General features: G+C 66.6%; 46 protein-coding genes and 2 pseudogenes (2 of these 48 only partly in view). 21 read left to right on the top strand and 27 right to left on the bottom strand.

The window, feature by feature from the left end; genetic code table 11:
• The 3 genes from ACZK45_RS00485 to ACZK45_RS00475 all read left to right on the top strand — a co-directional run.
• On the top strand, positions 1-2,369 hold the 3' portion of the coding sequence (locus tag ACZK45_RS00485; RefSeq protein ID WP_125893042.1) for an indolepyruvate ferredoxin oxidoreductase family protein. It extends 1,318 nt beyond the left edge of the window; 2,369 of the gene's 3,687 nt are visible here — the last part of the coding sequence; the start codon falls outside the window, past its left edge; its stop codon occupies positions 2,367-2,369.
• A gap of 157 nt (positions 2,370-2,526) precedes the next feature.
• Positions 2,527-2,784 carry a helix-turn-helix domain-containing protein gene (locus tag ACZK45_RS00480; RefSeq protein WP_004134030.1) on the top strand — a complete coding sequence of 86 codons (258 nt, stop codon included), beginning with the start codon at positions 2,527-2,529 and terminating at the stop codon, positions 2,782-2,784.
• A gap of 3 nt (positions 2,785-2,787) precedes the next feature.
• Positions 2,788-4,110: a type II toxin-antitoxin system HipA family toxin gene (locus ACZK45_RS00475; RefSeq protein ID WP_478445281.1), complete on the top strand. Its 1,323-nt coding sequence runs from the start codon at positions 2,788-2,790 to the stop codon at positions 4,108-4,110.
• Here ACZK45_RS00475 and ACZK45_RS00470 read toward each other — a convergent pair whose 3' ends face one another.
• Positions 4,111-4,725, bottom strand: a complete 615-nt coding sequence (locus ACZK45_RS00470) for a DUF938 domain-containing protein (RefSeq protein ID WP_478445280.1) — start codon at positions 4,723-4,725, stop codon at positions 4,111-4,113. It abuts the gene before it with no gap.
• A 746-nt stretch (positions 4,726-5,471) separates the two neighbouring features.
• Here ACZK45_RS00470 and ACZK45_RS00465 point away from each other — a divergent pair.
• From ACZK45_RS00465 to ACZK45_RS00425, 9 genes are read left to right on the top strand one after another with little or no spacing between them, the layout of a single operon-like run.
• Positions 5,472-7,103: a TldD/PmbA family protein gene (locus ACZK45_RS00465; RefSeq protein ID WP_185749944.1), complete on the top strand. Its 1,632-nt coding sequence runs from the start codon at positions 5,472-5,474 to the stop codon at positions 7,101-7,103.
• A 30-nt stretch (positions 7,104-7,133) separates the two neighbouring features.
• Entirely contained in the window at positions 7,134-8,768 is a 1,635-nt protein-coding gene (locus ACZK45_RS00460) for a TldD/PmbA family protein (protein WP_032128710.1), read from the top strand.
• A 21-nt stretch (positions 8,769-8,789) separates the two neighbouring features.
• On the top strand, positions 8,790-10,124 hold the full coding sequence (locus tag ACZK45_RS00455) for a TldD/PmbA family protein (protein ID WP_053509475.1): 1,335 nt from the start codon (positions 8,790-8,792) through the stop codon (positions 10,122-10,124).
• Positions 10,124-10,831 (top strand): DUF4159 domain-containing protein, encoded by a 708-nt coding sequence (locus tag ACZK45_RS00450; protein ID WP_032128709.1) that lies wholly within the window; start codon positions 10,124-10,126, stop codon positions 10,829-10,831. The genes ACZK45_RS00455 and ACZK45_RS00450 overlap by 1 nt, the downstream gene beginning before the upstream one ends.
• Positions 10,832-10,847: 16 nt before the next feature.
• On the top strand, positions 10,848-11,831 hold the full coding sequence (locus ACZK45_RS00445) for an AAA family ATPase (RefSeq protein ID WP_279913122.1): 984 nt from the start codon (positions 10,848-10,850) through the stop codon (positions 11,829-11,831).
• 7 nt (positions 11,832-11,838) lie between these two features.
• Positions 11,839-12,735: a DUF58 domain-containing protein gene (locus ACZK45_RS00440; protein ID WP_100435614.1), complete on the top strand. Its 897-nt coding sequence runs from the start codon at positions 11,839-11,841 to the stop codon at positions 12,733-12,735.
• Positions 12,732-13,859: a BatA domain-containing protein gene (locus ACZK45_RS00435; protein WP_478445279.1), complete on the top strand. Its 1,128-nt coding sequence runs from the start codon at positions 12,732-12,734 to the stop codon at positions 13,857-13,859. Before ACZK45_RS00440 ends, ACZK45_RS00435 begins: the two co-directional genes overlap by 4 nt.
• The gene (locus ACZK45_RS00430; protein WP_478445278.1) at positions 13,856-16,030 is read left to right on the top strand and encodes a hypothetical protein; all 2,175 of its coding nucleotides are present in this window, start codon (positions 13,856-13,858) and stop codon (positions 16,028-16,030) included. Before ACZK45_RS00435 ends, ACZK45_RS00430 begins: the two co-directional genes overlap by 4 nt.
• Positions 16,027-17,835, top strand: coding sequence for a hypothetical protein (locus tag ACZK45_RS00425; protein WP_478445277.1), 1,809 nt, complete (start codon positions 16,027-16,029; stop codon positions 17,833-17,835). The genes ACZK45_RS00430 and ACZK45_RS00425 overlap by 4 nt, the downstream gene beginning before the upstream one ends.
• Before the next feature lie 99 nt (positions 17,836-17,934).
• Here ACZK45_RS00425 and ACZK45_RS00420 read toward each other — a convergent pair whose 3' ends face one another.
• Complete coding sequence (locus tag ACZK45_RS00420; protein ID WP_478445276.1) at positions 17,935-18,609, bottom strand: hypothetical protein; 675 nt, start codon at positions 18,607-18,609, stop codon at positions 17,935-17,937.
• Between the two features lie 39 nt (positions 18,610-18,648).
• Positions 18,649-19,167: a hypothetical protein gene (locus ACZK45_RS00415; protein ID WP_012509660.1), complete on the bottom strand. Its 519-nt coding sequence runs from the start codon at positions 19,165-19,167 to the stop codon at positions 18,649-18,651.
• 212 nt (positions 19,168-19,379) lie between these two features.
• On the opposite strand from ACZK45_RS00415, the gene ACZK45_RS00410 reads away from it, so the two are divergent.
• The 3 genes from ACZK45_RS00410 (at position 19,380) to ACZK45_RS00400 (ending at position 23,272) form a co-directional block, all read left to right on the top strand.
• Positions 19,380-21,869, top strand: coding sequence for a DEAD/DEAH box helicase (locus tag ACZK45_RS00410; protein ID WP_478445275.1), 2,490 nt, complete (start codon positions 19,380-19,382; stop codon positions 21,867-21,869).
• Positions 21,866-22,891: a ribonuclease H-like domain-containing protein gene (locus ACZK45_RS00405; RefSeq protein ID WP_125893023.1), complete on the top strand. Its 1,026-nt coding sequence runs from the start codon at positions 21,866-21,868 to the stop codon at positions 22,889-22,891. The genes ACZK45_RS00410 and ACZK45_RS00405 overlap by 4 nt, the downstream gene beginning before the upstream one ends.
• A gap of 66 nt (positions 22,892-22,957) precedes the next feature.
• Complete coding sequence (locus ACZK45_RS00400; protein ID WP_125893021.1) at positions 22,958-23,272, top strand: I78 family peptidase inhibitor; 315 nt, start codon at positions 22,958-22,960, stop codon at positions 23,270-23,272.
• Between the two features lie 67 nt (positions 23,273-23,339).
• Here the strand turns inward: ACZK45_RS00400 and ACZK45_RS00395 are convergent, their stop codons facing one another.
• From ACZK45_RS00395 to ACZK45_RS00320, 16 genes and pseudogenes are all read right to left on the bottom strand, one after another.
• Complete coding sequence (locus ACZK45_RS00395; protein ID WP_478445274.1) at positions 23,340-25,229, bottom strand: M56 family metallopeptidase; 1,890 nt, start codon at positions 25,227-25,229, stop codon at positions 23,340-23,342.
• Positions 25,230-25,232: 3 nt separating this feature from the next.
• Complete coding sequence (locus ACZK45_RS00390) at positions 25,233-25,619, bottom strand: BlaI/MecI/CopY family transcriptional regulator (protein ID WP_004133922.1); 387 nt, start codon at positions 25,617-25,619, stop codon at positions 25,233-25,235.
• A 154-nt stretch (positions 25,620-25,773) separates the two neighbouring features.
• Positions 25,774-27,900: a peptidase domain-containing ABC transporter gene (locus tag ACZK45_RS00385; RefSeq protein WP_053448420.1), complete on the bottom strand. Its 2,127-nt coding sequence runs from the start codon at positions 27,898-27,900 to the stop codon at positions 25,774-25,776.
• Between the two features lie 54 nt (positions 27,901-27,954).
• The gene (locus ACZK45_RS00380) at positions 27,955-28,938 is read right to left on the bottom strand and encodes a hypothetical protein (protein WP_141401632.1); all 984 of its coding nucleotides are present in this window, start codon (positions 28,936-28,938) and stop codon (positions 27,955-27,957) included.
• 181 nt (positions 28,939-29,119) lie between these two features.
• Positions 29,120-30,115, bottom strand: a complete 996-nt coding sequence (locus ACZK45_RS00375; protein WP_478445273.1) for a prolyl hydroxylase family protein — start codon at positions 30,113-30,115, stop codon at positions 29,120-29,122.
• An 83-nt stretch (positions 30,116-30,198) separates the two neighbouring features.
• The gene (locus ACZK45_RS00370; protein WP_154582884.1) at positions 30,199-30,372 is read right to left on the bottom strand and encodes a hypothetical protein; all 174 of its coding nucleotides are present in this window, start codon (positions 30,370-30,372) and stop codon (positions 30,199-30,201) included.
• A gap of 92 nt (positions 30,373-30,464) precedes the next feature.
• Positions 30,465-31,508 carry an MvdC/MvdD family ATP grasp protein gene (locus tag ACZK45_RS00365; protein WP_478445272.1) on the bottom strand — a complete coding sequence of 348 codons (1,044 nt, stop codon included), beginning with the start codon at positions 31,506-31,508 and terminating at the stop codon, positions 30,465-30,467.
• Positions 31,505-32,092, bottom strand: coding sequence for a hypothetical protein (locus tag ACZK45_RS00360; RefSeq protein ID WP_154582886.1), 588 nt, complete (start codon positions 32,090-32,092; stop codon positions 31,505-31,507). The genes ACZK45_RS00365 and ACZK45_RS00360 overlap by 4 nt, the downstream gene beginning before the upstream one ends.
• A complete protein-coding gene (locus ACZK45_RS00355) occupies positions 32,089-32,688 on the bottom strand; it encodes a DUF6817 domain-containing protein (protein WP_053448416.1) in 600 nt (199 codons plus the stop codon). Before ACZK45_RS00355 ends, ACZK45_RS00360 begins: the two co-directional genes overlap by 4 nt.
• On the bottom strand, positions 32,685-33,293 hold the full coding sequence (locus tag ACZK45_RS00350) for a 2OG-Fe(II) oxygenase (protein ID WP_141401631.1): 609 nt from the start codon (positions 33,291-33,293) through the stop codon (positions 32,685-32,687). The genes ACZK45_RS00355 and ACZK45_RS00350 overlap by 4 nt, the downstream gene beginning before the upstream one ends.
• A 69-nt stretch (positions 33,294-33,362) precedes the next feature.
• Positions 33,363-34,625, bottom strand: a complete 1,263-nt coding sequence (locus ACZK45_RS00345; RefSeq protein WP_053448414.1) for an HlyD family secretion protein — start codon at positions 34,623-34,625, stop codon at positions 33,363-33,365.
• A 383-nt stretch (positions 34,626-35,008) separates the two neighbouring features.
• Complete coding sequence (locus tag ACZK45_RS00340; RefSeq protein ID WP_049398575.1) at positions 35,009-35,203, bottom strand: hypothetical protein; 195 nt, start codon at positions 35,201-35,203, stop codon at positions 35,009-35,011.
• Between the two features lie 34 nt (positions 35,204-35,237).
• Positions 35,238-35,336 (bottom strand): annotated as a pseudogene (locus ACZK45_RS00335) (DUF6624 domain-containing protein); the annotation flags it as partial.
• Positions 35,337-35,381: 45 nt separating this feature from the next.
• Positions 35,382-36,170: a hypothetical protein gene (locus ACZK45_RS00330; RefSeq protein WP_478445271.1), complete on the bottom strand. Its 789-nt coding sequence runs from the start codon at positions 36,168-36,170 to the stop codon at positions 35,382-35,384.
• 79 nt (positions 36,171-36,249) lie between these two features.
• Positions 36,250-36,663, bottom strand: coding sequence for a DUF7684 family protein (locus tag ACZK45_RS00325; protein WP_097048126.1), 414 nt, complete (start codon positions 36,661-36,663; stop codon positions 36,250-36,252).
• Positions 36,664-36,731: 68 nt separating this feature from the next.
• A complete protein-coding gene (locus tag ACZK45_RS00320) occupies positions 36,732-37,850 on the bottom strand; it encodes an SDR family oxidoreductase (RefSeq protein ID WP_478445270.1) in 1,119 nt (372 codons plus the stop codon).
• A gap of 194 nt (positions 37,851-38,044) precedes the next feature.
• Between ACZK45_RS00320 and ACZK45_RS00315 the strand changes: the two genes are divergently transcribed.
• Positions 38,045-38,353: a hypothetical protein gene (locus ACZK45_RS00315; protein WP_004153470.1), complete on the top strand. Its 309-nt coding sequence runs from the start codon at positions 38,045-38,047 to the stop codon at positions 38,351-38,353.
• On the opposite strand, the pseudogene ACZK45_RS00310 reads toward ACZK45_RS00315, so the two are convergent.
• Positions 38,331-39,387: pseudogene (locus tag ACZK45_RS00310) on the bottom strand (DNA topoisomerase IB). The gene ACZK45_RS00315 and the pseudogene ACZK45_RS00310 overlap by 23 nt on opposite strands.
• 111 nt (positions 39,388-39,498) lie before the next feature.
• On the opposite strand from ACZK45_RS00310, the gene ACZK45_RS00305 reads away from it, so the two are divergent.
• The 3 genes from ACZK45_RS00305 (at position 39,499) to ACZK45_RS00295 (ending at position 46,054) form a co-directional block, all read left to right on the top strand.
• Positions 39,499-39,888 (top strand): I78 family peptidase inhibitor, encoded by a 390-nt coding sequence (locus tag ACZK45_RS00305; protein ID WP_004133799.1) that lies wholly within the window; start codon positions 39,499-39,501, stop codon positions 39,886-39,888.
• Positions 39,889-40,063: 175 nt separating this feature from the next.
• Positions 40,064-44,518: a glutamate synthase large subunit gene (gltB, locus tag ACZK45_RS00300; protein WP_478445269.1), complete on the top strand. Its 4,455-nt coding sequence runs from the start codon at positions 40,064-40,066 to the stop codon at positions 44,516-44,518.
• Between the two features lie 90 nt (positions 44,519-44,608).
• Positions 44,609-46,054: an FAD-dependent oxidoreductase gene (locus ACZK45_RS00295; protein WP_478445268.1), complete on the top strand. Its 1,446-nt coding sequence runs from the start codon at positions 44,609-44,611 to the stop codon at positions 46,052-46,054.
• Here ACZK45_RS00295 and ACZK45_RS00290 read toward each other — a convergent pair.
• The gene (locus ACZK45_RS00290; protein ID WP_478445907.1) at positions 46,040-48,448 is read right to left on the bottom strand and encodes an ATP-binding protein; all 2,409 of its coding nucleotides are present in this window, start codon (positions 48,446-48,448) and stop codon (positions 46,040-46,042) included. The two genes, ACZK45_RS00295 and ACZK45_RS00290, sit on opposite strands and share 15 nt — an antisense overlap.
• A 167-nt stretch (positions 48,449-48,615) precedes the next feature.
• Between ACZK45_RS00290 and ACZK45_RS00285 the strand changes: the two genes are divergently transcribed.
• The gene (locus ACZK45_RS00285; protein ID WP_049422383.1) at positions 48,616-49,482 is read left to right on the top strand and encodes a methylglyoxal synthase; all 867 of its coding nucleotides are present in this window, start codon (positions 48,616-48,618) and stop codon (positions 49,480-49,482) included.
• Positions 49,483-49,931: 449 nt separating this feature from the next.
• Here the strand turns inward: ACZK45_RS00285 and ACZK45_RS00280 are convergent, their stop codons facing one another.
• The 3 genes from ACZK45_RS00280 to ttcA are packed head-to-tail and all read right to left on the bottom strand — an operon-like array spanning position 49,932 to position 52,633.
• Positions 49,932-50,711 (bottom strand): M48 family metallopeptidase, encoded by a 780-nt coding sequence (locus tag ACZK45_RS00280; RefSeq protein ID WP_032128692.1) that lies wholly within the window; start codon positions 50,709-50,711, stop codon positions 49,932-49,934.
• A gap of 59 nt (positions 50,712-50,770) precedes the next feature.
• Positions 50,771-51,676, bottom strand: a complete 906-nt coding sequence (locus tag ACZK45_RS00275) for a recombination-associated protein RdgC (RefSeq protein ID WP_005411825.1) — start codon at positions 51,674-51,676, stop codon at positions 50,771-50,773.
• Between the two features lie 36 nt (positions 51,677-51,712).
• Positions 51,713-52,633, bottom strand: coding sequence for a tRNA 2-thiocytidine(32) synthetase TtcA (gene ttcA / locus ACZK45_RS00270; RefSeq protein WP_478445267.1), 921 nt, complete (start codon positions 52,631-52,633; stop codon positions 51,713-51,715).
• A gap of 91 nt (positions 52,634-52,724) precedes the next feature.
• On the opposite strand from ttcA, the gene ACZK45_RS00265 reads away from it, so the two are divergent.
• Complete coding sequence (locus tag ACZK45_RS00265) at positions 52,725-52,928, top strand: YdcH family protein (RefSeq protein WP_005421068.1); 204 nt, start codon at positions 52,725-52,727, stop codon at positions 52,926-52,928.
• Between the two features lie 100 nt (positions 52,929-53,028).
• Here the strand turns inward: ACZK45_RS00265 and plsB are convergent, their stop codons facing one another.
• From plsB to pyrF, 3 genes are all read right to left on the bottom strand, one after another.
• Entirely contained in the window at positions 53,029-55,665 is a 2,637-nt protein-coding gene (plsB, locus tag ACZK45_RS00260; protein WP_032128690.1) for a glycerol-3-phosphate 1-O-acyltransferase PlsB, read from the bottom strand.
• Positions 55,665-56,615 (bottom strand): hypothetical protein, encoded by a 951-nt coding sequence (locus tag ACZK45_RS00255; RefSeq protein ID WP_107432560.1) that lies wholly within the window; start codon positions 56,613-56,615, stop codon positions 55,665-55,667. The genes plsB and ACZK45_RS00255 overlap by 1 nt, the downstream gene beginning before the upstream one ends.
• Positions 56,616-57,039: 424 nt before the next feature.
• Positions 57,040-57,671: the 3' portion of an orotidine-5'-phosphate decarboxylase gene (gene pyrF, locus ACZK45_RS00250; RefSeq protein WP_478057826.1), read on the bottom strand. It continues 94 nt past the right edge of the window; 632 of the gene's 726 nt are visible here — the last part of the coding sequence; the start codon falls outside the window, past its right edge; it ends in the stop codon at positions 57,040-57,042.

Below are 57,671 nucleotides of genomic sequence, written 5' to 3'. Positions count from 1 at the left end.
GCTTCCCGCGCGTACCGCACTACTGCTCGGGCTGCCCACACAACACCTCCACACAGGTGCCGGAAGGCTCGCGGGCGCTGGCCGGCATCGGTTGCCACTACATGGTGACCTGGATGGACCGCAGCACCGACACCTTCACTCACATGGGCGGCGAAGGCGTGACCTGGGCCGGGCAGGCGCCGTTCACCGACACCCCGCACGTATTCCAGAATCTGGGCGACGGCACCTATTTCCACAGTGGCTCGCTGGCGATCCGCCAGGCGGTCGCCGCCGGCGTCAACATCACCTACAAAATCCTCTACAACGACGCGGTGGCGATGACCGGCGGCCAGCCGGTGGACGGCCCGCTGAGCGTGCCCGACATCGCAAAGCAGATGCGCGCCGAAGGCATCCACACCATCGTGGTGCTGTCGGACAACATCGGCAAGTGGACCGGCCAGCGCGAGCACTTCCCCAGCGACGTCGAGTTCCACGACCGCAGCGAGCTGGATGAGGTGCAGAAGCGCCTGCGCGAGGTGAAGGGTGTTTCGATCCTGATCTACGAACAGACCTGCGCCACCGAGAAGCGCCGCCGCCGCAAGCGCGGCAAGCTGGAAGATCCGCAGAAGCGCGTGCTGATCAATTCGCTGGTCTGCGAAGGCTGTGGCGACTGCGGCAAGAAGAGCTTCTGCGTGTCGGTGCTGCCGAAGGAAACCGAGTTCGGGCGCAAGCGCGAGATCGATCAGTCCAACTGCAACAAGGACTATTCCTGCGTGAACGGTTTCTGCCCGAGCTTCGTCACCGTGCACGGTGGCCAGCCGCGCAAGGGCAGCAAGCGCGATGCTTCCACCCTGCTGGACAACCTGCCGGCACCGGCCATCCGCGGCACCCTCGAACAGCCCTGGAACATCCTGATCACCGGCGTCGGCGGTACCGGCGTGGTGACCATCGGCGCGCTGCTGGGCATGGCCGGCCACCTGGAAGGCAAGGGTGCGACCGTGCTCGACCAGACCGGCCTGGCACAGAAGGGCGGCGCGGTGACCACGCACATCCGCATCGCCCGTCGTCCCGAAGACATCCACGCCGTGCGCATCGCCGCCGGTGAGGCTGACCTGGTGGTGGGCTGCGACATGGTGGTGGTCAACGACTACTGGGCCCTGTCGAAGGTGCGTGCCGGCCGTTCGCAGGTGGTGCTGAACACCTACGAAGCGATGCCCGGTACCTTCACCACCCGCCCGGACATGCAGTTCCCCGCCGCCGACATCGTGGCCGGTGTGCGCGTGGCGCTGGGCGGCCAGGAGCCGTTGCTGCTGGATGCCACCCAGCTGGCCACCGCGCTGCTGGGCGATGCGATCGCCGCCAACCTGTTCATTCTCGGCTATGCGTGGCAGCAGGGCCTGGTGCCGCTGTCGTTCGATTCACTGATGCGCGCCATCGAGCTCAACGGCGCCGCCGTGGCGATGAACCAGCAGGCCTTCGCCTGGGGCCGCCTGGCCGTGGTCGACCCGCAGGCCGTGCAGCAGGCCGCCGGCCTGGTGCGCAACCGCCACACCGATACCGAATCCACTCCGGGCCCGCTGCACCCGCTGCCGCCGGGCGAGTGGGAGGGCAACGAATGGGGTGCCACCGCCGCACCGCGCAACACCGGCGACGAACGCGAACTGCGTGGCCTGCCCTCGCACGGTGGCGATGTTGCGTTCCTGCCGCTGGACGACGCCCGCCTGTCGCGCTCGCTGGATGAAATGATCGAGCGCCGCGCCGCGTTCCTGGTCGAGTACCAGGACGCTGCCTACGCCAACCGCTACCGCAGCCTGGTCGAGCGCGTGCGCGCCGCCGAAGCCGACCGCATCGGCGGTTCCACCGCGCTGACCGAGACCGTAGCCCGTTACCTGTTCAAGCTGATGGCCTACAAGGACGAGTACGAAGTGGCCCGCCTGTATACCAGTGGCGACTTCCAGCGCCGCCTGCAGCAGCAGTTCGAGGGCGATTACCAGCTGCGCTTCCACCTGGCACCGCCGCTGTTCGCCAAGAAGGACGAGCAGGGCCGGTTGCTGAAGAAGGAATACGGCCCGTGGATGTTCAAGGCCTTCGGCCTGCTGGCCAAGCTGAAGTTCCTGCGTGGTGGCCGCTTCGACGTGTTCGGACGCACCGAGGAACGCCGCATGGAGCGCAAGCTGATCGGCGATTACGAGGCCACCGTGCAGCTGCTGCTGGACGGCCTGGATGACGACCGTCTGGCGCTGGCGGTGGAGATCGCCAGCGTGCCCGAGCACATCCGCGGCTTCGGCCACGTCAAGGAAGCGCATTTCGAGCAGGCCAAGGCGCGCGAAGCCGCCCTGCTGGCGCAGTGGCGGAACCCAAAGGCGCTGCACATCGTGCAGGTGGCTTGAGCACCGCTGGCGGCGCGAAAGCAACCTATTGATTGCATATTGAGATAGCAATCGATAGGTTGCCTCCAGCGAAGGAAAGAGATAGGTTGCTTGTCGTAATGCAACCTATCCTTTGCGTACACGTTCGCGTACGGCCACTTTCTAGGGGACTGCCGATATGGACAGGCCGCTGCACACGGTGAGGACACCTCAACAACTGGCACCGCTGATGCGTGCGTTCAGGCGCCAGGCGGGCCTGAGCCAGGCGCAGTTGGCGGCACAGCTCGGCATAAGCCGCCAGGCAGTAGGCGCATTGGAGCGCGACCCGGCATCGGCAAGCTTCGAACGGCTGATGCGGGTCTGGGCAGTGCTGGGTCTGGAAGTCAGATTGCAGCAGCGAAGTCCCCCGGAGACAACGTCAACGTTGGAGTGGTGAGCCATGGGTACGCTGCGGGTCTGGATGAATGGTGTCGAGGTCGCGCTCTGGGATGATGCCCGGAGCGGCTCTTCCCGGCTTTCGTACGTCGACTCGTGGATCAGCTCCGCCCAGTCCCGGCCGTTGTCACTCTCACTGCCCCTGCTCCCGGAGGGTGAGAGCCATCGGGGCAATGTCGTCAACAACTACTTCGACAACCTTCTTCCCGACAACGCCGTCATCCGCAACCGGATCCGCGACAGGTTCTCCACGCGCAGCAGCGACACATTCGATCTTCTCGAAGCCATTGGCCGGGATTGCGTCGGCGCAGTGCAACTGCTGCCGCTTTCGCATACACCGGGGGACATCCAGCAGATTACGTGCGAAGCGTTGGACGAATCAGGCGTCGCTGCGATCCTGCGTCAGGTGACGGCAGGGAATCTACCTGGCGCACCCACCAGTGATGATGCGTTCCGCATATCCATCGCCGGTGCGCAGGAGAAGACGGGACTTCTGCTGCATGCTGGCCAGTGGTGCATTCCTACCGGCAGTACCCCATCCACCCATATCTTCAAGCTGCCGCTTGGCATTGTGGGCAACATGCGGGCGGACATGCACCAATCCGTCGAGAACGAATGGCTGTGCATGCAACTGCTTTCCGCCTTTGGAATCCCCGTTGCGAATACGCAGATGGGACGCTTCAAGGACGAACGCGCGCTTATTGTGGAGCGATTCGACCGCCGCCTTTCTGCGGATCGCCGGTGGTGGCTGCGGCTGCCGCAGGAAGACATGTGCCAGGTCTTCGGTCTGCCCGCTGCCAGGAAGTATGAATCCGATGGCGGCCCAGGCATCGTGACCATCATGGATCTGCTTCGACAATCCGAGCATTTCGAGGATCGGGCGACCTTCTTCAAGACGCAGATTCTTTTCTGGATGTTGGCTGCAACCGATGGACATGCCAAGAACTTCAGTGTTTACCTCGAAGCCGGTGGACGCTTCCACCTGACACCCGTCTACGACGTATTGTCGGTGCATCCCATCCTGGGTAGGGGGCCAAACCAGCTCGACCCGCGGAATGCACAGCTCGCCATGTCCGTCGAGGGCAAGAATCGCCACCGGAAGCTGCACCTTGTGCGACGACGCCATTGGAACGAAACCGCACGCGCCTGTGGTATCGCTGATGGTGCGGAGCCGTGGATCGAAGCGCTGATCGCAGCCGTCGAACCCGCCATCGAGCAGGTCACGCGTCAGCTCCCAAGTGATTTCCCCGTAAACGTGTCCGAACCCATTTTCAACGGGCTGCGCGCTGCGGCGGCACGCCTTTCCAGCATGTCGCCGGACGCCTGATCACCCCAGCCGCCACAGCAGCAACCGGTTGTTGGCCGGCATCGCCACATCACCCAGGCGAGTGAAGCCGTTGTCCGCCGCCAGCGCCTGCACCGCTTCCACATCGCGGATGCCGCTGCGTGGATCACGCGCCTTAAGCCAGGCATCGAACTGCGCGTTGCTGTCGCTGGTGTAGCGGCCGCCGTAGTTGAACGGGCCGTATACCGCCAGCAGCGCACCATGCCGCAGCACCGATGGCAGCGCGGCGAACAGCGCCTGCACATGCTCCCAGCTCATGATGTGCAACGTGTTGGCGCTGAATGCGGCATCGAACGTGCTGCCCTCGGGCAACGACAGGCCCGACGCCGGAGGTAGTTCCACCTGCAGTGCCACCGGCGGCAGCAGATTGAGCAGCGCGGCCTCCGCACGCCAGGCCTCGATGCCCGGCAGATGGTCCGGATGATCGCTAGGCTGCCAGCGCAGCCACGGCCAGCGCTCGGCGAAGAACGCCGCGTGCTGGCCGGTGCCACTGCCGATCTCCAGCAGCCGATGGCGGTCGCCCATCCACGGGTCGAGTGCGGTGGCGATGGGTTCGCGGTTGCGCTCGCAGGCTTCTGAATACGGCTTGCTCGACATCAGGGACGGTGTCCAGGCGGGGTCGGCCCCATTGTGCACGAGGGGGTGTCTGCAGGGCTTGCAGCCCTGCACCCGCAGGAGCCGGAGCAACAGCAACAGCCAAAGCAACTGCCAAAGCAACTGCAACAGCGCGGGCTTCCTGGGGGATGGCGGGGTGGGTCCGGTTGCGGGGGACGCCGTGAATCCCCCTCCGGGGTCCGGCCCAGCCGCTGGCGGCTGTGCGTTCGGGCGCTTGCGAAGCGGTGCTTCGCAAGCAAAGCGCCCTCACCCATGGAGGCTCGGTCGCGCCATCCATGGCGCTCACGCCCCCGCAACCGGACCCACCCCGCCTTCGACAGTTTTCTGCGGTCTGTCGGAACGGCTCTGACCCCGGATACATTTCGATATCTGACAGACGTGTCGACCAAGGTCGACACCTACCAACAGCCGAGTGAACCTGTCGAAGGTGGGGCGGTGTCGGATTGCGGGGTGTCAGCCGCATGGATGCGGCTGCCAAGCCTACAGGGACGTACTTGCGGCGTCCCCGCAGTCCGACACCGCCCCACCAACCCACGGAATGCCGCTCTGGCTTTGGCCGTTGCCGTTGCCGTTGCATTGAGCAGGTGCAGGGCTGCAAGCCCTGCCGAAACCCACCCAACCATGACTGCAGTCACTTGCCCGGACGCGCCGCGCTGGCGAAAGTCGAGGAGTTGACGTGATCGGTCCGGCCCGTTGCCAACCGCACGCAAGCGAGAGAGAGAAACGCTGTGCAACGACGTGAGTTCCTGGCTTTTTCCGGTCTGGGCCTGGCGGGCCTGCTGCTGCCGCATTCCCGTGCCATCGCCGCCGAGCAGCTGCTCGCCCCGGTCGATACCGCCCAGCGCAGACGCCTGGCGGACGTTGCGCTCGCCGCCGCACGCACCGCCAAGGCCAGCTACTGCGACGTGCGCATCGGCCGCTATCTCAACCAGTCGGTCATCACCCGCGAGCACCAGGTCGGCAATGTGACCAACCGCGAATCGTCCGGTGTCGGCGTGCGGGTGATCGTCAACGGCGCCTGGGGCTTTGCCGCTACCCACCAGCAGACCGAGGCTGCCGTGCGCGCGGCGGTCGAGCAGGCCGCAGCGATCGCCCGCGCCAACGCCGGCATCCAGACCCGGCCGGTGCAGCTGGCACCGACGCCGTCGGTGGGCGAGGTGCGCTGGCAGACCCCAGTGCGCAGGAACGCGATGACGGTGCCGATCCAGGACAAGGTCGAGCTGTTGCTGGCACTCAACGCCGCCGCGCTGAATGCGGGCGCCGACTACATCAATTCCACCCTGTTCCTGGTCAATGAACAGAAGTACTTCGCCTCCAGCGACGGCTCGTTCATCGACCAGGACATCCATCGCATCTGGCTGCCGTTCACTGCCACCGCCATCGACAAGGCCAGCGGCAGGTTCCGCACTCGTGCCGGCCTGTCCTCGCCGATGGGCATGGGCTACGAGTTCCTTGATGGCGATGCGCGCGGCAAGGTGCAGCTGCCCGGTGGCATCACCGCCTACCGCGATTCCTACGACCCGGTCGAGGACGCCATCGCCGCCGCCCGCCACGCGCGCGAGAAGCTGAAGGCGCCGTCGGTGAAGCCGGGCAAGTACGACCTGGTGCTGGACCCGTCCAACCTGTTCCTGACCATCCACGAGAACGTTGGCCACCCGCTGGAGCTGGACCGCGTGCTCGGCTACGAAGCCAACTACGCCGGCACCAGCTTCGCCACGCTGGACAAGCGCGATGCCGGTTTCCGCTGGGGCAGCGACATCGTCACCTTCTTCGCCGACAAGACCCAACCGGGCAGCCTCGGTGCGGTCGGCTACGACGACGAAGGCGTGAAGACCCAGCGCTGGGATCTGGTGCGCGACGGCATCCTGGTCGATTACCAGGCCACCCGCGATGAGGCCCACATCCTCGGCCGCGATGCCTCGCATGGCTGCAGTTACGCCGATTCCTGGTCCAGCGTGCAGTTCCAGCGCATGGCCAACGTTTCACTGGCACCTGGCAAAAAGCCACTCAGCGTCGAGGACATGATCAAGGACGTGGAGAACGGCATCTACATCCACGGCCGCGGGTCGTACTCGATCGACCAGCAGCGCTACAACGCGCAGTTCGGCGGCCAACTGTACTACCAGATCAAGGACGGAAAGATCGCCGGCATGGTCGAGGATGCGGCCTACCAGATCCGCACGCCGGAGTTCTGGAACGCGTGCACTGCGATCTGCGACGAGCGTGACTTCCGCCTGGGTGGTTCGTTCTTCGACGGCAAGGGCCAGCCCGGCCAGGTCTCGGCGGTCTCGCACGGTTCGTCCACCACCCGCTTCAACGGCATCAACATCATCAACACCGCGCGCAGTCTCGGCGCTTGAGCCACCCATCCTTCGACATGGAGAGCAGCCTTGCAAAGACGTGACTTCCTGGCCCTGACCGGGCTTACCGCGGGCGGGCTGATCGTGCCCTCCTTCTTCGGCAAGGCGATTGCCGCCGAGCAACTGCAGAGCACGCTGGACCTGGGGCTGAAGAAGCGCCTGGCCGATGCAGCACTGGCCGCTGCCCGCCAGGCCGGTGCCACCTACTGCGACGTGCGCATCGGCCGCTACCTGCGGCAGTTCGTGATCACCCGCGAGGACAAGGTGCAGAACGTGGTGAACACCGAGTCCACCGGTGTTGGCATCCGCGTGATCGTCAACGGTGCGTGGGGCTTCGCCGCCACCAATGCGCTGGGTACGGCCGATGTAGCCAAGGCCGCGCAGCAGGCCGCAGCAATCGCCAAGGCCAATGCCGGCGTGCAGACCGCACCGGTACAGCTGGCCAAGGCGCCGGGCGTGGGTGAGGTGAGCTGGCGCACGCCTATCCGCAAGAATGCGATGGAAGTGCCGATCAAGGACAAGGTCGGCCTGCTGCTGGACGTCAACGCTGCGGCGATGGGCGCCGGTGCCAGCTTCGTCAACTCGATGCTGTTCCTGGTCAACGAGCAGAAGTACTTCGCCTCCACCGATGGTTCCTATATCGACCAGGACGTGCACCGCATCTGGGCACCGATGACGATCACCGCCATCGACAAGTCCAGCGGCAAGTTCCGTACCCGCGAAGGCCTGTCCTCGCCGATGGGCCTGGGCTACGAGTATCTGGACGGCGCGGCTGCCGGCAAGGTGGTCAGCCCGAATGGCGTGGTCAACTACAGCTCTTCCTACAACATGAAGGAAGATGCCATCGCCGCCGCCAAGCAGGCGCAGGAGAAGCTGAAGGCCCCGTCCGTTAAGCCGGGCAAGTACGATCTGGTGCTCGACCCGTCGCACACCTGGCTGACCATCCATGAGTCGATCGGCCACCCGCTGGAGCTGGACCGCGTGCTCGGCTACGAAGCCAACTACGCCGGCACCAGCTTCGCCACCCTGGACAAGCGCGAACAGCATTTCCAGTACGGCAGCGAACTGGTCAACATCTTCGCCGACAAGACCCAGCCGGGCAGCCTCGGTGCGGTGGCGTACGACGATGAAGGCGTGAAGTGCAAGCGCTGGGACCTGATCAGCAACGGCAAACTGGTGGATTACCAGACCATCCGCGACCAGGCCCACATCCTCGGCAAGACCGAGTCCGACGGCTGCTGCTACGCCGACTCGTGGTCCAGCGTGCAGTTCCAGCGCATGGCCAACGTGTCGATGGCACCGGGCAAGAAGCCGCTGAGCGTGCCGGACCTGATCAAGGACGTGGAGAACGGCATCTACATCATCGGTGATGGTTCGTTCTCGATCGACCAGCAGCGCTACAACGCGCAGTTCGGCGGCCAGCTGTTCTACGAGATCAAGAACGGCCAGATCACCCGCATGCTGGAAGACGTGGCCTACCAGATCCGCACACCGGAGTTCTGGAACGCCTGCACCGCCGTGGCCGACGAGCGCGACTACCGCCTGGGCGGTTCGTTCTTCGACGGCAAGGGCCAGCCGGGCCAGGTCTCGGCGGTCTCGCACGGTTCGTCGACCGCGCGCTTCAACGGCATCAACGTCATCAACACCGCACGCAGCCTCGGCTGATCGGTCAGGAGCCCTTACACCATGAGTATCTTCACCGAAGCCCAGGCCAAGGCCATCCTCGACAAGGTCATCGCCCTGTCCAAGGCCGACGAATGCACCGCCGTGCTGGCCGGCGCGATCAGCGGCAACATCCGTTTCGCGCTGAACAATGTCTCCACCAGTGGCATCGTCGACAACACCGAACTGGCGGTCACCGTCGCCTTCGGCAAGCGCGTCGGCACTGCCTCGATCAACGAGTTCGACGATGCCGCGCTGGAACGCGTGGTACGCCGCGCCGAAGACCTGGCGCGCCTGGCGCCGGAGAACCCGGAGTTCATGCCGGCCATCGGCAAGCAGAGCTACCGCGCCAGCCCGACCTTCAGCGAATCCACCGCCGCGATCGATCCGGCCTTCCGAGCCAAGGTCGCCGCCGATTCAATCGCCCCGTGCCGTGGCCACGGCCTGATCGCCGCCGGCTTCCTCGAGGACGGCCAGGGCTTCCAGGCCACCGCCAACAGCAACGGCAACTTCGCCTACCAGCGCACCACCAACTTCGATTACACCTGCACCGTGCGTACCGAAGATGGCCGCGGTTCGGGCTGGGTCGGCCGCAACCTGAAGGATGCCGCCGACTTCAAGGCCGACCAGGACATCCGCATCGCCATGCGCAAGGCCACCGAATCGGCCGAAGCCAAGGCGCTGGAGCCGGGCAAGTACACGGTGATCCTGGAACCGGCCGCGGCCGCGGGCCTGATCAGCTTCATGATGAACTTCTTCAGCGCACGCTCGGCCGATGAAGGCCGCAGCTTCCTGTCGAAGAAAGGCGGTGGCAACAAACTGGGCGAGCAGGTCTACGACCCGCGCGTGACCATGATTGCCGATCCGTGGCATCCGGACGCACCGGTGCTGCCGTGGGACGGCGAAGGCATGCCACGCGAGCGCATGGCCATCATCGAGAACGGCAGGATCGCCAACCTGGACTACTCGCGCTTCTGGGCGCAGAAGCAGGGCAAGACCGCCAAGGCAACGCCGGGCAACCTGCTGATGAGCGGTGGCGACAAGAGCACCGCCGAGCTGGTGCGCGGCACCCAGAAGGGCATCCTGGTCACCCGTACCTGGTACATCCGCATGGTCGATCCGCAGACCGTGCTGCTGACCGGCCTCACCCGCGACGGCACCTTCTACATCGAGAACGGCCAGATCAAGCACCCGGTGAAGAACTTCCGCTTCAACGAATCGCCGGTGATCATGCTCAACAACATCGAAGAGCTGGGCAAGCCGGTGCGCGTGGCCGGTGATGAATCCAGCTACGTGATGATGATCCCGCCGATGAAGCTGCGCGATTTCACCTTCACCTCGCTGTCCGACGCGGTCTGATGGATCGCCGGGCCTGCCTGCGCTGGTTGGCCGCTGCCGCTTCGGCGGCGGCGCTGCCGGCCTTGGCGCAGTCAGGCCCGCGCAGTTCGCGCTACGACTTCTGGTTCACCCGCCTGCAGTACGACTCCGGCGATTGGGATGTGGACGCGCGCATGCCGTCCAACCTGATCACCTCGCTGATTGACTACACCTCGCTGCGCGTGGATCCGCAGGAGCACGTGGTGGCGCTGGCCGACCCACGCATGCTGGAAGCGCCGTTCTGCTACCTGGCCGGGCACACGCTGGTGGAGTTCAACGCCGCCGAGCGGCAGAACTTCGTGCGCTATGTGCGCAATGGCGGCTTCGTCTTCGTCGACGACTGCAACCACGATATCGACGGCCTGTTCGCCACCTCGTTCGAGGCGCAGATGGGTCGCCTGTTTGGTCCCAAGGCACTGCAGAAGCTGCCCAACAGCCACCCGCTGTACCGCAGCTTCTTCCGCTTCCCTGATGGCCCGCCCGCCACCAGCTTCGAACTCAACGGCTGGGGCGATGACCTGGTGCACGACTACCTGAAAGGCATCGAGGTCGACGGCCGCCTGGGCCTGCTCTACAGCAACAAGGACTACGGCTGCGAGTGGGACTACGACTGGCGCAACAAGCGCTTCCTGGCCGAAGACAACACCCGCTTCGGCGTCAACATCGTGATGTACGCGTTGAACAATTGATAGGACCTGCACGACCATGACTTCCCCCGACCTCGATTCCCTGTTGCCGCGTCTGGATGCGCTGCGCGCCGCGCTTGCACGCGCCGTGGTGGGCCAGAACACCGTGGTCGAGCAGCTGTTGATCGGCCTGCTGGCCGGCGGACACTGCCTGCTGGAAGGTGCGCCCGGGCTCGGCAAGACCCTGCTGGTGCGCTCGCTCGGGCAGGCGCTGGAACTGCAGTTCCGGCGCGTGCAGTTCACCCCGGACCTGATGCCCAGCGACATCCTCGGCACCGAGCTGCTGGAGGAAGACCACGGCACCGGCCATCGCCACTTCCGTTTCCAGCAGGGCCCGATCTTCACCCACCTGCTGCTGGCCGACGAACTCAACCGCACCCCGCCCAAGACCCAGGCCGCGCTGCTGGAAGCGATGCAGGAACGCACGGTCAGCTACGCCGGCACCACCTACGCATTGCCCGCGCCATTCTTCGTGCTGGCTACGCAGAACCCGATCGAGCAGGCCGGTACCTACCCGCTGCCGGAGGCACAGCTCGACCGCTTCCTGCTGCACGTGCTGGTGGATTACCCGAGCGAGGACGAAGAGCGGCAGATCCTGGAACAGACCACCGGCGGTGCCACCGACGCGGTGCCGAAGGTGATGGATGCCGAAGCGGTGATTGCCCTGCAGGCCGCGGTGCGCCAGGTGCATGTCAGCCCCGATGTGCTGGCCTGGATCACCCGCCTGGTGCGCGCCAGCCGTCCCGGCGAAGGCGCACCGGCAGCAATCAACCAATGGGTGAAATGGGGCGCTGGCCCACGCGCCGGGCAATCGCTGGTGCTGGCGGCGAAAGCACGCGCATTGCTGCAGGGCCGCTTCGCTGCCACCCGTGAGGATGTGCAGGCCCTGGCCGCGCCGGTGATGCGTCATCGCCTGCTGTTGTCGTTCGCCGCCGAGGCTGAGCAGAAGCGTGCCGACGACGTGGTCGCCGCCCTGCTGCAGGCCGTGCCGTTCCCGGGTTGATCCACGCGTGAACGCTGGTACGTCGTTGACCCTGCCACCCGAACTGCGCGCGCGCCTGCGCCTGCTGCGGTTGCGGCCGCGCCTGGCCAGCGGTGCGAGCGGCATTGGCCAGCACGCCAGCCGCAGCCGTGGTGCCGGCCTGGAGTTCGCCCAGTACCGGGCCTACGAGCCGGGTGACGAACTGCGCCAGATCGACTGGAAGCTGTATGCACGCTCGGACCGCTTCTTCGTGCGCGAATCCGAACGCGAAAGCCCGATCACGGTCTGGCTGCTGCTCGATGCCACCGCCTCGGCCGGCCAGGCCGATCGCGCGGCACCGCAGCGCACGCGCCTGGACCACATGCGCGGCGTGGCCGCGTGCGTGGTGGAGCTCGCCCTGCAGCAGGGCGACCGTTTCGGCCTGCTGGCGATCAATGGCGATGGCCTGCAGCTGGTACCCGCAGCGAGCGGCGCACGCCAACGTGACCGCGTGCACCTTCAACTTCATGCGCTGCAGGCGCGCGGCGGCTGGCCATCGGCGGATCGACTACGCCCGCTGTGGGAACGCGTACGCCCCGGCGACATGCTGCTGGCCATTGGCGATGGCTTTGATGAAGCCGGCATCGTGCTGCTGGAACAACTGGCCAGCGCGCGCCGTGAAGTGGCCCTGCTGCAGATCCTGACTGCCGACGAACGCGACTTCCCGTTCGATGCCGGCCACCGCTTCCGCGATCCGGAAACCGGCGAGGAACTGCTGGGCGATGGTGCGGCGATCCGCGCCGACTACCTGCAGCGCTTCGCCGACGCACGCAGTGCGCTGCAGTCGCGCCTGCAGGCCAGTGGCATCGCCAGTGCCACCGGCTGGCTCGACCAGCCGCTGGATCAACCACTGCAGGCGCTGTTCGGGCGTGGGGGCGGTGCATGATCCTGCTGTTCCCGTTGGGCCTGGCCGCGCTCGCCGCAGGGCTGTTGCCGTTGTTGATCCACCTCGCCCGCCGCCATCCGTACACACCGCTGGATTTCGCCGCGCTGCGCTGGCTGCGCGCACAGATCCGGCCACGCCAGCGCATCCGCTTCGATGACTGGCCATTGCTGCTGGTGCGCCTGCTGTTGCTTGCCGCGCTGGCTTTGCTGCTGGCACGGCCTGCGTTGACCGGGCCTGCACCAGCCCCCACTGCGTGGACGGTCGTTGCTCCAGGGCTGGACGCGACCGCTCTGCGCGGCACCGCCGAAGCGGGCAACTGGCATTGGCTGGCGCCGGGCTTCCCGGCCATTGATCAAGTGCCACCTGCGTCCACGGACTCCCTGCCCAGCCTGCTGCGCGAACTGGACGCGCAGCTGCCCGTTGGCACCGCATTGACCGTGCACGTTCCCGATCCCCTGCCCGGCCTGGATGGCGCCCGCCTGCAGCTGTCGCGTGAGGTGCAATGGCACACGCAGCCGATGCCGGTCACTGCGCAACCGCGTGCCGCAACGTCGCCGCGCCTGCGCGTGCACAGCGATGCTTCGGCCGCTGCCCAGCACTGGTTGAATGCACTGCAGCGCGCGTGGGGCGTGCAGGCGCCGCTCGCTCCTCTGGTGGCGGATACCCTGCCCGAACGCGGCGAGATCGGCGTATGGAGCCGCAACGATGCACTGCCGGCGAACTGGCAGGCGTGGCTGCGCGACGGCGGTCGTGTCATGACTATGACTGCCGGCAAGCCTGCTGCCAGCGCCAGCATCCTGCTGCGCAACACCGAGGGCACCCCGCTGCTGTGGCAGCAACGCATCGGCCACGGTGTCCTGCTGTCTCTGCCCGGTGACTGGGACGCCTCAGGCAACGCTGCGCTGCGCGATCCGCAGTTGCCGCGTGCCCTGCTGCTGGCGCTGCAAGCGCCCCCTTCGCCGCGCCTCGGCGATGCAAGGGACCAGGCGCCCTATCGGTCTGCGTTGCCTGCGGCAACACCGCCGGTGCGGGAGCCAACCGCCTGGTTGCTGCTGACCATCGTGCTGCTGTTCGCGCTGGAGCGCTGGATGGCCAGCAGTCGCCGGCGCAGGGTGGCCACATGAACACTCTGCAGCACGCCTGGCAACGCGCACGCCGTCGCCGTGCGCTCATCACCCTGCTGTTGTGCCTGCCATGGGCGCTGGCCGCCACGGTGCTGGCCCTGCGTCTTGCAGGCTTCGATATCGCCTGCGTCGTCGGCACGGTCAGTCTGCTCGCGTGTGCGGCCTTCGCCACTGCGCGTGCCCGCCAGCTGGACCGGCAGTGGCTGCAGCGCCAGCTCGATGGCAGCGGTGCCAGCGAGGACAGTGCCGATCTGCTGTTCGCCGATGCCGCCACGCTCAATCCGCTGCAGCAGCGCCAGCGCACGCATGTGCTGGCCATGCTGGAATGCGCGATGCCGGAGCTGCGTCCGCGCTGGCCGCGTGGGGCACTGGCGCTGTGCTGGATCGCAGGCCTGGCCATTGTTGCGCTGGCACTCGGCTGGCCGCGTTCGAATCCCGGTTCCGCGCCTGCTCGCACGTCGGCGCCAGGCAGCACGGCGTCCGCAGGCCCGCTGCAACTGCAGTCCAGTCGCCTGCGCATCGACGCACCGGCTTACACCGGGCAAGCCACGCTGACGCAGAGCACGCTGGATGCAAAGGTCGCCGCCGACAGCCAGCTGTCGTGGTCGTTGCGCTTCGACCACGCACCGGCCAAGGCATGGCTGCAGTTCCACGATGGTCGACGGCTGCCGCTGAGCGAGCGCGATGGGCAGTGGCAGGCACAGGATGTGGCGCGCACGCCGGTGCTGTACCGCGTGGTGAGCGAACCGGCGCTGGCCGAAACCCGCCTGTACCGGCTGGATGTTGTGGCCGACCGCGCGCCCAGCGTGCGCGTGCTGGAGCCGGCCGCCAGCCTGGTGCTGGGCACGCCCGGGCAACGGCAATGGGCGCTGCGCTTCGAGGCCAGCGACGATTACGGTGTCGCGGCGCAGGCAACGCTGTCGATCACCACCACCCAGGGCAGCGGTGAGAACATCACCTTCGTGAAGCGCAGCGTCACGCTTGCCGGCAGCGGCGAAGCCACCGCGCGGCGTTTCGCCCATACCCTTGATCTGGCTGCGCTGGGCGCACAGCCCGGCAACGATGTCATCGCCCAGCTGGAAGTGCGCGACAACCATGCGCCCACGCCGCAGACCGGACGCAGCAGCAGCGTGATCCTGCGCCTGCCCAGCGCCGAAGTCGCACTCGGTGCAGAGCTGGAAGGCCGCATCAAGAAGACCCTGCCTGCCTACTTCCGCAGCCAGCGGCAGATCATCATCGATGCCGAAGCGCTGATCCGGCAACGACGCAGCCTGGCCGCCGAGGACTTCGTGAAGCGCAGCGATGCGATCGGCGTCGACCAGCGCATCCTGCGCCTGCGCTACGGCCAGTTCCTGGGTGAGGAAAGCGAAGGTGCGCCGAAGCCACCGCCGACCAGCGACCTGCCCACCAGCGATACGCCCGCCGCAGACGACCACGACCATGACGACGAGCACGATCACGACCATGGCGCCGATGCAGGCGCGCACGACGCGCATGGCCACGACCACGGCGGCAAGCCGGCCAATGCCGATACGCCACCGGTGTTCGGCAGCGCCACCGATGTGCTATCGGAGTACGGCCACACCCATGACCACGCCGAGGCGGCCACCCTGCTCGATCCGCAGACCCGTGCCACGCTGAAGGCCGCGCTGGACCAGATGTGGTCGGCCGAAGGCGAGCTGCGCCAGGGCCGTCCGGAGCAGGCATTGCCTTTTGCCTACAAGGCGCTGGGCTTGATCAAGCAGGTGCAGCAGGCCGAGCGCATCTACCTGGCCCGGGTCGGGCCGGAGCTGCCACCGATCGATGAAGGCCGTCGCCTCGGCGGTGATCGCGCTGGACTGGCCAGTCGCGAACTGCCGCTGGCCGCCCGCACCCCGCCCGATCCGGCCATCGTTGAATCCTGGCAGCGCCTGGGTGATGACAACGGCGCACCGGATCTCGATGCGCTTGCGGCCTGGCAGCAGCGCAATGCAGCCTACCTGCCTGATGCATTGGATCTGGCTGCGGCCATCGAGCAGCTGCGCATCGAGCCCGACTGCAGCGACTGTCGCCAGCGCCTGCGCGCGCAGCTGTGGCGGGCGCTGCAGCGTCCGCTGCCGCAGGCGATGCGGCGCAGTGCCGCCGATGCGATGGGGCAGCGGTACCTTGATGCGCTGGAGGCGCAGCCATGAACGCCTCCGCTGTGAACCTGTGGATTGCACTGGCACTTGCCCTGATCGTGGTCATCGCCAGCGTGCGCCAGCTGCGTGGAAACACCGCCCACCCTGGCCGCCGGTGGATCGTGATCGCACTGCAGATCATCGTCGCCGCGCTGCTGTATTTCTGCCTGGTGCCGCCCACCCGCCAGCAACCCGCAGGCGGGCTGGTGGTCCTCGGAACCGATGCCGGCAAGGCCGGTGCGCTCCCGGCCAGCGAAGGCCCGCTGTTGCTTTTGCCCGAAGCTGCCGATATTCCCGGCGCACAGCGCGTTCCCGACCTGGCCACCGCGCTGCGCCAGCATCCGGCGTCCACACTGACACTGGTCGGTGCGGGCCTCGCCGCACGTGATCGCGACGCGGTGTTGCCGCCGGATGTACGTTGGCAGGCCGCACCGGAGCCGCGCGGCTGGATCGCGCTGCAACCACCGGCCGATGTCGCTCCCGGTGCTCGTTTTGACGTCCAGGCACAGGCGCGTGGCGCGGCCAAGGCGAAAGCAGAGCTGCTTGACCCCGCCGACAGCGTGGTTGATCGCACGGACGTTGCCGAGGACGGGCGCGTGAAGCTCAGCGGCATCGCCCGCGCCGAAGGCCGCAGCGTGTTCCAGCTGCGCCTGCTCGATGCCGACGGCCATGTGGTGGACAGCGTACCGGTGCCGCAGCAGACCCTGCCGGCCGCACCGCTGCGCCTGCTGGTGCGCGCCAGCGCGCCGGGCCCAGAGCTGAAGTACCTGCGGCGTTGGGCGGCCGATGCCGGCATCCGCGTGCAGGTGCAGGCCGATACCGGGGCGGGTGTCAGCGTGGGAGATGGCGCGGTCGCGCTGGATGCGGCGTCACTCGCGCGCAGCGATCTGCTGTTGCTGGACGAGCGCAGCCTGGCCGCATTGAGTGCCGGCCAGCTGGCTGCCGTGCGGCAGGCGTTGCGCGAGGGACTGGGCGTGCTGGTACGCAGTGCGGGCGCACCTTCGGCCAGCGCGCGCCAGCGCCTCCGCGATCTGGGCCTGCCGGTGCAAGGCGATGGCAGCAGCCACGCCCTCGAACTTCCCGGCGACGGCGACAGCGCGGTCCTCGCCGCACGGCGTGGCCCGCTCGCCGCGGGTACGCTGCCGACCGGCTACGGCGAAGAGGCTGACCGCAGCTCGCACAATGCTCCCCTGCCTGCGCTGGAAGCACTCGCGCTGCAGGCACCGGGCAGCACCGCCCTGCTGCAGGATGGCACGGGCAAGGCTGTCGGTGGCTGGCGCGCTGCCGGCAAGGGCCGCATCGGCCTGCTGCCGCTGACCGACAGCTGGCGCTGGGTACTGGCCGGGCGCGACGACCGCCACGGCGAACTGTGGAGCGGCGTGGTGGCCACGCTGGCACGTGCACAGGGCAGCGCTGATGCGCTGTGGTCACCGCAACCGATCAGCTGGGCAGGCGAACGGCAGGCGCTGTGCGGTGTGCAGGCGCCGCTGCATGTCTTCAACAAGCGTGGCGACGATGTACCCCTGATCGTCGATGGCGCGACGTCGGCGCTGCGCTGCGCTGGCTGGTGGCCCCGCGAACCGGGCTGGCAGCGCCTGCAGCATGGCGGCAGCGTTGTCTGGCGCTATGTGTTCGACCCGAAGGATGCACCGACGCTGCATCGGCAGGCGATGATCGATGCGACCACACGTGCACTGGCTGCCAGCACGCCGGCAGACGCGTCAGTGATGCAACCCGTGTCAGGCCTACGCTGGCCGTGGTGGCTGGCGTTCGTGTTGTGCGCATCGCTGCTGTGGTGGCTGGAACGGCGACGCTGAGCCCATCGATTGGATCGCGGACAGCATCCACGCATGGCGTGGATCTACTGGCCGGTTGCCCTGGTAGATGCCAACCTTGGTTGGCGCCTTTCCGCGAGGTCAACGCGTGCCCGCACGCCGGTACACGCCATTGAAGCGCACGTTCATGCCACCGCATTCGCTGTTGTCGGCCACGATCAGCACCTCCCCCAGCGAATGCACGCGCACCTTGCAGGTGTCCTCTACAAACTCGACATCGGCACCACGCGGCGCCGCGCGCGCTTCCACCTGGCCCATGTTCGGCCCGTAGGGACGCTGCTCCGGCGTGGGGTTGGCGGAGGGCCAGTAGGCGTCACCCTCCACATGCAGCTGCCCGCCCTCCACGGTGATGCGCAGGCCGTTGTCGCCGTCCTTCCAGTGGCCCGCCCAATCCTGCAGCGACGGCACGACCACCGGCAACGCCTGCAGCTTGCTGCGGTCCACCCAGCCAGCACTGCCACCCACCTTGTTCGGGAAGAACGCGCAGCGGTAGCGGCCAAGATCACGCCCGGTCACCACGGTATCGCCATTGACCACATAGCTGCGCTGTCGGCAGGCCGGTTCGCCCTTCGCCGGGCAGCCGTCCATGTCGCCAAGCAGGTACAGACGGGGCGCATCGACCACCCGCGCCAGAGCGAACCGGCTCTGTTCAGAGGGAAACGCGCCATTGCGGCAGGCGCCATCATCGGCGATGCCATCGGCGAAGGCGGACGCCGGCAGCAATGCGGCCAGCAGGCAGATCGAACGCAGGAACATGGCAGCACTAGCGGTGGGGAGCCGGCAGGATATACCGGCCTACTTCACCGGCGGTGCATCGCCGGCATCCTGCTCCTGGGAGAACCGCAGCGCACGCTGCTGCTGTTCGGCACTGAGCTCCGGCGGTGGCCGCGCCACGGCGGCCTGGATCTGCGCCGGTCCGCCGGTGAGTTTGTTGATCCCCTTGGCCGCCGCCATCACACCCTTGACCACGCCCATCATGATGTAGCCACCGCCCATGCTGACCTGCTCCGGCGACGGCGGTTCGCTCCAGTCGCGACTGAAGCGGTTGTCGCCGAACTTCACCGGGTTCTTGAAACGGTACAGATCCAGCGGCTCGTCTTCGGGCTTGAGCGCACGCACTTCGCCAAGGGTGGTGACGTTGTCCTGCGGCAGGGTGGTGGAGATCGGCGCGGTGGTTGCCGCCGGCGCATCTGCAGGAGGTTCGGGCGCTGGGTCGGGCACCGCTACCGGCGTGGCCTGCTGCGCCTGCGCGATACCGGCCAGCAGCATGCTGGCCAGGACGGCTCCCTGCGTTCCACGTCGTGCCACAGCCATCCACCCTGTTGGTTGCGTCCAGCACCCAAGGATACGGATGCCGGCTTCAGATTTCGTTGCTGCACTGGCAGCTGTTCAGCCAGGGGAGATGCGGCGACGCCACGGGACGCGAGCACTGAACGGTTCATGCCCTTGGTGTGCGGTGTCTCACATCCTGAGACGTGAGTGTGGTGCCATGTGACCCCTCGCAATCCGTCCCGGCTCCACTTTCCATGGCTTACGAACTCGCCAAGCGCACCGCCGATGCCGAGCAGAAGCTCGCCACCCGCGATGGCCTGCCCGCCCGCGACGGCGCACTGCTCAGCGCGCGCCTGCAGCGCCGCTACCAGGACCGCATCACCGGCAGCTTTGCCATTCCCGGCCGCGAAGGCCGCTATGCGCCCATTCCCGATTCGGTGCCGCCGGCCCTGGCTGCCGCCCTGAAGGCGCGTGGCATCGAACAGCTCTACAGCCACCAGGCCGAGGCCTGGAACGCCAGCCAGCGCGGCGAGCACGTGGCCATCGTCACCCCCACCGCCAGCGGCAAGTCGCTGTGCTACACCCTGCCGGTGGTCAGCGCGGCGATGCAGGACAAGGCCAAGGCGCTGTACCTGTTCCCGACCAAGGCACTGGCCCAGGACCAGGTGGCCGAGCTGCTGGAACTCAACCGCGCTGGCGACCTCGGGGTGAAGGCCTTCACCTTCGATGGCGACACTCCCGGCGATGCGCGCCAGGCCATCCGCCTGCACGGGGACATCGTGGTGTCCAACCCGGACATGCTGCACCAGGCGATCCTGCCGCATCACACCAAGTGGGCGCAGTTCTTCGAGAACCTGCGCTACATCGTCATCGACGAGGTGCACACCTATCGCGGCGTATTCGGCAGTCACGTCACCAACGTGCTGCGCCGGCTCAAGCGCATCTGCGCGTTCTACGGCGTGCAACCGCAGTTCATCCTGTGCTCGGCCACCATCGGCAACCCGCAGGCGCATGCCGAGGCGCTGATCGAGGCACCGGTCACCGCCATCACCGAATCCGGCGCGCCCAGCGGGCCCAAGCAGGTGCTGCTGTGGAACCCGCCGGTGATCAATCCGGACCTGGGCCTGCGCGCCTCGGCACGCTCGCAGAGCAACCGCATCGCACGCATTGCGATCAAGTCCGGGCTGAAGACCCTGGTGTTCGCGCAGACCCGCTTGATGGTCGAGGTGCTGACCAAGTACCTGAAGGACATCTTCGACCACGACCCGCGCAAGCCGCCGCGCATCCGCGCCTACCGTGGCGGCTACCTGCCCACCGAACGCCGCGAGACCGAGCGTGCGATGCGCGCGGGCAACATCGACGGCATCGTCAGCACCTCGGCGCTGGAGCTGGGCGTGGATATCGGCAGCCTGGACGTGGTCATCCTCAACGGCTACCCCGGCAGCGTGGCCGCCACCTGGCAGCGCTTCGGCCGTGCCGGCCGCCGTCAGCAGCCGGCGCTTGGGGTGATGGTGGCCAGTTCGCAGCCGCTGGACCAGTACGTGGTGCGGCATCCGGACTTCTTCGCCGAGGCCTCGCCCGAGCACGCGCGCATCGCGCCGGACCAGCCGCTGATCCTGTTCGACCACATCCGCTGCGCGGCGTTCGAGCTGCCGTTCCGGGTTGGCGATGGCTTCGGCCCGATCGACCCGGAAGTGTTCCTGGAAGCGCTGGCTGAAACCGAGGTGATCCACCGCGAAGGCGAACGCTGGGAATGGATCGCCGACAGCTATCCGGCGAACGCAGTCAGCCTGCGCGCAGTGGCCGATGGCAACTTCGTGGTGGTCGATCGCAGCGATGGCCGCCAGCAGATCATCGCCGAGGTCGACTATTCCGCTGCTGCACTCACCCTGTATGAAGGCGCCATCCACATGGTGCAGTCCACGCCCTACCAGGTGGAGACGCTGGACTGGGAAGGCCGCAAGGCCTATGTCACCCGCACGCATGTGGATTACTACACCGACAGCATCGACTTCACCAAGCTCAAGGTGCTGGACCGCTTCGATGGTGGCGTGGCCGGGCGTGCCGATTCGCACCATGGCGAAGTGCACGTGGTGCGTCGCGTGGCCGGCTACAAGAAAATCCGTTACTACACCCACGAGAACATCGGCTACGGCCCGGTGAACCTGCCCGACCAGGAACTGCATACCACCGCGGTGTGGTGGCAGCTGCCGCAGGCGCTGTTGCTGCGCGCGTTCGCCAGCAAGCAGGATGCGCTCGATGGTTTCCTCGGCGCGGCGTATGCGCTGCACATCGTCGCCACCGTGGCGGTGATGGCCGATGCGCGCGACCTGCAGAAGTCGGTCGGCAACGGCGATGGTTCCTGGTTCGCGATCGCCGACCAGAGCGGCCGTGGTCAACTGCGTGGCAGCGAAGGTGATCCCGGTGTGGTGGAGCTGCTGCAGGAGTTCGTGCCCACCGTGTATCTGTACGACAACTTCCCCGGCGGCGTCGGCCTGAGCGAACCGCTGTGGCAGCGCCAGGCCGAGCTGGTGCAGCGCGCGCGCGAACTGGTGCAGCGCTGCGACTGCAAGGCCGGCTGCCCGGCCTGTGTCGGCCCGGTGCTGGCCGCTCAGGAAGAGGATGAAACCTCGCCGCGCGCGCTGGCGCTGCGTGTGCTGGACCTGTTCGATGGCGAGGCCTGCCAGCACGTGCCCGACGTGGTGATGACCACGCGCGATCCGATGGAGCTGCTGGCCCCGTGAGCCTGAGCCTGGACAAGCTGCGCCTGCTGCGGAAGCAGGCCGGTGACCCGAAGGCAGTCACGCCGGCTGCGCCCGAGCCGCCGCCCGCATCACCTGCGGCACCGGTTGCCGCCAACGATGCGCGGCAACCACCGGCCGAGCGTTCGGTGTTCGCCTGGGTCGAACAGGAAATCCGCCACAAGCCGACCGGTGCAGCGGCCTCCACACCGGCACCCGCACCGCTGCGTCGGCCGGAAGTGGGCAGCCTGCATCGCCTGCTCGGCCTGCGTTCGCGGGGTGGAGCCGCGCCGGCACGCGCCAGCGCGCAGGATCGCCAGCTGCCCGGCGAGGAGATCGCACCGGGCCTGTTCCTGATCGAATCGCTGCAGCCGCAGCCCATTCCGTCGCAGCCGCTGTCACTGGATTTCGCCCGCCGCGAAGGCGAACACGTGGCCCCACGCGATCTGCTGTTCTTCGATACCGAGACCACCGGCCTGGCCGGCGGCACCGGCACCCGTGCCTTCATGATCGGTGCCGCCGACTGGCATGTGTGCCCGCAACGCGGCGAAGGCCTGCGCATCCGCCAGCTGCTGCTGGCGACGATGGCCGCCGAGGATGCGATGCTGGCCACCTTCGCCCGCTGGCTGCAGCCGTCCACCGTGTTCTGCAGCTACAACGGCCGCAGCTACGATGCGCCGCTGCTGAAGGCGCGCTACCGGCTGGCCCGCCAGCGCTGCCCGATCAGCGCGCTGGATCACGTCGACCTGCTCTATCCCACCCGCCGCCGCTATCGCGGCACGTGGGAGAACTGCAAGCTGTCCACCATCGAACGCCAGCTGCTGCGCGTAGTGCGCGAGGACGACCTGCCCGGTTCTGAAGCGCCGGGCGCATGGCTGCGCTTCCTGCGCGGCGGCGACGCGGTGAACCTGCGCCGGGTGGCCGACCACAACCACCAGGACGTGGTGACCCTGGCCCTGCTGCTGCAGCGGCTGGTACGGGAAGAACAACGTGAACGCGAAACCCTGGCGCTGGTCGGGCAGTAGGCGTTGACGCGGCCTGACGGTGGCAGCGGTGACACTGCCGCCACCATCCACGCCTGGAGCCCGACGATGCGCCTCAACCCCCTGGTCCTGCTCGCCATCCTGCCCTTGGCCGCCTGCAGTCACGCCGGCAGCAGCACCACCCATGATCCCGCGCCGGCGCCCGTGGCCGATACCGCACACGAATGCAGGCCGGAGGCGCTGGAGGCCTTCACCGGCAAGACCGCCGACGAAGCCACGATCAAGAAACTGGTGGCTGACAGCGGCGCGCGCGGTGCACGGGTGGTCAAGCCGGGCATGGCGGTGACCATGGACTTCCGCCAGGACCGCGTGACCGTGCAGGTGGATGCGCAGAACCGCATCGAGCGCGCCAGCTGCGGTTGATGTTCCCAAGGAAGTGCCGACCGCTGGCCGGCGCCCCACATTGCCGGCCAGCGGCCGGCACTACCGCTCAGAGGCGCTCGGCCTTGCCGCTGGCCAGTGCGCGCGCGATCACCTGCTTCGCCTGTGCCGAGGCCTGCGCCTGCAGTTGCGCCTGGCGTTCACCCAGTTCCGCCTGCTGGCTGCCCAGCGCGGCCTGGCGCAGGCCCAGCTTCGCCTGCTGGTTGGCCAGTTCGCTGATGTCGTGGCTGTGTGCGTCCTGCACCGCCTGCACTTCACGCATCGCAAGACGGGCCTCGGCTGCGGCCTGGCGGGCAATCGCGGCATCATCCATCGCACCGCTCGCGGCCCTCGCGGCCTCCGCTGCGGCCTGGCGGTTGATGTCGCTCTCGCGCACCGCCCTGCTGGCGGCCTGCGTCGCCACGCGGCTGATTTCGCGGGCGTGCACGGCCTGCTTGCGACCCAGTTCACCCTGCTGGCGCCCCAGTACGCCCTGCTCGCGACCGAGCTGGCCCTGCTGGCGGCCCAGTTCGGCCGATTGCGCATAGACGCGCTGCAGCGGCTGGATCAGGGCCGGATCACGCACGGCATAACGCTTGCTGCCTTCGCGGAACCACAGCACCGGGCCATCGCGGCCGACATCGTGGCGGGCCTGCTTGATGTCCTCGATCGTCGCGCTGGCATAGCTGCGGCCATGGTCGATCAGCACGTGGCCACGTTCCAGGTCGTTGCCCAGGTGCAGCTCGCCCACCGTGGTGTAGCTGTCGTCATCCTCTGCCGGCGGTGACGGAGGGGCGGGCGGCGCAGGCGGTGCATCGGCGGCGGCCGGCGGGGTTGGCGGCGTCGGCGGGGTCGGCATCACCACGTGGGTGGCATTGGCCGGCACTGCAGGCGCGGCCGGCGGTGCGGGTACCGCCTTCGGCGGTGCGGGCGGCGCTGGCGGTGCCGGCGCGGCCACCAGGCGCATCGGCGCCACGCCCACTGCAACCACCAGGGCGGTCAGGCCGATGGCGAGGATACGCGGGCAGGCGCGACGCGGCTGCAGGCTCATCAGGCGGCGCTTCAGGCTGGTGGTGCTCGGCGCGGCACTGGCCACGCCCAGGTGCGGCTGCGGCGCCACACCCAGCTGCAGCAGCAGGCGGCCGTAGGCGTGGCGGCTGGCACCGTGCTGGCCCACCACCGCCGCATCCACCGCTTCCTCGCGGGTCTGGGCGTATTCGCGCACGGCCAGGCGCAGCAGCGGATGGAAGAAGAACAGATGCTGGGCCAGTGCGGGCAGCAGACCCCACTGCAGGTCACGCCGCTGCAGGTGTTGCAGTTCGTGAGTCAATGCCAGGTCCAGCGCATCACCCTGCAGGGCGTTGTCGCCGGCCGGCAGCAGCAGCACCGGGCGGAACGGCCCGACCAGCTGCGGTACGTCCACCTGCGCGCTCATCCACAGCCGCGGCGCAGGGCGTACGCCGTGGGCATCGGAGGCCAGCTGCAGCGCCTGCACCAGCGCCTCGTCCTCGCAGGGATAGGCGGCGGCCAGCAGCGCGCGGCAGCGGCGCCACTCACCGAAGGTGCGCAGGGCCATCAGCAGCACACCGGATGCCCACAGCGCGGCCAGTGCAACGGCCCACCACGCCACTGCCGGCACGTCCGCTGCAGGCACCGGCATCGTCGCCAGCAGCTGCGCCGAGGCTTCCGGCGCCAGCGGGTAGACCAGATCTGCGGCAACGTCAGTGGCGGTCATCGCCACCGCCTGCGGTGCCGGCAGCCAGGCCAGCTGCAACGGCTGGCTCCAGAACAGGCCGAGCACGGCCTGCAGCGATACCAGCCACCACAGGCGGCAGCGGGTGGCCGCCGACAGCGACGGCAGCGCGCGGCACACGCCGTACACCAGGGCCACCAGCAGCACGGTCTGCAGGCTGGTCCAGCCCAGCCGTTCCAACAACGGGATCAGCATCGTGGTGTCCATGGCTCAGCCCTCGTGGCGGCGCGATTGGAGTTCGGCGACCAGCGCTTCCAGCTCGGCCAGCTCGTTGTCGCTGACCTGCTGGCGCTGCGACAGGTAGGCCACGAACGGCGACACCGAGCCCTGCAGGGTGTTGTCGACGAACTGGGCCACTGCACCCTGCAGCACGCTTTCCGGGCCACGCGTGGCCTGGTAGCGGTAGACGCCGTCCTGCTGCTGGCGACGAAGATACCCCTTCGCCCGCAGCCGCTCCATCATCGTCAGCACGGTGGACCGGGCCAGGCCACGGGCCTCGCCGTAGCCACTGGCGACCTCGCCGACGCTGGCCGGCGCATGTTCATCGATGTACTGCAGCAGGGCCAGTTCCTGGTCCCCGATCGTCTTGCCACGCATGACACCACTCCCTTGACTACACGTGTCGCCACTTTCTGCGTGACGACAACTGTAGTCAACCCCCCGGAAGTCATGGGCCGACGAACGGTAGCGACGCGACGCTGATGCAAGCCAAATCCAGCATCAAGGGATAACGGAATCCAAAGCCACGTGCTCAGTGGCTCTCCGGTACCTGTCCGGATGATTGCGCAGCCTTCAGCCTGAGATTGCTCGCTCGCACTCGGGTCGCCAGCACGACGTCGGCGTTTTCAACCACCATCACCCGATCTGCCCGCTCTATTGTCTCGGGGCGATGGGCGACAATGATCCGCGTCAGACGAAGTCTATCGACAGCATCATTTACCAGACGCTCATTGGCGACATCAAGATGGCTTGTCGCTTCGTCCAGAAACAGAACGCTGGGCTCACGGTAAAGCGCCCTGGCAAGAATAAGCCGCTGCTTCTGCCCGCCGGACAATGTGCTTCCCATGTCGCCTATCAGGCTGTGATAGCCCATGGGCATGCCCATTACATCGTCATGGATCGCCGCCAGCCGCGCCGCGTGCTCCACACGCTCCTGTTCGGCAGCTCCCTGAAAGAAGGATATGTTCTCTGCAATGCTGCCGGCGAAAAGCTGGTCATCCTGCATTACCGCGCCGATGGCTTCACGCAGGCGCCGAGCGCCAGCGCCGCGCAGCGTCTGTCCACCAATGCGGATACTTCCCTCCGTAGGCTCAAGAAGACCGAGCATGAGCTTCATGAGCGTTGTCTTGCCGCATCCTGATCCACCGATGAGCGCCAACGATTCCCCTGGCTTCACAACAAAACTGCAGTTGCGGAATATCCAGGGCTCACCGTTGCCATAGCGGAAGGAAAGATTCTCAACCTCCACGCCCATCTCACCGGGCAAGGCCGGGGCGATTCCCTCTCCGCAATCCTCGGGCTCGGACAGTACGATGTCCGACAGACGTTCACCATGCAGGCGCAGCATCCGGAACTCAACCCACTTGTCGACGAGATTGCCGACACGCTGCGAAAACTGCTCCCGGTATGCGAGGTAAGCGATCAGCATGCCGACGGTGAACACATTTGACATCGCAAGCAACGCACCGATCCAGATCACGGCGATCCGCTCAATGCCGAACACCAGCTGGTTGATGCTCGTAAAGCCCAGGCCCATCTGGGCCAACCTCAACTCTTCGTTGACGGTGTCAACCATCAGATTCTCGTGGGCAGCACGCCGCTGCGGCTCCTGACCCGCTACCTTCAGGCTCTGTATACCGCGGAGTGACTCGAGCAGATGCGTCTGCTGCCGGGCACCGACCATCAGCTGCTGCTCGGTCCGATTACGGAACTCACGGTAGGACAGAGATCGGGCACCCGCATAGACGGCCACGGCACACAGCGTCACCATCGCCAGTTCCCATGAGTAGATGAGCATCAGCGCGAAGGTCATGATCGCCATGAGACCGTCAATGATGCCCTCCACGAAACTGGTGGTGATGACCGTCCTGATCTCTCGGATGGAGCCAAGGCGTGAGGTGATGTCACCAAGGTGACGTTTCTCGAAGAATGCCAACGGCAGACGCATCAGGTGGGCGAAAATATTGTTCGTCCACTGCAATCCGAAATGCGTGGAAAGATAGACCACAGACCAGCCACGCAGCAGGTTGATTGCAACCTGCAGAAGCAGGGCGATGCCAAATCCAATCCCGAGGACGGTGAGCATGTCACGATCCGCCGAGACAAGTGCCTGATCCACCACCCATTGCAGCAGGAATGGCGCCAGCACGACGAAAACCTGCAACGCCAGCGACAGAATCAGAACCTGGGCCAACGAGCGCCACATGCCGCGCACCGCGCCAGTCAATTGCTGCAGGCTGATCGCCGGTGCGCGCTTCACGGGCTTGAGCTCGGCCGTCGGTGTCAGCTCCAGCACAACTCCGGTAAAGTGCTCCGATGCCTCGCGGTAGCTGAGTTTCCGCTCACCGACGGCGGGATCACAAATGACGATCCCTGATGCACGCACCGTTTTCAGAACCACGAAATGGTTCATGTCCCAGTGCAGTATGCACGGAGTCGTCAGCTTCCCCAGTTCTTCGAGTTCGACTCGAATCGCGCGCGCCGAAAAGCCAATCTGCTGGGAGATCTGAACCAGCCGATCCAGACGCAGCCCTTTCAGCGAAAGATTAAACCGCTGGCGCAGCACGGCCAGCCCACCGTGCTGGCCATGGTGGTCAGCCACCATCGCCAATGCGGCCAACCCGCATTCGGCGCTTTCAGACTGCAGGATGACCTTCATGTGCGCAGCCGCTTGGATTGCCGGGAAAGGGGCATGACGGACGACACGATCACGTCAGCTGTCACTGTCGCGGTGCCCAGGGCGCTCAGGCTCCATCGGCGCATCTCCGGAAATCCGGAAGAGCGTCAGTCGTCCCTTGGTCACACCAGCATCGCCGCGCGCCTCGATGTCCGAGAACGAGACCAGGACAGACCCATCCGGCATTCGATGCGCGGAAGGAGCGAATGGATTGTAGGCAAGCCGTTCCGTCAGGAGCTGCTCGGGACCTGCCCTGCCCTGCACATCCACTGCGCGCCTGTACAGATCGAAACTGACGGGAAACCGCGCTGTGGCGCCCTTGTAGGAAGGGTAGACATAGTAGATGTCCACGCCGCCGTCCTGTCGAGGCAGCGCGAACCCGTCGTGGACATCCGGCTTGTTCGGAGACTTTGCTGGCGAAAGCTCCACAGGGCCGGACCAGGTTCTGCAGTCGGGGCTGACGCTGTACAGCGTTGTCATGTAGCCACCTTCGGGCGCCTTCTGATAACTCATGAAGCAGCCATGCTGGCCCAGCGGCACCACGCGCGGATACGCCACGGGTGTCGATGCCGCCCCCTGAAACTCCGATGGTGATCGGGCATTGCGCATCGACATCCAGCGAGGACCGGTTCCCATTCCACGGAATGTCAGATAGAGATCGCCTTCTGCCTGCACCCATCGAGGTGCCTGGACCAGCTGGGTCAGTCCCGGGACATCCGGCAGCCGCTGTGGCGCCCCAAACCCCTGCGGCGTGGCCCGCGCGCGCCAAAGCGTGATATTGCTGAAATCAGCGTCACTGCCTGCAAAGTAGAGCCACGCATCGTTATCGATGTGAACGAGCACCGGAGCATCCTCCAGCACTGAACCAAACGACAGCGGCTCAGGCTGGTCCATGAGGCGACCATCAGAGGACCGGATCTGCATCAGCCGTGATGAGTCCATGTCGCCGCGGAGATACTGCGCATACACCACTTTGAATCCGCCGGCGGGCGCACTCAGTACCGCGATCTGCCGATCCACGCCGTTAGACACTGGAGACCGCCAGGTGCCCGCGGGGCCGACAGGCAGTTCCGTGGCCTTCGGAAGCACCATTGGCTTCGATGACACTGGATGTTGCGCAACCGGAGGCAGGCTTGGAGCAGCATCGGCCAAGGCGGGGGCGACGGCTGCATGGAACAGAAAGAAGACCGCGATCAGGCATCTAATTGGCATCTGAACACCAGATATTGCAGGCATACTTGCTCCCGCGGGTTACCGGTTGGCCCGCATGCAGCGCACCCGGATTGACGCTTCGCTGTTGTCGGCCACGGTTACGGAACATGAGCAGGGCGCCACGAAGAGGGCGCACACTCAGGTCGAAGGCAGGAAAGAGGGTTTCCCCGCCTTCGAACCCATCGTTGAGGTACGCAAGAAGTGTCCATGCGCGCGTGGACTGATCTGGCAGTCCTGCATCCAGGGGAACATCATAGTGTGGGGCGAACTTCTGTCCCATCTCATACCTGACGCACTGGATCGGCTCGAACAACGTGCTCGCACAGCCAAGCAGCTCCGCCGCGCGATCGGTGATGCGGGCACACAGGTCCCCCGAGCAGGCCGCCGATTCACTTGTGCGGCCGCTGGACATGACCTCACTCTGCAAGCTGCCATCCGCACTGACCATGCTCTTGCGGAACGCAGGTGACGCGCTGGCCATGAGTTCCTCGCATTCGTCCACCGTCATGAAATCCTGGATGAGTTGAATCTCAAGATCTGAAAGCAGCGCTGCGTCCCTACCTACGCGGCAAGGCCCACGGACAGCAGCCTCAAGGGTGAGAGCTACGCCTGTCCAGCGCTTGGAAAACGAACTCAGGCCGTCCAACTGCCATCCCAGGCGGCCGCTGTAGTAGACGATCGCATGATCGTCGATGCGGCTCACTACGACGAACTCCTGGCGTGTACCGGACCGCACTTGGGCCAGGGCGGGAAATCGCAGTTGTGCCAATCCGCCGAGGTCGGTGCGAACCGCGACACTGATGATGCCCAGATCACCAAGGATGCCTGCAGCTCGCTGCAGGGAGAAAGTTTCCGTGTACCTGCGGGGTGCGCCCAGCAGCGCGACGTCAGAAGACTGCACTGAGCACCCCGCGAGCCGAGCGGCAACGTCGATGATTGCCAGGTGCGGGCAATGGCCCTTCAGGATGGAATGCTCCAGCTGCATTGCGCTTCAGCTCCGTTCTCCGGAAAAGCGAGGCCGCGACGCCCACCTTGACGGCCAGGCATCGCAGCACTCGCCGTATTCAGTTACTCAAGGACCGGATGCGTGGTTCCGTTGTCACTGGCCGGCGTCGTCTTCACCGGCGGGAGCGTCGGAATTCCATCGCCATCGCCGCCGCCTACCTGCTCCATTTCTTCCTGGGAAAGAATGTGACCAAGCACGCGCGACTCCAGGTCCTTCTTGATATCTTCGTTCTTCATGCCATTTTCTCCTCGATTTTCGACAACAGGAGTGTTGTCGGTGGATCACGCCAGGCGCCTGACGCAATGGGTTGACGTCCCACCTGCCGGGGTCAGGACGTAATCACTGAAGTGCTCTCGATGAATTCCGAATAGGAGATCCGGCGATGCGCATGTCCCATGTCGTATCGCCACTGCAGCGACGGTGCACGGATGAACTCACAGAACATGTCCAGCATCGGCAATCCAGGGCACCACTGTTCGACGAAAAGGAACTGTCCGGCCTGATTGATCTCAAGGAAGATCCAGCGCCCATCGTCCGTAACGAGAAAATCGAACCCCGCCGCCACGAGGCCGAGCGCTTCCATCAGACGATGGCAGCGTTGCTGCAGGTCGAGCGGGACATCCACCACTTCGCAGGTGTCAATCGTGCCCTGGCTGCGCCGCCAGTCGAGACTGCCATCCGTCGGCTGCTCGATACGGATCGCAGCGCACTGGCGGCCGAAAAACTGCGCCCTGACTTCGAAAGCATATTCCACGCGGGCCTGATAGATGCCTGGGGCGGCGCGCAGCAGTGAATCCGCCGGGAGATCTGCTTCGCTGACCTTGGCGGTGTAGGTCGCGCGTCGAGCAGAATCGGACTTCCAGACATGGCCGCGTAGCGGCTTGTAAATGCACTCCGCGTGTTGGGCAAGGAAACCTCGGACATCCTCAGGTGAGCCGCTTATCAACGTGGCCGGAAGCTGGAAGCCAAGCTCGGCCGCGTGCTTCAGCTGATGGATCTTGTTTTCGGCCCGGACAAGGGCATCCAATGGATTCACTGCCGGGACAAGCTCCAGGGATCGATACAACCCCTCGCGCATCAGTTGCGATTCGCCTCGGGCGAACACCTCATCCTCTGGTTGAACGCCAGCGTTCTGCAGCGCCTCAAACGGGCGGCGATGCCACACTGCCGACAGCTGATCAAGGGCTACGGTTTCTCCGTCGATCGCGAGCGTGGCACCACTTTGCGCAGCCCCTACGCGGATGCTGAAGGCCGTTGTCTGGCAGAACCTGTCGCTCGCCAGATGAAACACGGTCGTTCCTTTGCGCCGCAAGCCCCAAACGACGGCCTTGGCGTGTGTATCGTGCGCTCCAGCATTGATGAGAACAGTCATGCTACTGATCGCCTCGTCGGTCCGAGAAATTTCCGTCCATCGAACCGGTTCGCTGCATGCGGCCCGTCTGCATCGACGTAATGCAGGAAGAGCTGGAGCCAGGTTCCCACTGGCAGGCATTCGCGCCAGTGGGGCAGCTCACGTCCGGAGAACAGGAGCCCATCACCTGGAGCCAGGTCGAACGCCTGCACACCCTCCTGGGTCTCAATCATGATCGGCCAGGGCGCCCGCGTACCTTCGCTGCCAACGGTCAAGGTCAGCGTGTATTCGCAGGATGTGCGGTCAGTGTGTCTGCGCAGCCTCGATTCAGGCGTGTAGAAGCGCAGGAACGAGTAAGTGGCATGCAGCCGCTTTCCTACACAGTCTTCCACCTCAGGCAACAGTTTGGCCAGCAGCACCTCGCCCATGGCGTCGGCATATCGCCCCAGCGACGCGGTTTCTGTTTCCAGCTCATAGTACTTCGGCATGCGCGCATAGCTCTTCGCATACTGGAAGTAGAGATCCATCACTTCTGCCGCCACCAGCTGCTCAAGCCGCGCAAAACGGTCAACTGCAAATTTCCGACGGATGGATGAAGCGTTCAATGGAGTTCCTCCGCTGTCGGCCTGCCAGGGGCGGCGGGCGCCTTTCCAGCCGCCGCGTACCCAGCAAGGAGCGAGCGCAGGCCAACGCTCAGCGGAAGGTCTGGATATGCGCTCACCCATGCGGACAGTCGCTTCAGGAACTGCTCGCCGCATCCCTGCTCGATGAGGTTGGCGGATTCGATCTCAAGCAACGCCGCACAGACATCCACGCCCGCACTGAAGCTTTCGCCGCTTGTTCTGTGGCGAATGATGCCGGTACCCAGCGCTTCGAGGAACGCACCGGGCCGATCACTGACGCAGAACAGATACACCAAATGCTCGGCACGTTCGCCCAGCATCCGACCCACCAGCGGCCGATCACTCCACCCAAGACGCTTGAATCCGAACACGTTCGTTCCGTAGATGCTGTGGAACATGCCAGCGATGCATACCGCCTCGTCGCATCCCCACTCCCGCAGAATGCGGCCCGTTCCTTCCAGATGATCCTTCAGCGTTCGCCCCGAGTGCGGCACCTGGTCAGCGCGCAGGAGTGACAGGTACTCCTGCAGCATCTGCAGGGAGGGCCGCTCCGGCATGTTGGCGACGGGCAAGGTCATTGTGCGAGCTGGGTCTTGAACACGACGGTGATGCGCAGCTCGGGACAGTCCCGGCTGGGTGAACGTGCAACGTGTGGCGTGGCGCCCCGGAACACCACCAGGCGCCCAGGTCGCGGGTAGACAGCATGGGTGATGTCACCCGTCTCCGGCACCACGAAAGCTGTCTCGCCCGACCAGTTGGGATGCCAGATTCCGTGGGCGTAGTAGACGACAGTGAAGTAATTTTCCTTGTCTGCATTGTCTGTATGAACATAGCCCTCCACGCCGTAGGTATGGGCATTGGCGTACACACGAAGGGGTTCATGGCCGGCCAGCACCGTCTGCGACAGGCACTCCCACAGCTCGTGGATCGGTCGTGCAGCTTCGTTTGCAGCAAGTTCGGCCAGGCACCCCTGACGGCTTTCCTTGTCGCCTCCGGCAAAATGCGCATGCCAGAAGCTGAAGCGGTCTTCAGACTTGACCGACTTCCATCCATACGCCCAGATGGGTTTACGGACCAGTCGCAGGATGTCGCGCCGAAGTTCGTCTGGTACCAGGTCATCGACAACATCGACATCGCCCAGATCCGGTACGCTCCCAAGCCTTTCCCGCTGCTCTAGTTCCATCGCTGCTTCCTCTGCGTGTCCGCCCGTTCGGTTTCAACGGCAGGACGGGTTGAGTGGAGGTGACCTTCTCTAGAAGATCCGTTTGCTTCGTGCGACCAGTGGCGCAAAGATCCATTCGGCCAAGCTGCTGCGCTCGCCAAGGATGTCAGCTTCAAGTGTCATGCCGGGCTTGAGTCGCTCGATGCGACCGTAAGCGTCCATCTCCTGACTGGAGAGTGCGACGGTGACCCTGTACATCGGTTCGCCTTGGATCGTCGAGCCGGGCATCAGCATTTCCAGCTCTGTCCCAGTAAGCGCGCTGCGGCTGACGCGCTGCACTGTTCCCTCATGGTGACCGAATTTCTGATAGGGGTACGCCTGGTAACGCAGCAGTACGCGATCGCCGGGATCAATGAAGCCGATGACACGACTGGGCACCAGCAGGCCAGCTTCCAGACGGCCGTCTTGCGGCAGGATACTCAGCAGAGGTTGGCCCATGGTCACCGACTGGCCCGGCTTCAGCACCTGCGTGACAACCGTTCCATCCACCGGCGCGGTAAGCACCAGCTCACCTCGTGCGAGCAGCTCGACGTGTTCCTGTTCAAGTTGGGCCAATGCGCCCCGCAGACCGGCTCTGGTGGCTTCACGCTTTTGCGGCAGCGAGCGCATGGCCTCCTGCAACTGCGCTATGAGTCGTTGTGTTGTGATTGCCTGGCGCTGCAGGGCCTGCACACTGGCATGCTGTTCAAGCGCCAGTGTCTGCTGCTGCTTGATCTGCAGTTCGCTTACGTAACTGCCTTCGCGCAGTCTCTCCAGCCGCGAGAGTGTCTCTTCGGCCAGTACGACCTGCCTGCTTCTTGTCTGGATTTCCTCCTTGAACTGCGCCAGCTCGCGTTGCGCCGCAGCCACCTGCGCAATGAGACCGTCACTTTGTGCATCGAGCTGGGATTGATCCGCGGCCTGCACATCCTTCAATCCCTGGACCCGCTCGCGGATGCGCTTCTCCAATGCGGCGGAGGTATCACCTTCGCCAACCGTTGCCCTTGGCACGGTGAGCACGGCAACCACCTGACCTGCACGCACATTCTCTCCCTCACTGACCTTGAGAAGAGAGACGACACCGCTTGCGGGTGCCATGACAGTGGACATGCCTTCGACAGGGACAAGCTGTCCCATGGCCCGGGCACGCTTTGTATAACTGCCAAGTGCAATGAAGAGAATGACGGAAACAGCTGAGCAGGCAGCGAAGGCGGTAAACAGCCAAAGCGGAATCGGCTGCACCATGTTGATGCGGCCCAGCCAACGATTTCCCTTCGCCTGCATCACTTCCCTGCGAAAAAGATGTCGTGACATCGGGGCATCCTTTCCCGTTGCGTTGGGCCTTTTTATCGATCATCGAGCGCATCACGTCAACACTTGAGTGAAGGCAATTGCGACATCGATAACCTCGTCACATTTCGCGTGTTCATGAAAATGATCCAATGCATTCACTCCTTCTGTGTGTGAATTTGCGGATTCCGCGTGTCCGCGCGATCACGTTCTCCACATCAAAAGTGCGCATTGCGCTGCGAGTATTTCGCAACAGCGCCCTGAACATCTGCAAGCAAGCAGGCGCGCCCGGCCGCCACCTCCAGCCACATGTCTGCCAAGGAATCCCCTCGAAACTTCAATTCGATGCTGCAGATCAACTGGATACTTCAACACTGGAAGCCCAGGATGTTGGCGCAACATTTCAATCAAGGACGACTGGCGTTGGCACTATCGAGCATCGCCTGATAAGGGCCAAGCGCCATCTGCGATCGACGCTTGTCCAGACCGTCAAGATCGGACGTAGGCTGCAGCACGTACACGCCGTTCTGAAGGGTCATCTGCGTGCCGTACAGTTGCGGCTCGCCTTCTGCCAGGGGAAACCCGGTCAGCCAGCATTGCATACTGGCGTCGCGACATGCCGCGTGACTCCATCAATGGTTTGGCCAGCTCCAACGCACGCCTCTGGAACGCTGGATCCTCATCCGCGTGCTGGACCAGGAGGAAGGCCCTAGAGACACCATCAATGCCCGCCATGTCCCGCGTCGGAAAGCCTACGCCTTCGAATACCTGCTTGATCCTTCACAGGCCTTCTCGATCGGAGGCAGCGATCTCCTCCTTGAGCAGCTCGACCTTTGCTGAAACGCCCTTGCTGCGGGCAGCGCTCAGCGCTGCCCGCAAGGATTGATCGGGCTGGATCAGCTCACCGAGCAGCGTCCGGATGTCGGGCCAGGTGTACGTCGCCGGTGGCTGTGACAAGGTCACTTCGTAATCGATGCCGCCCGAGGCCAGGTCCTCCTCAAGGCTGGGCAGACCGTAGAAGTCACGGAAGAACAGCAGGGAGCCCAACGAGGCTACTGGCGGATCAACCGTAGCCACATCATCGAGCTGCTGCTGCAGGGTGCCGTACAGTTGGCTGGAATTGTGGGAAGCATGGATGCGATCCGCAAGCCGTGCATAGATTGCAGGACGGATGTCATCGCCGACTTGCTGATCAAGAACGCGAAGCATGTACTTCTGGAACTCGCAATCCAGGCCAGAGCGCTCCAGCAGCTTGCCGGCCGCATCAATCAGGGCTGGCCCCGAGGTGCGATAGGTGGGCCAGCCCTGCTCGACCAGCACCGCCTTGAATGCATCCAGTTCATCGCGAAGCAGCATTCGGCCATCAGAGTTTCTCTGGAGCTCCAGTATCTGGTCGCATGAGTGCTCCGGGTAAGGGCTTTTTCCATCAAGGCCGATGTCAAAAGTGCTTGCTTCCATGCAGAAGGGTGCGAAAGCCAGCAGTAGCGCAAGGACACTGGCCAAGCGACTGAAGGGTCTGCCGAGGCTGATCATCGTGCAGGGAGTGCGAACTCCGTTGTGATCTTCCATGTGGCGTTTCTGCCCGGTGGGCCGAGTATGCAGCTCCCACGCGCCAACCGCAGCGGTTCATTCCGCGCATCGCCGATCTTTACGCATCTGCTGCAACAGCGCCCTGAACACCTGCAAGCACGCGCGCCCGGTCGGCCACCCCAGCAACATGCAACACCCGAGTGTGCGGCAGCTCCAGCGTAGAGTGCTGGGCAATGGCGCAGAACGCCGACACCTCCGCCAGGGTGTCGCGATCATGCCAGGTGGTCATCACGAAGTCGGCGCACTCGACCTCCGGCGATGCCATGTCCACCGCATCATCCCAACCGCTGCACTCGATGCCCCAGGCCATCATGTAGCGGCAACCGCTGCGCACCAGCCAATCGCTCATCGGCGCCTGCCAGTCCGCCTCCACGGCGGCTTCGACAGCAACAATGGCCCGGCAAGGGGAGCAGGCCCGTTCGGGCGGTGTGGCGCCCGGCGGCAGCCACAGGTATTCAGCGGTGCCGTCCATGCCCACCCCATCCTCTGTTCGCATGCGCCGAGGATAGCTGCCGGCCAGCGGCCGGCACCGCCGCCGCGTCAGCCGCGCGGACCGCCCATCACCGGCAGGATCACCCCGCTGATGTAACTGGCACAGACCGGCGAAGCCAGGAACACATAGGCGGGCGACAGTTCTTCGGGTTGTGCGGGCCGCCCCATGTCACTGTCCTTGCCGAACTCCGCAACATCTTCGGCCTGCTTGTCGGCGGGGTTCAACGGCGTCCACACCGGCCCCGGCGCCACGCAGTTGACCCGGATGCCACGTGGCAGCAGCTGGCTGGCCAGCGCCTTGGTGAACGCATGGATCGCGCCCTTGGTGGCCGAGTAGTCGATCAGCGCCTTGCTGCCGAAGATTCCCGTTTCCGATCCTGTGTTGATGATGCTGGCGCCCTCGCCCAGATGCGGCAGCACCGCGCGCGCCATCTGGATGTACCCGCCGATGTTGGTCTGCAGGGTCTCCTGCAGGTGCGCGTCTTCCAGGTCTTCCAGCCGCTCGCAGTGCAGCTGGAACGCGGCGTTGTTGACCAGGATGTCGATGCCGCCGAACGCCTTGGCCGCCTGCTTCACCGCATTGTTGCAGAAGCGCGGATCGCGCACGTCACCGGCGATCACCACGCAGCGACCGCCTTCGCGCTCCACGTGCTGGCGGGTGATGTCCGCGTCCTCGGCCTCGTCCAGGTGCAGCACGGCCACGTCGGCACCTTCGCGTGCGAACAGCACCGCCACCGCGCGGCCGATGCCGGAATCGCCACCGGTGACGATCGCACGCATGCCCTGCAGTTTGCCGCTGCCGGTGTAGTCCGGTGCAAGGAAACGCGGCGCCAGCTCCAGTTCGTGCTCATGCCCGGGCTTGGCCAGCTGCTGCGCCGGCATCGCCTCCGGCTGGCGTCGTGCTCCGGCCTGGGTCGCGGCCTTCTTTGTTGCCTTCTTGGTTGCCTTCTTCGCCGCGCGCACATCCTTGGCCTTTTCCTGGTCCTGCAGGCGCCGCTGCCGGGCCGCGACGCGCGCTGCCCGCGGATCGCTGGCAGCCGCCTTGCGGGTTGCGGTCTTAACCACGCGCGGGCGATCGGGGTCGGCGACGGTCTTGGTTGCGGTGCTGCCTTTGCGCACCTTCGACGATGCCTTGCGGCGGGCGGGGGTCTTCTTGGCGGTGGCCATGCAGGTCTCCTCGGGGGGAATGGGGTTGCCGGCCAGCGGCCGGCACTACCCGGGGCGGCATCCGCCGCGCCTGCAGTGTCTCCACCTATGCTGTTGGCGGCAGTGAGCGCACCGTGTCCACGATGTGCACGGTATTCATTCCGCCACCACGTGCGACGTCGCACGCTGCACGCAACCACACAAGGAACGCCACCATGAAACATGCCATCGCTACCACCGCCGTCTGCTTCGCCCTCGCCGCCTGCAGCAGCACACCGATGGCCCAGGTGCAGCCGATCGACGGTGTGATTTCCGGGCAGTGCCACAGCGACATGGTGCGCGGCGCACTGGGCTTGGCCGCTTCGGATGCCACCGTGGCCCGCGCACGCGTGGACAGCGACAGCCTGCATGTGCGGGTGCTGCGCCATGACGGTCCGCGGGTACCGCCGGCCAGCGAAGGCGGCGACCGCCTGACCATCGAAAAGGGCCGCACCAACAACATCACCGCAATCTACTGCGGCTGAGCCGGCGCGCCCTGCGCAGCACGCGCAGGGTGGCCTGTTCCCACTGGCGCGGCCCACGCAGGCCGGCCAGCTTCGCCAGTTCGCCGCGCTCCCAGCCGGCGAACACGCACGGGTCGATGTAGGCCTTGCGGCACACCGCCGGGGTATTGCCCAGCAGCGATGCCACTTCACACACCACCGCGCGCTGCGCCTGGGCCAGCGCGCGCTGGCTGGCCGGTTCCGGCAGCTCGGTGGCGGCGAACGCCTGCACCGCCGCGACGGTGCCGCCCCAGGTGCGGAAATCCTTGGCGGTGAAGTCCTCGCCCATCACCTCGCGCAGGTAGTCGTTCACCGCGCCGGATTCCACCGGCTGCAGCGCACCGTCATCATCGCGGTACTGGAACAGCGCCTGCCCCGGCAGCTGCTGCAGGCGCCGCACCAGCAGCCCCAGCCTGCGGTCGCCCACGGTCACCTCCTGCAGCTGCCCGGACTTGCCGCGGAAGCGCATGCGCACCCGGCCGCCGCGCAGCAGCTCCAGATGGCGGTTGCGCAGCGTGGTCAGTCCGAACGAACGGTTCTGTTGTGCATAGGTTTCATTGCCGACCCGCACCAGGGTGTCCGCCAACAGCGCCACCACCATGGCCAGCACCTTTTCCTGCGGAAACCCAGGTCGCTTGAGATCCCGCGACAACCGCCGCCGCAGCGTGGGCAAGGCCTCGCCAAAGGCGATGATGCGGTCGAACTTGCCGGCGTCGCGCTCCTTGGCCCAGTCGGCGTGGTAGCGGTACTGCTTGCGTCCGCGTGCATCGCGGCCGGTGGCCTGCAGGTGGCCGTTGGCGTGGGCGCAGATCCATACGGCGGTATACGCCGGCGGAATCGCCAGCGCCCGGATGCGTTGCAGGGTGGTGGCGTCGCGTATCGCGTGGCCATCGGCATCGCGGTAGCTGAAACCCTTGCGCGGCGCGGCGCCGGCTGATGCCCGGCTGGGTATCGTCGACATAGCGCAGGCCGGCCGCGCGTGCGGCCTGTCGTTCGGGAGTAGAGGGGGTTGGCATGTCGGTAGTGTCGCCGTCGCCATGCCGCGATCCTGTCGATAACACAAGACAAACACGTGAGGGCCGGTTCGCCGCTATGCTCGGGTCTTCACAACCCCTTCCGGAGTCATGATGTCGTTCCCGATTCGCGCCCGTTCGCTCTCCGCCCTGTTGCTGCCGGCCGTGCTGGCGCTGACCGCCTGCCAGGCACCGGCGCTGGATGAACAGGATTCGGCCACGGCCCACGCCCAGCAGGCCGCCGAAGCCGCCAAGGCGCCGGCCGACGAAGCCGGCAAGGCCACCGAGGCTCCGCCGGTCGGCACCTGCGATGCCAGCCAGGTGCAGAGCCTGGTCGGCCAGACCTACACCGACGCGCTGGGCAAGCAGGCGCAGGAAGATGCCGGCGCCAACCAGGTGCGCGTGCTCAAGCCCAACGACGTGGCCACGATGGAGTTCCTCGGCGACCGCCTGAACATCGAAGTGGACGCCAAGGGCGCCGTCAGCGGCGCGCGCTGCGGCTGAGTCCGGCCCCGCGCCGGCACTGGGTTGCCGGCGCGTTCTGTTGCACCTGCAACCGTGTATTGCGGCGTTGCAGCAACCTGTGATCTAGTCGAGGCATCCGGTGGCCTCACGATGCGCTCCAGGGATTGAGCGGGCTTGAGTGTCCCCGTTCAATTCATTCCGCATCGAGGTAGAGATGGCCCCCCGCAACCGCCAAGGGCTTTACGACCCGCGCTCCGAGCGCGATGCCTGTGGATTTGGCATGGTCGCCCAGCTCGACGATCAACCATCGCGCCTGTTGGTTGATACCGCCATCGCCGCGCTTTCGCGCATGACCCATCGTGGCGGTGTCGCCGCCGATGGCCTGACCGGCGATGGCTGCGGCCTGCTGCTGCGCCGCCCCGATGCGTTCCTGAAACTGCTGGCCAGCGAAGCCGGCATCGCGGTCGCTGCGCGTTTCGCCGCCGGCCTGGTGTTCCTGCCGCACGACGCCGACGCGGCGCAGGCCTGCCGCGCGCAGCTGCAGGCGCAGGTGGAAGCGGTCGGCTGCAAGGTCGCCGGCTGGCGCGAGGTGCCCACCGATGACAGCGTCTGCGGCCAGCTGGCGCGCGACACGCTGCCGCGCATCGAGCAGGTGTTCGTCGACGCCGGCATCGGCCAGGACGATGCCGGCTTCGCGCTGGCGCTGTTCCTGGCCCGTCGCCGCAGCGAACAGCAGCTGCGCGAACACGCCGACTTCTACGTCACCACCCTCACCCCGGATGCGATCAGCTACAAGGGCATGGTGCTGCCGGACAAGCTCAGCCGTTTCTTCCCGGACCTGCAGCGCCGCGAGCTGGCCTCCAGCGCGATCGTGTTCCACCAGCGCTTCTCCACCAACACACTGCCGCGCTGGCCGCTGGCGCATCCGTTCCGCATGCTCGCCCACAATGGCGAGATCAACACCATCGAAGGCAACCGGCGCTGGGCGCAGGCGCGCAGCAAGGTGTGGAAGACGCCGCGCTTCGACATCGGTGAATTCGACCCCGTCATCTCCATGCACGGCTCTGACTCGCAGAGCCTGGACAACATGCTGGAGCTGATGGTGGCCGGTGGCATGGAGCTGATCCAGGCGCTGCGCATCCTGGTGCCGCCGGCCACCCAGTCGCTGGAATTCAAGGATCCGGACCTGGCGGCCTTCTACGAGTTCCATGGGCTCAACAGCGAGCCGTGGGATGGCCCGGCCGGCATCGTCGCCTGCGACAGCCGCTATGCGGTGTGCACCTTGGACCGCAACGGCCTGCGTCCGGCGCGCTGGATGCTGACCGCCGACCGCCACTTCCTGGTCGCCTCCGAAGCGGGTGTGTGGGAAGTGCCGACCGAGCGCGTGGTGCGCAAGGGCAAGCTCGGCCCCGGCGAAATGGTGGCCATCGATCTCAAGCGCGGTGACCTGCTCGACTCCGATGCGGTGGATCGCATCAACCGCGGTCGCGCGCCGTACAAGCAATGGCTGCAGCAGGGCGTGACCTACCTGCAGACCGAACTGATCGATCCCTCGCTGGTGGAGGAACCCTTCGACGAAGGCACGCTGCGCAGCTACCACAAGCTCTACCAGCTCAGCAGCGAGGAAGTGGAGCAGGTGCTGCGACCGCTGGCCGAGACCGAGCAGGAAGCCACTGGCTCGATGGGCGACGACACGCCGATGGCGGTGCTGAGCCAGCGCAGCCGCCCGCTGTACGACTACTTCCGCCAGGCCTTCGCGCAGGTCACCAACCCGCCGATCGATCCGCTGCGCGAAGACTGCGCGATGTCGCTGTCCACCCAGCTCGGCAGGGAGACCAACATCTTCCACGCCGGCCCGGAGACGGTGAACCACGTCATCCTCAACTCGCCGGTACTGAGCCAGCGCAAGCTGCGCCAGCTGCTGAAGATGGACCAGTACGTGCAGGCCAACCGCCTGCTGGACCTGTCCTACAGCGAAGACGAGGGCCTGCGTGCCGGCATCGAGCGTATCTGTGCCGAGGCCGAACAGGCCGCGCGCGAGGGTATGGTGATGCTGCTGCTGTCTGACCGCTACCCGGTGGCCGGGCGGCCGATGGTGCATGCCCTGCTCGCTACCAGCGCCATCCACCACCACCTCTCACGGCTGGGCCTGCGCTGCGACGTGAATCTCATCGTCGAGACCGGCACCGCGCGCGACCCGCACCACATGGCCTGCCTGCTCGGCTTCGGCGCCACGGCGGTGTATCCGTACCTGGCCTACCAGACCCTGTTCGATCTGGGCCGACGCGGCATCCTCAAGCTCAGCAAGGGCGGTGAGCAGTCGCAGATCGGCCGCCGCTACCGCAAGGGCGTGTACAAGGGCCTGTCGAAGATCATCTCGAAGATGGGCATCTGTACCGTGGCCAGCTACCGCGGCGCGCAGCTGTTCGAGATCATCGGCCTGGAACCGGAAGTCGTGGACCTGTGCTTCCCGGATACCGCTTCGCGCATCGGTGGTGCCGGTTTCGCGCGCCTGGATGCCGACGCACGCGAGCTGTGTGCGCAGGCCTGGGATGCGCAGCAGGACGTGGATGTCGGCGGCCTGTTGAAGTACGTGCACGGCGGCGAGTACCACATGTACAACCCGGACGTGGTGACCACCCTGCAGCGCGCGGCGCGCAGCGGCGATCCGCGTGCCTGGCAGCAGTACTGCGATGCCGTGCACGCGCGTCCGCCGTCGGCACTGCGCGACCTGCTGGAACTGGTGCCGGCCGCTGCGCCGACACCACTCGATGACGTGGCGCCGGCCAGCGAACTGTTCCCGCGCTTCGATACCGCGGCGATCAGCCTGGGTGCACTGTCACCTGAGGCACACGAGGCGCTGGCGATTGCGATGAACCGCCTCGGTGGTCGCAGCAATTCCGGCGAAGGCGGTGAGGATCCCGCCCGCTATGGCACCGCCAAGCGCAGCAAGATCAAGCAGGTGGCCTCGGGCCGCTTCGGCGTCACCGCCGAATACCTGGTCAATGCCGAAGTGCTGCAGATCAAGGTCGCGCAGGGCGCCAAGCCCGGCGAAGGCGGCCAGCTGCCCGGGCACAAGGTCAACGAGCTGATCGCGCGGCTGCGCTACGCGCGTCCAGGCATCGGCCTGATCTCGCCGCCGCCGCACCACGACATCTATTCGATCGAGGACCTGGCGCAGCTGATCTACGACCTCAAGCAGGTCAACCCGACCGCGCTGGTGTCGGTGAAGCTGGTCAGCCATGCCGGCGTCGGCACGATTGCCGCGGGCGTGGTCAAGGCCGGAGCGGACCTGATCACCATCTCTGGCCATGACGGCGGCACCGGTGCCTCGCCGGTCAGCTCGATCCGCTATGCCGGCGTACCGTGGGAACTGGGCGTGGCCGAAGCGCACCAGGCGCTGCTGGCCAACGACCTGCGCGGGCGTACCCTGCTGCAGACCGACGGCGGCCTGAAGACCGGCCTGGACGTGGTCAAGGCCGCGCTGCTGGGCGCGGACAGCTTCGGCTTCGGCACCGCACCGATGATCGTGCTGGGCTGCAAGTACCTGCGCATCTGCCACCTCAACAACTGCGCCACCGGCGTGGCCACCCAGGACGAGCGCCTGCGCGAGAACCACTTCACCGGCCAGCCCGAGCGCGTGGAGAACTTCTTCCGCCTGCTGGCCGAGGAAGTGCGTGGCTGGCTGTCCTACCTGGGCGCACGTTCGCTGGAAGAAATCGTGGGCCGCACCGACCTGCTGCGGCAGATCGAGGCGGCGCCGCGCGACGGCGTGCGCGTGGACCTGTCACGCCTGCTGGCCGATGCCCGCTACGAGGGCAGTCACTGTGCCGCGCAGCGCCTGTACGAATCGCCGGACAGCCTGGCCACGCAGATGGACGGCCTGCTGGCCCCGGCCATCGAACACAAGCGCGGTGGCGAACACCGCTTCCTTATCCACAACACCGACCGCAGCATCGGCACCCGCCTGGCCGGTGCGGTGGCACGTGCACACGGCAACCAGGGCATGGCCGAGGCGCCGCTGGAACTGCGTTTCCGCGGCAGTGCCGGGCAGAGCTTCGGCGCGTTCAACGTCGGTGGCCTGCACCTGGAAGTGGAAGGCGAAGCCAACGACTACGTCGGCAAGGGCATGGCCGGCGGCCGCCTGGTGGTGCGTCCGCCGCGCGGCGCCCGCTTCGAGGCACGCAGCACCGCGATCATCGGCAACACCTGCCTGTACGGTGCCACCGGCGGTGAACTGTTCGCTGCCGGTCGTGCCGGCGAACGCTTCGCCGTGCGCAATTCCGGCGCGCTGGCGGTGGTGGAAGGCGCCGGTGACCACTGCTGCGAGTACATGACCGATGGCGTGGTGCTGGTACTGGGCAAGGTCGGCCTGAACTTCGGTGCCGGCTTCACCGGTGGCCTGGCCTACGTGCTGGACGTCGACCGCGACTTCGTCGACCGCTACAACCACGAGCTGATCGACATCCATCGCGTGTCCGCCGAAGGCTTCGAGAACTACCGCCAGCACCTGCACCGCCTGATCGGCCGCCACCGCGAGCTGACCGGCAGCATCTGGGCGCAGCAGATCCTGGACGAGTTCCGCGACTACATCGGCAAGTTCTGGCTGGTCAAACCGAAGGCCGCCAGCATCGAGTCGCTGACCGAAACCCTGCGACGCGCCGCGTAACGGTAGTGCCGGCCGCTGGCCGGCATCCCAGGATCACGTAGTGCCGGCCGCTGGCCGGCAACGTTCCCCCCCCGCATTCCAGAGCCCGCCATGAGCCGCAAGCACGCCTTCCAGTTCCTCGACCTGCCCCGCACCATGCCGCAGCGCATTCCGGTGGAACTGCGTACGTCCGGCGACTGGGGCGAGCTGTATGGCAAGTTCGGCAAGGAGGACGCCCAGTACCAGGCCGGTCGCTGCCTGGACTGCGGCAACCCCTACTGCAGCTGGAAGTGCCCGGTGCACAACGCCATTCCGCAGTGGCTGCAGCTGGTGCAGGAGAACCGCATCCATGAAGCCGCCGCGCTGTGCCACAGCACCAACCCGCTGCCGGAAGTGTGCGGCCGGGTCTGCCCGCAGGATCGCCTGTGCGAGGGCAGCTGCACGCTGGAGGAGTTCGGTGCGGTCACCATCGGTGCGGTGGAGAAGTACATCGTCGATACCGCGCTGGCCAGCGGCTGGCGCCCTGACCTGGGCGCGGTGCAGCCCAGCGGCCACAGCGTGGCGGTGATCGGCGCCGGTCCAGCCGGCCTGGCCTGCGCCGATCGCCTCGCCCGCGCTGGCATTGCCGCCGTGGTCTACGACCGCTATGAGCAGATCGGCGGCCTGCTGCAGTTCGGCATTCCCAGCTTCAAGCTGGACAAGGACGTGATCCACCGCCGCCGCGAAGTGCTGGAGGGCATGGGCGTGCAGTTCCGCCTCGGCGTGGAGATCGGCCGTGACCTGAGCGTGCAGCAGCTGCTGGACAGCCACGACGCGGTGTTCGTCGGCACCGGCGCCTACCGCTACACCGATGGTGGCCTCGACGGCCAGGACCTGAAGGGCGTGCTGCCGGCCCTGCCGTTCCTGGTACAGAACAGCCGCATTGTGGGCGGCGATGACCCGAAGGGTCGGCCGATTGCCGGCTGGGAAGACACCATTGCCCTGCCCGACCTCAACGGCAAGCGCGTGGTGGTGCTCGGTGGCGGCGATACCGGCATGGACTGCGTGCGCAGCGCGGTGCGGCTGGGCGCGGCCAAGGTCACCTGTGCCTATCGCCGCGACGAAGCCAACATGCCCGGCAGCGCGCGCGAAGTGGCCAATGCCCGCGAAGAAGGCGTGCGCTTCCTGTTCAACCGGCAGCCGCTGTCGATCGAAGCCGGCGCCGACGATGAAGTGATCGGCGTGACCGTGGTGGAAACCCGGCTGGGCGAGCCCGATGCCAACGGCCGCCAGAACGCCGTGCCGATCGAAGGCAGTGAATCGCTGCTGGAAGCGGACGTGGTGATCATCGCCTTCGGCTTCTCACCGAGCGTGCCGGCGTGGCTGGCCGAGCTGGGCGTGGAAGGCCAGTCCAACGGACGCATCGTGGCCGGCGGCAAGGACCGCCTGCCATTCCAGACCGCGCATCCGCGCCTGTTCGCCGGTGGTGACGCGGTGCGCGGTGCTGACCTGGTGGTGACCGCCGTGGCCGAAGGCCGCGATGCCGCCGCCAGCATCGTGCGGCTACTGGCCCACTGAGTCCGGTACCAGCAATGCCGCCAGCAGCGCCCGCAGTGCGTGCGGCTCCACCGGCTTGGCCAGGAAGTGGTCGATGCCAGCCGCACGACAGGCTTCGCGGGTGCTTTCCATCACGCTGGCGGTGAGCGCGATGATCGGCACCTGCGCACGCGCCGGGCAGGCATCGGCACGGATCGCCCGTGCCAGCGCGAAGCCATCCATGCCCGGCATGTGGCAGTCGGTGATGACCAGGTCGAACGGCTGCGCCTGCCATGCTTCAAGCGCCGACCGTCCATCGGTACAGGCGTGGACCTGCAGCCCGAGCGCACACAGGTGCTGCTCCAGCAGATGCAGGTTGGTGGGATGGTCTTCAGCCATCAGCACGCGCGCCGCCGGCAATGGACGCTCGTCCGCAACCGCCGGCGCGGGCGCGGCCACGGGTGCCTCACAGGCATCCAGGTCCAGATCCAGCCACACCGTGGTGCCCTTCCCGGGTGAGCTGCGCAGCTGCAGCTCCGCCCCCATCGAGATCGCCAGCTCACGGCAGATCGCCAGGCCCAGCCCACTGCCGCCGAAGCGCCGCGTGGTCGAGCGCTCCGCCTGGGTATAGGCAGCGAACACCGCCTGCTGGCGCTCCTCGCTGATGCCCACGCCGCTGTCGCTTACCTGCAGGCGCAGCCGCTGGCCCCAGTCGCGTTGCTGCAGTACCTGCACCTGCAGTTCCACGTGGCCGTGCCGGGTGAACTTCAACGCGTTGCCGGCCAGGTTGAACAGGATCTGGCGCAGGCGCAGGCCATCGGCCAGCGATCCCGGCTGCATCTCCGGATCAAGCACCACCTGCAGGTGCAGGCCTCGGCTGGCGGCCACCGGCATCAGCAGCTGCTGCACCGCGCGCACCAGTGCCGCCAGGTCGGTGGGCCGCAGCTGCAGTGGTGCGCCCTCCAGGCGTTGGCTGTGCAGTACATCGTCGAGGATCTGCCGCAGCATCCGCGCGGCATCATCGACGGTGGCCAGCACCTGCTGCTGGCGCGCCTCCAGCCTGCTGCCCGCCAGCCGTTCGAGCATGCCCAGCAGCGTGCTCATCGGGGTGCGGATCTCGTGGCTCATCGTTGCCAGGAAGTGCGCCTTGGCCTGTGCCGCCTGCTCGGCCTCGCGGCGCGCTTCGGCCAGCGCGCGGGTACGTGACTGCACCTCACTGACGTCGATCCAGTAGCCGCTCCACTCGACGTCGCTGTCGTCGCAGGACAACGGCCGCCCATGCGAGCGCACCCATCGCCAGCCCTGTGGCGAGCGGGTGCGGAAGGTGACGTCGATCGGGCCACGCGCCAATGCGGCCATCTCGACGCAGGCCATCACCTGGTTGCGGTCATCCGGGTGGACCGCGGCCAACAACCGCTGGTGATCGATCCGCGCGGTCTCCACGCTGATTCCGAACAGGGCCTGCACGTCCCCGGCGATCTGCGGAAAGCTGTAGTGGCCGCCCGCCGAACGACGCGCCTGGTAGACCACCGCCGGCAGGTTCGCGGTCACCTCCTGCAGGCGCTGCTCCACCCCTCGGCGGCGCACGCTCTCGCGATGGACCCGCCAGTAGCCGAAGGCATGGACCAGCGCCAGGGCGAGCAGGATGAGCGAGGCCGGCACCAGCCAGCGCAGGGGCGACGATGACGGAGCATTGCGCGGCCGGTCCGGCAGCCAGGCCGCGCGGATCTGATCGCGTTCGGTGTCGGTCAGCTGCGACAGCGCCTGTTCGAAGCCGGCGATGACATCGGCGCAGGCGGGCGTGGTCGCCAGCACCAGGGCATCATCGAAACCGGCCGGCGCGGCGATCAGCAGTGCATCGCCCTGGTAGCGGCGCAACGCCGCCTCGACGTCGCCGAGGTTGGCGACCACCGCATCGACCAATCCGGTACCCAGCAGCGGGAGTGCATCGTCCAGCGCTGCCGGAGGCAGCAGCTGTGCACCCGCTGCCTGCTCGGCCAGCAGCCCCTGCAGCGGCACCCGGCTGGGGCTGGCCACAATGCGTCCACGTAGATCTTCCAGGCCCAGCACCGGCGGCGCATCCTCCCGGCGCACGATCACCTGTGGCAGCTGCAGGTAGGGCGTGCTGACCACCCATCCGGCAGGCAGTTGCGAGCGTGGCCATCCCAGCAGCGCCTGGGTGCCGGCCGGCAGCTCGTCCCGGTCCACGCTGGTGGCCGGCACGGGCAACAGCTGCAGTGGCCGTTGCCCGCCCAGCAGCTTCAGGTACGCCGCGCCGAGCCCCCGGGCTTCGCCCTGTTCGCTGGACGACAAAGGAGCACGGTCGGACGGCCAGGCGATGCGCAGCGGTGTGCTGCAGCCCGTGGCGGAGGCCGCGGCAGGCAGCAGCAGGCTGGACATGACAGCAATGGCTGCCGGGAAGCCGGCGACATTCACGGTAGGCATCCTCATCTCGCGGGCGGAAGGAACGGCCGCGCTGCGGTACCGCTGCCTGCCACGCTATCGACGCCCGGGCCGACGGCAATGAAGAAAGTTGTAAAAGCATCCAGATGGGGGAATGCCGACATACACTGCCGCCTTCACCCGTACCTGCGGAGCGTTCGATGCGCATCGGCCTGGCTGCCAACCGTCTTCATCACCACGACGCGCGCGCTGCGCTGTTCCGTTGGCTGCGCAGCAGCGAGGCCGGCCTGCGCGAGCTGGGCGTGTCGCTGCATGCGGTCGGCCGCACCCATGACGCGATCGAACGGCAGGGCTTCCTGACCGGGTACGCGGGCCTGCACCGTTATCCCTACGGACGCGAGGGTGGCCTGATGAAGCTGGTCGCCGAAGTCGTTGGCATGGGTCCGGATCGGACACTGGATGGCGCGATCTACCTGATCGACCCCGTCGATCCATCCTCGGTGTTTCCGGAAGCCACGGCACTGAAACGGCAGTGCGTGATCCACGGCAAGCCGTTCATTTCGACCGTGGCCACCGCACGCGACTGGGTGGAGGTGGAGCGCGTCCACGCCGGGCTGGCAGCCGATGCCGGCGCCGACGACCTGCATGCGTTCGAAGGCCAGACGCTGGCGCTGATCGCGCACGATGCGATGAAGCCGGCGATGCTGGCCTTCGCCGATGAGCACTTCGATGTGCTGGCCCGGTTCGGTGAGCGGGTGGCCACCGGGACCACCGGCCAGCGTTTGAACGAGCTGGCCTGGAGCCGGGGCTGGCCGCGTGATACGCCGTGGGTGACGCGCTACCAGAGCGGTCCGATGGGCGGTGATGCGCAGATTGCCGACCGGGTGCTGGAGGGGCGTTGCCAGCGCGCGATCTTCTTCGAGGATCCGCATGTGGCGCGCCAGCATGAGGCGGATATCCAGCTGCTGGAGCGCGCGGTGACGACGGTGACCGATCAGGCGGTGTGCATTACGGCGCCGCGGGTGGCGGCGCGGTGGGCGGCGGCGGCGGCGTTGCGGGCGGGGTGAGGGTTTCGGCCAACGGCTGAGCCCCTCGTGGTGGGTCGTTCAGATCAGAAGCCGTGCTTGGCCGGGTGGGGTGGATTGCGCAGGGGTCGCTGCAAGTCCCCCTCCGGGGCCCGGCCCAGCCGCTGGCGGCTGTGCGTTCAGGCGCTTGCGAAGCAGTGCTTCGCAAGCAAAGCGCCTTCACCCTTGTAAGCTCGATGGCGCCATCCATGGCGCCAACGCCCCTGCATGGCTCACCCGCCCGGCCTCAGACAGTTTCCGTGCGTGTCCAGCCACGGAAGAGAGAAAGAAGAGCAAGAGCGGAAGCGGGTCGCGCGCTGTGTGCGCTTCTGTAGAGTCGAGCTTGCTCGACTGCTCAGCACGCGGTCTTGAGTGAAGCCCCTTCTGTTGAAGGGGCGCGCCGAAGGCGGGGGTAGAGGAAGAATGCGTGGGCAACTGCTGTAGCGCGGGCGCTACAGCAGTTGCCGGAGCATGGCCTTCAGGCGTCGCCCTTCCAGCTGGAAGTAATCGCGCTGTTCGCGCCAGGCGGGGAAGCGTTGTTCCACTTCGTGCCAGAACGCGGGTGAGTGATTCGGCTGGATCAGGTGGCAGAGTTCGTGCACCAGCACGTACTCGAACGCCTCGGATCGGCCCAGCACCAGGGCCAGGTCCAGTGCCATGCTGCCGTCCGGGGCAAGTGAGCCCCACTGCGAGGACATCACCTTCAGGCGCAGGCGGCTGGGTGCGCGCGGCAGGGTGGGCAGGTACTTCGGCAGCCATCGGCCGACGTCGGCGCGGGTCTGGGCTTCGTAGAACTCGCGCAGCAGGCGGCGCAGGGTGGCATCACCGCCGCGGGTCGGCCACTGCACGCAGGCGCCGTGCGCGTCGATCTCCAGGCGCGCGTAGCGGCCTTCCTGCCAGCGCAGTGGCAGCAGTTCACCGCGCAGTGGCAGCACACCGTCTTCGCCGGGCTGCAGCGGTGCCGGCAGGCCCTGGCCCTGGTACTGGCGCAGCTGCAATGCCAACCAGTCGCGGTGTTGTTCCAGGAAGCGTTCGCCCATCACCAGGCTTGCGCGCGGTGGCAGGGTCAAACGTGCGCCGCGTTCGTCCACGCTCAGCTTGATGCGGCGCGCACGTGGATCGCGCACGCGCAGCACCTCGATCTCGGCATCCTCCAGGCGCAGGCGAACGGTGTCGCGCTGTACGGTGGCGGGCGGGGTCGGGCTGATCAGGCGGCGCAGCAGACGGCTCATGCGCCCAGCATAGCGCCGCTTCGGGCCGCCGGATGACCGGCGGCCGTCGGGCTGCCTGTTCAGTCAGCCTTGCTGAGCTTGAAGGCTTCTTCCAGCAACAGGAACAGGCGGCGGATCTCGGCGCTCTGCAGGGCGAAGCGGGCGTCGAACTCGGCGCGGCGGCCGTCTTCGTCGGCATGCTCCAGCTGGTCCAGGGCGCCGTCGAGGAACTTCAGCTTGCGCACGATCAGGTCGTCGCCGATGACGAAGGACAGGTTGTCTTCGAAGATCAGCGCCAGCTTGGTCACCTGCTTGCCCGCGTCCAGGTGCTTGTCGATCTCGTCGCAGCGCAGTTCCTGGTGCTGGCACTTGACCACCGCGCCACCTTCCACCGGGTCCTTCATCTCGCACTCTTCGCCCAGGCTCAGCCCGGTCGGCAGCGGCTCGCCGGCGATCCAGCCGGTCAGGATCGAGCGCGGCGCGACTTCGGCATTCAGCGGCATCGCCGGGAAGCTGCCGAGCAGGCCGCGGATGTCGGACATGAAGTACTCGCCGGTCTTGCGGCTGGAGGTATCCACCGCCACGTAGCCGTGCTGCAGGTCGATGAAGGCGTCGTTGCGCGAGGACTTCACGAAGGCGCGCGGCAGCAGTTCATGCAGCAGGTCGTCCTTCATGCGCTTGCGCTCGCGGCCACCCGGGCGGCGGCCTTCCTTCTCCTCGATCTCCTCCAGCTTGCGCTCGAGCAGGTCGTTGACCACCGCCGCCGGCAGGATCTTGTCCTCGCCGCCCACGGTCAGCCACAGATGTTCGGCGATGCGGTGGGAGAGCAGTTCCTTCTCCTCGCGGCCGAACGGCGAGATGAAGCCGCGCGAATTCATTTCCAGTGCGCCGACCGGCTTCAGCAGCGCGTGCGGCAGCAGGGTGTCGACTTCGGAAAAATCGGTGGTGGTCGGGAAACGGAAGAACGTCAGGTTGCGAAAGAACATGGAATTCCGGATGGCAAAGAGGAAGGGCGACCGACCTTAAACGGTGGGCGTCTCGGGATCTGCGTCGGCGTCGGCCGGGGAACCGGCCAGCCAGGCATGGGCGTCGGGCAGCGGCGCGTCGTCGCGACGGCCCAGCGCCATGAAGTCGAACAGGGTGGTGTCGGCCAGCTGCGAGGGCCGGACTTCGCCCATGGCACGCGCGATCTGCTCGATGCGGCCCGGGTGGTCCTTTTCCCACTGCTTCAGCATCAGGCCGACCTGGCGGCGCTGCAGGTTCTCCTGGCTGCCGCACAGGTTGCAGGGAATGATCGGGAACTGGCGGGCCTGTGCGTACTCGACGATGTCGCTTTCGCGCACGTAGGCCAGCGGCCGGATCACCACGTGCTTGCCGTCATCGCTGCGCAGCTTCGGCGGCATGCCCGACAGCTTGGCGTGGTGGAACAGGTTCATGAAGAACGTGGCCACCATGTCGTCGCGGTGGTGGCCCAGCGCGATCTTGGTGAAGCCATGGAGTTCGGCGTAGTTGTACAGCGCGCCACGACGCAGCCGCGAGCACAGCGAACACATGGTCTTGCCTTCCGGGATGACCCGGCTGACCACCGAATAGGTGTCCTGCTCGATGATGTGATACGGCACGCCCAGGCCTGCCAGATATTCCGGCAGTACGTGCTCGGGGAAGTCCGGCTGCTTCTGGTCCAGGTTCACCGCCACCAGCTCGAACGGCACCGGCGCCTTCTTCTGCAGCTGCAGCAGCACGTCCAGCAGGGTGTAGCTGTCCTTGCCGCCGGACAGGCAGACCATGACCTTGTCGCCGGCCTCGATCATGCCGAAGTCGGCAATCGCCTCGCCGACCTGGCGGCGCAGGCGCTTGGCCAGCTTGTGCTGCTCGCGCTCGGCCACGCGCGGATCACGGGCGACGCGCGGCTGGGGATCGGGAAGGGAAATCACGGCACTCATGGGTTCCATTCTAACGGCTCGGAGCGGCCACGGCCGGGGGTCGGGATTCCCCTCTCCCGGCAGTCATCATCGCTGTGTATGCTCGGAGGCTGTGGACACCTACAGCCCCGCCGAGATCGTCGAGCACCTCGCCGCCCTGCGCGCCGAGCACCGCCTGCTGGATGAACAGATCACCCGCATGGCCGCCAATGGCGAGGACGAGCTGGAAGCCAAGCGCCTGAAGCGGCGCAAGCTTCAGCTGAAGGACTGCATCGCCAGGCTGGAAAGCCTGCAGATTCCCGACGAACCGGCCTGAGCGGTGGCCCATCCACGCATGGCGTGGATCTACTGCTTCGCCCCGGTAGATGCCAACCTTGGTTGGCATGCCGTTCGCCGGGCACGGCCCGGCGCTGCCTTCAATCCTGCGGCGCAGGCTCGTCCGGACGGGCCGCTTCCGGGCTGACCCGCTCGATGGTGTGGCGCAATTCGCGGCCGAGGATGAACTTGGCATCCTTGGCCCAGGCGTCCAGGCGTTCGTCGAACAGCAGCTTGCTGTTCTCGTCCGGCCACACCAGGCGCAGCTCGCGCAGCTTCTGGATGAAGCCACGGAACAGGGATTTGTCGAAGAACTCCGGTGCCGCCGGTGCGTACAGCAGGCTCAGCCGTTGCGCGGCCTGCTGGCACAGGCTTTCCAGCTCGGCCGCGCCGAGCACGCCCGGACCGTTCTTCACCAGCACCGAGATGGCGATGTAATAGCGCTCGAACGCCTGCTGCAGCGAATGGCCGATCGCACGCAGGCGGAACACCTCGTCGGTCTGCCCGGTGTTGCGCGCCAGGATGCCGCCATCGTCATCGTTGACGTTCTGCAGCAGGCCCTCACGCACGAACACATCGATGGTCCGGTCGATGCGCTGGGCGAACTCGTCCTCGCTCCACGGCAGGAACAGCTCGGCCTGCAGGAACGGGTATACCGTACGGCCCAGCTGGACCAGGCCGGTGCGGCTCATGCGGCGGTTGTTCTGGAAGCAGCAGGCCACCCACGACGAGGCGGTGAACAGGTGCACCACGTTGTTGCGGAAGTAGCTGAGCAGCACCGCGGTGTCGCCGCTGACGCTGAGCACATCGCCCAGCGGGTGCTTGATGCGGGTGAGGACGTTGATTTCCTCGGCGTGGGCGATGATCCGCTCCGGCGAGTGCGGGGTCACCGTCACCCGGTCCGAGTACGGCATCTCGACCAGCAGGGTCTTGCACAGCTCGATCTGCGCGATCAGGTCGGCCTCGCCCATCGCGTGCTTCGGCGTGGACAGCAGGGCCAGCGCCAGCAGGTTGATCGGGTTGACGTCGGCGGCGCCGTTGATGCGCACCTGGATGCGTTCGGCCAGCGTATCCACCGTGGTCGACAGCCACGCCGGCTTCTCGTCCTCGGAGACCGCCTCGCCCTTCCACTCCGGCGCCTTCTCGGCGAGCACGTCGTTCAGTGCGATCGGTTCGCCGAAGTTCACCACCACCTGGCCGTAGTTCTGCTTGAGCACCTTGGGGATGCCCCACAGCAGCGACCAGATCGATTCCTTTTCCTTCGGCCGGCCGGACAGTTCGTCCAGGTAGCTGCCGCCCTCCATCAGCTTCTCATAGCCGATGTAGATGGGCTGGAACAGCACCGGCTTGCGCGGCTGGCGCAGGAACGCGCGCAGCGTCATCGAGATCATGCCGCCCTTGGGCTGCAGCAGTCGGCCGGTACGCGAGCGGCCGCCTTCGACGAAGTACTCCAGCGAGTAGCCACCGGCCACCAGCTGCGCGACGTATTCGCTGAGCACCGCCGAGTACAGCGCGTTGCCACGGATCGAGCGGCGGATGAAGAACGCACCGCCCTTGCGCAGCAGGGTGCCGACCACCGGCAGGTTCAGGTTGATGCCGGCCACGATGTGCGGCGGCACGATGCCACGGTCGTACAGCAGGTAGGACAGCAGCAGGTAGTCCATGTGGCTGCGGTGGCTGGGCACGTAGACCACTTCGTGGCCCGGCGCGGCGGCCTTGAACTTGTCCAGGTGGTGCACCAGCACGCCCGCATAGATGCGGTTCCACACGTGGCTGAGCATGAAGCTGGCCGAGCGCACCACCGGGCTGGAATAGTCCGCGGCGATTTCCCAGGCGTAGGCGTGCGCCTTCTTCCAGGCATCGGCCGGCTTCGAGTTGTCGCGCTTGGCCTGTGCGGCGATCGCTTCGCGTACCGGCTCGGCGGCCAGCACCTGGTCCACCAGCAGGCGCCGGGTCGACAGGTCGGGGCCGATCACCGATTCACGGATGCGTCGGAAGTGCGTACGCAGCACGCGCTGCAGCTTGCGCACCGTGCGCTCCGGCTCCAGGCCTTCGTCCACGGTGCTGCGCAGCGAGATCGGCGGGGCAAAGCGGACGATGGTGCTGCGGCCGTTGAGCAGCACCGCCAGCAGGCGGCGGAAGCGGCCGACCAGCGCCCAGTTTTCCGAGAACAGCACGGCGAACCAGCCGCTCTGCTTGTCCGGCGCGCGGCCGACGAAGATCGACACCGGCACCAGGTGCACGTCCAGGTCATCGCGCACGCGATGAGCCTGCAGCACCTTGGCCAGCGAGTCCGAATGGGTCTTGGCGCCGCGCTGCTCGGGAATCAGCGAGTTGCTGGAGCTGCGCCGCGACAGCGCCAGGTAGGCGCGCTTGCGGCCGGTCGGGTCACCGGCCAGCGGCACCAGCGGCGATGGCAGGCCGGCCTGGCGGCAGGCCTTGTCCAGGATCAGCGCATTGGACAGGCCGTAGTCTTCCAGCACGTACATGACCGGGCGGCCATCGTTGTACTGGCCCGGGTCTTCCGGTTCGATCTTCAGCGACAGCCACGGCTCGACCAGACGGCCGAGCAGGCGAGCCCACAGCGGGCGGCGGCCAGCCGGACGCGCGTGCGCGGGCGGCGGTACCGGGTTCGGGCCGGTACCGGTCGAGGGGGACGCCGGCACCGTATCGGCGGGCGTCGACTGGGATTCTTCGCCGGGGAACGGCAGCGGGTTCTGTTTCGACATCGGCGCCATTATGGCTTAGGCGGCGGCGTTGCCGCTTCCCCACCCTCGGCGGGGGCTTCAGCCGGTGACGGCGACGCAGCGGCGCGGGCCGCGTCGGCCTTGCGCAGCAGCGCGTCGGTGTCGGCCAGGGTGCGGGTCAGGTACCAGTGGCCCTCGCGGCGGCTCAGCGGCAGCTGCAGGGTCATCTCACGCCCCGCCAGGTCGTAGTGCAGGCGTACCAGCGCATTGTCGCCCTCCACCGAGAGCAGTTCACCGCGCACGCTGCGCAGTGCGTCATCCACGCCCAACCCGTAGCTGCCCAGCACCGCCTTGAGGGTATGGATGAACGGCGCCAGCTGCTGCAGGCTGCCTTCCATGCCCGCGGCCTGCAGGCCGGCCTCATCGTCGAAGCCAACCTTGCCGGCGGCACCCACCAGCGCGGCGATCGTGCTGCGTGCACGCGCACGGTCACTGATCGGCGCGCCCTGCGCCCAGCTGGCAAGGGTTTCCACCAGGGCGATGTAATGGGCCTGCTGGCCGGGCGTATAGCCCTTCTGGTGGCGCAGGTACTGCACGCCGAAGTTGCCCATCGACTGCGCGGCCTGGCGCACGGCACCGGCCTGGCCGGCCAGCTGGCGGTCGAAGCTGCGTTGCAGTTCGGCACCGGCATTGGGCGTGCGCAGTGCGGCCAGCATCGGCAGCAGCTGGTCGCCCAGCGGCAGCTCGGTCAGCGGCCACTGGCTGTGGCCCTCGGCCCAGGCCTGCTGCAGGCGCTGGTACTGGCTGGGCGGAACCGACAGCTTTGCATAGCCGACCAGATCGTCCTCGGCCAGGCGCAGGGCCATCGCCTGCACCGCCGCAACCGGTTCGGCTGCCGGCCTGGCCGGATCGTTGGCCGGTTCACGGCACGCGGCCACGGCCAGCAGCATGACTGCCAGCCCCCATCCACGCGCAGACCTTCCTCGCACTGCCACGCTCATGCACTCGGACTCCCCGGACCGGTCCGCATCTTGCGGCCTGCGAGGTGACAGCGGCAAGCCGGGACGTCACGGTTTCCGCGGTTGCTTGTGCAAGTCACTGATCGGAATAAAAAAAGAGCCGGGATCACGAGGATCACAGGCTCTTCAAGCCGGCGCAGGGCCGGTGGACAGTGTTGTGGCACATGTCCGGTCCGAGGACCGGATGGCGGCGATCCTACGCTGCCGCTCAAGTTAAGGCAACACTTCACGTAGTGTCATATAAATCATTGATTTTATTGATTAGACTGATGCCTAGCGCCGGGGCCATGAAATCTACGGCAGGTTTTGCGGCGATTCGGGCACAACCGGTCCTTCGGCGGATGCAAAAACGCCATCCCGGGCGGGTCGGGATGGCGTTCGGGCCTGCAGACTGCGCAGCGGAATCTCAGCGCATAGCCAACGCCGACGCGATTTCCTGCTGGATGGCCCGGGCCGCGGCCTGCGGATCGGCGGCCAGGCGGATCGGGCGACCGACCACGATGGCATCGGCGCCATCGGCAAAGGCCTGGGCCACGCCAACGGTACGCTTCTGGTCATCGCCGACCGGGCCACCGGGGCGGATGCCCGGGCAGACGATCGAGAACCCGGCGCCGGTAGCGGCGCGGATCGGGCCGGCTTCCTGGCCCGAGGCGATCACGCCATCGATGCCGGCCGCCTGCGCGGCCAGCGCGCGCTCGACCACCACGTCCACCGGCTCACGGTCGATGCCCATCTGCGCCAGGTCCGGGCGGCCCATCGAGGTCAGCACGGTCACTGCCAGCAGGCGCATGTCGCTGCTGTTGGCGGCGGCGCAGGCTTCCATCATCGCCGGGTGCCAGCCGTGGATGGTGGCGTAGCTGACCGGCCACTGCGACAGGCGCTTGATCACCGCCGCGGCGGTGGCCGGGATGTCGAAGAACTTCAGGTCGACGAACACGCGCTTGTCGCGGCGGGCCAGCTCGTCCAGCACCTGGAAGTACTCGCCGGAGGCGAGCAGTTCCATGCCGATCTTGTAGAACGCCACGCTGTCGCCGAGGC

This window comes from Stenotrophomonas sp. 63632_Sma, from assembly GCF_056482875.1.
Note: the sequence above shows the minus strand (reverse complement) of the source record. Positions and strands in the feature narration are given on the sequence as shown.

What these genes read in the sequence shown, in the direction of transcription:
- ACZK45_RS00470 (WP_478445280.1), bottom strand. Translation starts at nt 4,725, where the DNA reads ATGTCGAGCAAGCCGTATTCAGAAGCCTGCGAGCGCAACCGCGAACCC.
- ACZK45_RS00420 (WP_478445276.1), bottom strand. Translation starts at nt 18,609, where the DNA reads ATGTTCCTGCGTTCGATCTGCCTGCTGGCCGCATTGCTGCCGGCGTCC.
- plsB (WP_032128690.1), bottom strand. Translation starts at nt 55,665, where the DNA reads ATGGCGCCGATGTCGAAACAGAACCCGCTGCCGTTCCCCGGCGAAGAA.
- ACZK45_RS00450 (WP_032128709.1), top strand. Translation starts at nt 10,124, where the DNA reads ATGGATCGCCGGGCCTGCCTGCGCTGGTTGGCCGCTGCCGCTTCGGCG.
- ACZK45_RS00400 (WP_125893021.1), top strand. Translation starts at nt 22,958, where the DNA reads ATGCGCCTCAACCCCCTGGTCCTGCTCGCCATCCTGCCCTTGGCCGCC.
- ttcA (WP_478445267.1), bottom strand. Translation starts at nt 52,633, where the DNA reads ATGAGTGCCGTGATTTCCCTTCCCGATCCCCAGCCGCGCGTCGCCCGT.
- ACZK45_RS00320 (WP_478445270.1), bottom strand. Translation starts at nt 37,850, where the DNA reads ATGGCCACCGCCAAGAAGACCCCCGCCCGCCGCAAGGCATCGTCGAAG.
- ACZK45_RS00285 (WP_049422383.1), top strand. Translation starts at nt 48,616, where the DNA reads ATGCGCATCGGCCTGGCTGCCAACCGTCTTCATCACCACGACGCGCGC.
- ACZK45_RS00430 (WP_478445278.1), top strand. Translation starts at nt 13,856, where the DNA reads ATGAACACTCTGCAGCACGCCTGGCAACGCGCACGCCGTCGCCGTGCG.
- ACZK45_RS00325 (WP_097048126.1), bottom strand. Translation starts at nt 36,663, where the DNA reads ATGGACGGCACCGCTGAATACCTGTGGCTGCCGCCGGGCGCCACACCG.
- ACZK45_RS00345 (WP_053448414.1), bottom strand. Translation starts at nt 34,625, where the DNA reads ATGTCACGACATCTTTTTCGCAGGGAAGTGATGCAGGCGAAGGGAAAT.
- ACZK45_RS00385 (WP_053448420.1), bottom strand. Translation starts at nt 27,900, where the DNA reads ATGAAGGTCATCCTGCAGTCTGAAAGCGCCGAATGCGGGTTGGCCGCA.
- ACZK45_RS00410 (WP_478445275.1), top strand. Translation starts at nt 19,380, where the DNA reads ATGGCTTACGAACTCGCCAAGCGCACCGCCGATGCCGAGCAGAAGCTC.
- ACZK45_RS00255 (WP_107432560.1), bottom strand. Translation starts at nt 56,615, where the DNA reads ATGAGCGTGGCAGTGCGAGGAAGGTCTGCGCGTGGATGGGGGCTGGCA.
- ACZK45_RS00445 (WP_279913122.1), top strand. Translation starts at nt 10,848, where the DNA reads ATGACTTCCCCCGACCTCGATTCCCTGTTGCCGCGTCTGGATGCGCTG.
- ACZK45_RS00370 (WP_154582884.1), bottom strand. Translation starts at nt 30,372, where the DNA reads ATGAAGAACGAAGATATCAAGAAGGACCTGGAGTCGCGCGTGCTTGGT.
- ACZK45_RS00365 (WP_478445272.1), bottom strand. Translation starts at nt 31,508, where the DNA reads ATGACTGTTCTCATCAATGCTGGAGCGCACGATACACACGCCAAGGCC.
- ACZK45_RS00435 (WP_478445279.1), top strand. Translation starts at nt 12,732, where the DNA reads ATGATCCTGCTGTTCCCGTTGGGCCTGGCCGCGCTCGCCGCAGGGCTG.
- ACZK45_RS00350 (WP_141401631.1), bottom strand. Translation starts at nt 33,293, where the DNA reads ATGGAACTAGAGCAGCGGGAAAGGCTTGGGAGCGTACCGGATCTGGGC.
- ACZK45_RS00295 (WP_478445268.1), top strand. Translation starts at nt 44,609, where the DNA reads ATGAGCCGCAAGCACGCCTTCCAGTTCCTCGACCTGCCCCGCACCATG.
- ACZK45_RS00355 (WP_053448416.1), bottom strand. Translation starts at nt 32,688, where the DNA reads ATGACCTTGCCCGTCGCCAACATGCCGGAGCGGCCCTCCCTGCAGATG.
- ACZK45_RS00315 (WP_004153470.1), top strand. Translation starts at nt 38,045, where the DNA reads ATGAAACATGCCATCGCTACCACCGCCGTCTGCTTCGCCCTCGCCGCC.
- ACZK45_RS00340 (WP_049398575.1), bottom strand. Translation starts at nt 35,203, where the DNA reads ATGCAATGCTGGCTGACCGGGTTTCCCCTGGCAGAAGGCGAGCCGCAA.
- ACZK45_RS00275 (WP_005411825.1), bottom strand. Translation starts at nt 51,676, where the DNA reads ATGTTCTTTCGCAACCTGACGTTCTTCCGTTTCCCGACCACCACCGAT.
- ACZK45_RS00455 (WP_053509475.1), top strand. Translation starts at nt 8,790, where the DNA reads ATGAGTATCTTCACCGAAGCCCAGGCCAAGGCCATCCTCGACAAGGTC.
- ACZK45_RS00330 (WP_478445271.1), bottom strand. Translation starts at nt 36,170, where the DNA reads ATGGAAGATCACAACGGAGTTCGCACTCCCTGCACGATGATCAGCCTC.
- ACZK45_RS00305 (WP_004133799.1), top strand. Translation starts at nt 39,499, where the DNA reads ATGTCGTTCCCGATTCGCGCCCGTTCGCTCTCCGCCCTGTTGCTGCCG.
- ACZK45_RS00475 (WP_478445281.1), top strand. Translation starts at nt 2,788, where the DNA reads ATGGGTACGCTGCGGGTCTGGATGAATGGTGTCGAGGTCGCGCTCTGG.
- ACZK45_RS00390 (WP_004133922.1), bottom strand. Translation starts at nt 25,619, where the DNA reads ATGCGTGGCAAGACGATCGGGGACCAGGAACTGGCCCTGCTGCAGTAC.
- ACZK45_RS00425 (WP_478445277.1), top strand. Translation starts at nt 16,027, where the DNA reads ATGAACGCCTCCGCTGTGAACCTGTGGATTGCACTGGCACTTGCCCTG.
- ACZK45_RS00280 (WP_032128692.1), bottom strand. Translation starts at nt 50,711, where the DNA reads ATGAGCCGTCTGCTGCGCCGCCTGATCAGCCCGACCCCGCCCGCCACC.
- gltB (WP_478445269.1), top strand. Translation starts at nt 40,064, where the DNA reads ATGGCCCCCCGCAACCGCCAAGGGCTTTACGACCCGCGCTCCGAGCGC.
- ACZK45_RS00415 (WP_012509660.1), bottom strand. Translation starts at nt 19,167, where the DNA reads ATGGCTGTGGCACGACGTGGAACGCAGGGAGCCGTCCTGGCCAGCATG.
- ACZK45_RS00480 (WP_004134030.1), top strand. Translation starts at nt 2,527, where the DNA reads ATGGACAGGCCGCTGCACACGGTGAGGACACCTCAACAACTGGCACCG.
- ACZK45_RS00395 (WP_478445274.1), bottom strand. Translation starts at nt 25,229, where the DNA reads ATGGACACCACGATGCTGATCCCGTTGTTGGAACGGCTGGGCTGGACC.
- ACZK45_RS00375 (WP_478445273.1), bottom strand. Translation starts at nt 30,115, where the DNA reads ATGCAGCTGGAGCATTCCATCCTGAAGGGCCATTGCCCGCACCTGGCA.